Consider the following 57,671-nt stretch of genomic DNA (forward strand, 5'->3'; position numbering starts at 1 on the left):
AGCCCCGTCCGTTCCGCCACTTAAACAGGAAGCCCTGACTCATAAGAGTCAGGGCTTTTTTGTTTTCAAATTTTTATTTTCATTTACTTACGTACAATCCCGTACGAATTGGCTCTCGCCGATTGAAAGTACGCAGCAAAGTCCCTATAACTGATAGATGGTAAATCCATTCAGTTGTAAAAAGTGCAGGCGGTAACGTGCAGAAAAAGACTTATGCCATGAGATACGTAGCAGGCCAGCCAGCGGAGCGTATTTTTCCTCCCGTGGCGATGCTGCATGTCGGACAGGCATTGCCGCCCGGTGCGCCGCTCACCACAGAATCCCGCCTGAAAGTGCTGGTATGGAATATTTTCAAGCAACAGCGGGCAGACTGGCTCTCGGTTCTGCAAAATTTTGGTAAAGATGCCCACCTCGTTCTGCTGCAGGAAGCGCAAACGACACCAGAACTGGTGCGTTTTGCCACCACTAATTATCTTGCCGCCGATCAGGTGCCTGCTTTTGTGCTGCCTCAACACCCCTCAGGTGTAATGACTCTGGCTTCCGCTCACCCAGTCTACTGCTGCCCTTTGCGTGAGCGTGAGCCGCTTCTCAGGTTGGCTAAATCGGCACTGGTAACGGCTTACCCCTTACCCAGTAGTCAGATGTTGATGGTTGTTAATATTCATGCGGTGAACTTCAGTCTTGGCATTGATGTTTACAGTAAACAGCTCGGACCGATCGGCGAGCAGATTATTCATCACCAGGGCCCGGTGATTATGGCGGGTGACTTCAATGCCTGGAGCCGCCAGCGTATCAATGCGCTATATCGATTTTCTCGTGAAATGGGGCTACGTGAAGTTCGTTTCACCGACGATCATCGGCGCAAAGCTTTTGGTCGCCCACTGGATTTTGTTTTTTATCGCGGAATGGGTGTTGCAGCGGCCTCAGTACTGATCACCAGCGCATCCGATCATAATCCGCTGCTGGTCGAGTTTGATGCACATCCAACGGATTATGCATAACAAGGACACCATTGAGAATGGCAACAAATCACCATGATCACGTCGATAAACAGTTCGGTGAGCAGGCTGGAGCCTATCTGACAAGCGCAGTACACGCGAGCGGACGTGACCTCGTACGATTGGCCGAGCGGTTGTTTGGCGCATCAGAGGCGAAGGTCCTGGATATGGGGTGCGGAGCCGGGCACGCCAGTTTCGTTGCTGCGCAGCACGTCAAAGAAGTGATAGCGTACGATCTGTCGGATAAAATGCTAACAGTAGTACGAAAAACAGCGCTCGAACGCGGCTACCATCACCTGACCACCCGGCAGGGTTATGCGGAAAACCTGCCTTTTGATGATGCCGAGTTTGATGTGGTGATCAGCCGCTATTCAGCGCATCACTGGCATGATGTTGGCAGTGCGCTGCGTGAAGTCCGTCGTGTATTAAAACCCGGCGGTAAAGTGATATTTATGGATGTCAGTGCGCCAGGTAATCCGGTGCTGAATATCTGGTTACAGACGGTGGAAGCCTTACGTGATACCTCTCATGTACAGGATTACAGCCCCGGTGAGTGGCTGGCATTAATGACGGAGAGTGGGCTGGTGATACAGGCTGTCTTGCAGGACCGTCTCGATCTGGCGTTCAGCAGCTGGATAGAGAGAATGAGTACGCCTGATGTGATGGTACAGGCTATCCGGGCCTATCAACATTCAGCACCTGATGATGTCCAGCGCTACTATGCCTTGCAGCCTGATGGTAGTTTCAGTACCGATATCATCTTTATCGAGGCTAATCGGCCATAAAAAAAAGCCCGTCAATGACGGGCTTTTTTGTGTGGATTTTCATCCGCAGGGGCTAACAGTCAGCTGTCTGGCGTCGCGTTGGTGTTAACAAACAGCGTCAACTTATCGCCTGGCTGAATGTTTTTCGTATTACTGGCGACGCTATTCCAGCGAACAACATCCTTGATGTTTACGCCGTGACGTTTTGCGATACTGGCCAGAGAATCACCCTTACGTACCTGGTAGGTGATGCTGTCGCCGTTATCTGCCAATCGCGTACTCCTGTTACCCAGGCTCAGTGTCTGACCGGGTTTAATGCTGACACCGCGCAGATTATTTGCACGTTGCAGATCTTTCACCGGAACTCCGAGACGTTTGGCAATGCCCGACAGAGTATCACCGTTGCGCACCTTGTAAGAGGCAGGGGAAACGCTGTTCTTGGCAAGAGAAGTTGGCTGTACCGCTGAGATGTCACCGCTTGCCAGTGAGTTACGCAGTTTTGCTACATTGGACTTCGGAACCATAATGTAGTGAGGACCATTTGGTGCCGTCGTACCGCGTTTGTAGCCGGTATTAAAGCTCTTCAGCTTGCTCAATGACATGCCAGCCATTTCGGCTGCCTGTGTCAGCTCAATCTGCTGGCCCACTTCAACTCGCGCCAGAGCACGTGCTTCGTTCGGTGCCGGCAGACGTACGCCATAACGCTTACTGTTTTTAAGGATCTGCCCTAAAGCCAGCATTTTAGGCACATAGACCGTTGTTTCTCGTGGCAGCGCAAGTGACCAAAAATCTGTTGGTCGACCTTTAGCCTTATTGGCTTTCATCGCTTTGAGCACACGACCTTCACCGCTGTTGTAGGCAGCAATGGTTAATAACCAGTCACCGTCAAACATGCCGTTAAGGCGCTGCATCATATCCAGAGCAACTTTGGTCGATGCGACAATATCGCGTCGTCCGTCATACCACTGGGTCTGTTTAAGACCATAATTCCGTCCCGTTTGCGGCACAATCTGCCAGATGCCAGCAGCATTCGCAGATGATGTCGCGTGGGGATTAAAAGCGCTCTCCACTATGGGTAGTAGTACCAGTTCCATCGGCATTTTACGTTGCTTAATCTGCTCGACAATCCAGTACATATACGGCTCTGCCCGTAATGTTACATCGTGGAGATAGCTCTTGTTACTCAGGTACTTCTGTTTTTGTTCGCGTATCCGGTAATTATCCGGAACCTTCATCTTCAGCTCGTCGCTAATGAAATTCCACAGATCTCTGTCTTGCGCAAGTGACGTTCCATCGTCCTGCCAGCGCGGCGACAACATTTCATCTGAGTACTGTCCATTTTCACCTTGACCTGCCGAAGACAAACTCTGTGCATGCTGTTCGGGGATGTTAGCATCGTGCCTTGACGCCTGGCATCCGACCAGCAAGACCGAGGCGAGTAATATCGCTTTAGCCTTCATGTGTGTGTCAATAGTTCGCTTAAAAGACGAGCAATAATACGTGCTCGATCCCGACAACACAACCAAAAATATTAAAAAGCGTCTTTCTTCTCGCGTAGAGCCGCAAATACCTGCCATTCATGTTGCGGAGTTGTTTCTATTCCAATTTGTTTCTGTAATTCAACATCTTGTGTGAGCAAAAAAACATTTATTTTTCGCTCTAACGCCAGTTTTGTAGGCAAACTTATGCCATTTTTAGCGCGTAACTCCTTAATTTCTCGGTAATAGCGGGCTATTTCGGGTTCTTGGGGGTAAATAGTGTGTGAAAAGGTTAAGTTCGATAATGTATATTCATGTGCGCAACAAACCAGTGTTTCACCAGGTAGTTCATTAAGCTTATGAATTGAATGAAACATTTGCTCTGGTGTGCCTTCGAATAGTCTGCCACAGCCACCGGAAAAAAGCGTATCTCCGCAAAAAAGGTAAGGGAAGCTGAAATATGAGATATGTCCTAAAGTGTGACCGGGCGTGGCATAAATCGTAAAATCCCGACCCAAAACCGACACGATATCACCTTCACTGACGATGGTTTTAGCACCTTTAACACGTGTTTCTTCCGGGCCATACACCGCTAAATCAGGGTAATGAGAGACCAGTTCTGCCACACCACCCACATGATCATGGTGGTGATGGGTGAGTAAAATCGCCACCGGCTGCCACTGCTTTTGTTCTATCATGCGTAATACAGGAGCCGCTTCGCCAGGGTCAACAATCAGGCAGCGGCCTGCATCATCATGCAGGGTCCAGATGTAGTTGTCCTGCAGGGCTGGAATACTGGTAAGATTCATTTTTATCGCTCCTGGGTGCTCGCAAAGGAAAGAAGATGGTAAAGCATGAAGCCAGCTAAAACACGCCAAATCCGTCATGTGCCAGAGTCCTGGTCGCAGATACCCTGCGGTGAATTTTATCGTGATGCTCTGTCACACCAATTGCGGCCCAGCCTCAGCAAGCTTTACGGCTTTCATTTACTGAAAGTCGGCAATCTGAGTGCGGAAATCGACACCGAAAGCTGTGCTATATCACACCAGGTGAATGTGGGGTTGGGGGGTGATTCGCTTCAGGTCAGGGCCGATCCTCTCAGTCTACCGTTTGAGTCCAAGTCAGTGGATGCCTGCCTGTTGGCACATACGCTGGCGTGGAGCAGTGATCCACACCGGGTGCTACGTGAAGTTGACAGGGTGCTTATCGATGACGGCTGGTTGATTATCAGCGGTTTTAACCTCTTCAGCGTTCTGGGGATAGGCAAACTTATCCCTGGTCTGCATCGACGGCTCCCCTGGAACAGTAGAATGTTTACTCAGATGAGGCTGCTGGACTGGCTGAGTCTGCTGAATTATGAAGTGATGCAGAGCATCAGCTTTCAGGTACTGCCGTGGAATCGACAGGGAGGGAAAATGATCAGTACACACTTGCCCGCGCTGGGATGTCTGAATGTTATCGTGGCGCGTAAACGGACTTTCCCGCTTACAAAGAACCCGGCGAAGAAAAGTGCTGGCACCAGGCAGTTACACGCAATGGGCGCGACCAACCAGTACCGGGCAGGGCGCAGAAACTGACAGTGAAAGCATGACTGTTTTAGGGCTGACCTTGTTTCCCGATCAGCCCGCACAGGCAGGATTGTGGACTCGCTAAAGTAACCAGCCCTTCGCATGGGCATTGTCCAGATGCTGCTTCAGATAGCCCCACAGCTCCGGCCACTGCTGCGCCAGTTTCACGTTGCGCTCTTCTACCTGCTCCAGGCGGATACCATTCTCTTTCCAGCTCTGGCCCTGATTGTGCAGATTAAGCATGATAGGCAGCGCGCGGTCGAGCATATTCGCAAAACGCGCCTCTGCCGTTGCCCCGGCTTCATATTCGTCCCACAACGCGCGGAAACGTTGACTCAGTCCGGTGGGCAGCAAACCAAAAATACGTCCGGCCGCAGCCACTTCTTGTTCCTGGATAGCGTCACGCGCGGCAATGTCATACACCAGCACGTCACCCGCATCGATCTCGACTACATCATGCACCAGCGCCAGCTGTGTGGCGTGCTGAACATCAATGGCGATGTGGGAGAAGGGGGCCAGACTCATGGCCGCCATCGCCAGGTGCCAGCTGTGCTCCGCTGAGTTTTCCTGACGTGCATTACTGAGCAGTCGGGTACGGCGCTCCACGTCTTTCAGTTTGTCCAGCTCCATTAAAAACTGTACGACTTCTGTCATCGCGCCGAAATCTAAGGCTGCTACCCTGTCTGACATCACCTGTCTCACTTATGCCCTGAAAAAAGTTGCCCATATTGTAAGGTAAACGATTGCGTATTTCGCGAAAGAATATGAGCTGAGCGTTCATACAGAATATTTTAGCTTACATGTGTACTCTGAAATTATTGTCAGTTAGGCTAGAGGTGATGATTTTTCCGCCATCGTATTTTGCGCTGGCGGGGCGTTGCGAACCGGGGATAATGGTTGACTATGGTGAAGCAGAAAGTACTGACAGCCGGGTATTCCGTGGCGGAAGAGATAGCGAACAGTATCAGCCACGGCATTGGTTGTTTGCTGGGGGTTATTGGCCTGGTGCTGATGCTGGATCAGGCGATCGATAGCCGCGCCGGTGCGCTGGCTATCACCAGCTACAGCCTTTATGGCGGCAGTATGATCCTGCTGTTTCTCGCCTCCACGCTGTATCATTCCATTCCTGGCGCGCGGGCAAAATTCTGGCTCAAAAAACTCGACCACTCGGCTATCTACCTGCTCATTGCGGGGACTTACACGCCGTTTTTGTTGGTTGGATTAAAGTCGCCGTTGGCGCACTGGCTGATGGCGGTGATCTGGGGGCTGGCACTGGCGGGTATTCTGTTTAAGCTGGTTTTCGCCCACCGGTTTGAATCACTCTCGCTGGTCACCTATATGCTGATGGGCTGGTTGTCGGTGATTGTGCTCTATCAGATGGTGATGCGCCTGCCCGCAGGCAGCGTATGGCTGCTGGCCGCAGGCGGGATTATCTATTCGCTGGGGGTGATTTTCTACGTGTCGAAGCGTATTCCCTATAACCATGCCATCTGGCACGGTTTTGTGCTCGGTGGCTGTTTGTGCCACTTTCTCGCCATCTATCTGTACGTGATGTAAGGGGCTTGCGCCCCTTTTAATCAACCGGCTGTGATCTCATAGGGCAGCGGCTGGATCGCCAGTTCGCCGCCCTCGTCACCCTGCACACGCAGGACGGTATCGGGTTCCAGATCGTTATTCATCACGGCCTGAACCCAGACATCACCATTGTCGAGCTGGCACGCGGCCAGAATAGTGCCGGTGCGGCGCCAGTTTTCACCCATCTTCATTTCCAGCGCATCGTTAGCCGCTGGCACGATGCCCGCCTTGCCCGCCAGCCAGTAAAGCGCACGCTTATTCGCACCACGGAATTTTGCGCGGGCGACCATTTCCTGCCCGGTGTAGCAACCTTTCTTAAAGCTGATGGCATCCAGCGCCTGCAGGTTAGTCGCCTGTGGGATGAACTGCGCGCTGGCCTCAGAATCAATTACCGGGAATCCGGCTTCAATCTCCAGCGCCAGCCACTGTGAACTGTCGTTGAACTGTGCTGAACCCGTCAGTTTTTCACGTACTTCTTCGGCCTTTGCCTGGGAGGTGACCAGCAGAAAACGCTCGGCAGGCAGATCAAACCATAACAGCGTGCTCTCTCCATCCTGAACTACCGGGGACTCTGCGTCAGGCAGCACGCTGAACAGATCCGTTAGCGCAGCACGCGCCTGAAATCCCGCGACGCCGAGCAGCACGGACTCATCGTCGGCAACCAGCGTGACTTTGGCAAAAACGGCATATTTTTTCAGTTCCACCAGCTGGTTATCACGCAGGCTGCGGCGTTCAATGTAGGCGAGTCCATCGGCACGGTGAAACATGCGCAGGTTGCTCCACATCTTTCCTTTGGCATCACAGTGCGCAGCAGGGCGATGCTGGTTTGCACCCAGAGCGGCCACATCCAGCGTCACTTGCCCCTGCAAATAGCTGACGCGATCGGCACCCGTGGCATTAACCAGCGCCCACTCTTCCAGTGAGATCAGAGTTAACGGCAGACGGGCCGATGCGGCGGGTTGGCGCGGCGGGAAAGAAATAGTCGGCATAATTCAGTCCTAAAGTAAGCAGGGGATGAAAATCTGTTTCTCATGTTAAAAGAGCGGCACGGCTTTGCAACCTGTTTTCGGAAATGAGGCACAGAACGCGTGATAACCCTGTAACTGATGTCACTGTTTTGCGGGCAAACGCGCAGGGTGACAATTGCTGAATCAACAGTAGCGTAAAAAAGCGGTACACTAAGCGCCCTGTTTGGTTAACCGACGCAGAGTGACATGGATATTTCAAATAAATCACGTATTCACTGGGCGTGCCGTCGTGGCATGCGCGAACTCGATATCTCCATCATGCCGTTTTTCCAGTATGAATTTGATTCACTGACCGATGAAGACAAACAGCTCTTCGTGCGTCTGCTGGAGAGCGATGATCCAGACCTGTTTAACTGGCTGATGAATCACGGCCAACCGGCTGATGCCGAGCTGCAACGGATGGTGGCGTTAATTCAGGACAGAAACAGAGCGCGTGGCCCGGTGGCGATGTAATCTGCGGGCCTCCCGGCGCGCACAAACGCTATCGCTTGTGCTGCATGGCGCACTGATACTGGCGTTGCTGCTGGCTCCCTGGCCGGAAAGTGCCTCACTGTCGCGCATCCTGTTACTGCTGCTGGTGCTGCTCGAGTGCCTGCGCAGTCGGCATCGTATCCAGCGTTGCCGGGGAGAGATCACCCTGTGTAAGGGGCGTGTGATGGGCTGGAAGCAGAGCCATTGGCGCATCACCTCCCGTCCGTGGCTGACGCAGCTGGCGATTCGGCTGACATTACAGAACGCAACAGGCCGCCGTGAGCGGCTGTGGCTATTTGCCGACGGCATGGAAAGCAGCGAATGGCGGCTTCTGCGCCAACACCTGCTGAACGAAAAGGAACCGCGGGATGAGTAGCCCCACCATCTGGCTGGTAGAAGATGAAGCCGCCATTGCGGATACCCTGTTATATATGCTGCAACTGGAAGGGTTTGAGACCCGCTGGTTTCCGCGTGGTGCCCCGTTGCTGGAAGCCCTGCCGCAGCAGGTGCCTGATCTGGTGATCCTTGACGTTGGCCTGCCCGACATCAATGGTTTTGAGCTGTGCCGCCGGTTGCTGGCGCTGCAGCCTGACCTGCCGGTGTTGTTTCTCACCGCCCGCAGCGAAGAAGTGGACCGACTACTGGGGCTGGAAATTGGTGCGGATGATTATGTCGCCAAGCCGTTCTCCCCGCGTGAAGTCTGTGCCCGGGTGCGCACGTTGCTGCGCCGCCTGCAAAAACAGCAGCGTATTGCTCAGTCACCACGTTATAACGTGGGCCAGTTCACTCTCGATGAGTCTGCCGCACGTGTGCAGTGGTGCGATCAGTCTCTCATACTGACGCGCTATGAATATCTGCTGTTGAAAACGTTGCTGCTTTCGCCTGGCAGAGTGTTCTCACGCCAGCAGTTGATGAATCTGGTGTGGAAAGAGGCGGAAGAGAGCCTCGATCGTACTGTCGACACCCATATCAAAACTCTGCGCGCCAAGCTGCGTGATATCAATCCGCACCAGCAGGTGCTGATGACCCATCGTGGCCTGGGTTACAGTCTGGTGACGGGCTGATGCGCATCGGGATGCGTCTGCTGCTCGGCTATTTTCTGATTGTTGCCGTCGCCGCGTGGTTTGTACTGAGCATCTTCCTCAAGGAGATTAAGCCCGGCGTGCGGCGTGCTACCGAAGGTACGCTGGTCGATACCGCCACATTGCTGGCGCAGTTTGCGCGTGCGGATATCCTCAGCGGTCAGCCGCAGCAGGGCCAGCTGGCACACGCCTTCTCACAGCTGCGGGGTTACCCGGTCCATGCCAATATCAGTGGTATCGCCAAGCGCCGCAATGAGTATCGCGTTTACCTCACCGATGCGAAAGGCATTGTGCTGTTCGACTCTGCCGGGGGGGCTACAGGGCAGGATTACTCGCGCTGGAATGATGTTCTGCTGACGCTGCGCGGTGAGTACGGTGCTCGCAGCACCCGCAGCAATCCTGACGATGATGCCAGCTCGGTAATGTATGTGGCGGCCCCGGTGCGCGATGGTTCGCACCTGCTGGGTGTGCTCAGTGTGGGGAAAGCCAACAGTACGATGGTGCCGGTGATCCGCCGCAGCGAACACCGCATTCTGTGGGCGGGCGCAGCACTGTTGGGCATTGCTCTTCTGATTGGGCTGGGGTTTGTACTGTGGATTAACCGATCTGTTGGCCGCCTGGTGCGTTATGCCGACTCGGTAACCGAAGGCGATGCGCAACCTCTGCCCGCCATGAACAGCACCGAGTTACGCAAGCTGGCACAGGCGCTGGAGAGTATGCGTCTGCGGCTGGAGGGCAAACGCTACATTGAGCATTATGCCCATGCGCTGACCCACGAACTGAAAAGCCCGCTGGCGGCGATACGCGGCGCGGCGGAAATCCTGCGCGAATGCCCTCCTGCGGAGGTCGTTCAGCGTTTTTCGGCCAATATCCTGCAACAGAATATCCGCATGCAGCGGCTGATTGACAACCTGCTGCGTCAGGCAACACTGGAAAACCGCCCGGAAATCCAGCGCCAGCCGGTCAGCCTGCCGTCTCTGTTGACCTCACTGTGTGACAGCCGGGCAGTTCAGGCTCAGGGTAAACATCTGACTTTCGATGCTGCCGCTGTGAACGGGGTGTCCGTGCGCGCCGATGCGTTACTGCTGGAACAGGCGCTGGGCAATCTGCTGGATAATGCCCTCGACTTTACGCCTCTGGAAGGGGGAGTGAGGATTCAGGTCAGCGAGTCAGCCGATGAGGTGACATTCAGCGTGCTGGACAGCGGCAGCGGCATCCCGGACTATGCGATGCCCCATATTTTCGACCGCTTTTATTCACTACCGCGCAGCAACGGCGAAAAGAGTAGCGGGCTGGGACTGGCGTTTGTGCAGGAGGTGGCACGCCTGCACCAGGGGAGCATCACTCTGACTCCCCGTCCGGAAGGGGGTGTCTGTGCTCAGTTCACGGTGAAAAAATAACGTCCCACTTCACCGTCTCTTCACATAACTTCATTTTCTCCCCATTCAGGCGAGCTATCTTCTGCGTTATCGACACAGGAGAGTCCAACATGATGAAAACCCCTTTATTCTGGAAAATGTTAACGCTGATCGGCTGCCTGCTTTTGCTGCTGGTGCCGCTCAGTCTGCTCAGTTCACTGATTACCGAACGCAGCGTGTGGCGCGACAGCGTGGCCGATAAGCTCAGCCAGAGTACCAGCGGCCCGCAGCGTCTCTTCGGCCCGTTGATCGCCATCCCGTGGAGCGAAATCGTCACGGAAACCCGCGACGGCAAAGAAGTCACCGTTCAGCAAAATCATCTGCGTTACTACCTGCCTAAAAGCCTGCGGGTAGCGGGTGACCAGCAGGTTGAACAGCGTAAGGTCGGCATCTATCAGGGGCAGGTCTGGCGCACAGGCGTCGCCATTAATGCCACCTTTGATAGCGAGCAGTTGGCCGATATTAAAAAGCCGGGTATTACTCTCGGCAATCCCTGGCTGGTGATGGGCGTGGGTGACTCACGTGGGATCAGCAGCGTGACACCACTGAATATTGGCGATCAACAGCTGGATTTCCAGCCGGGCAGCGATCTTCCCGGCAGCAGTGAAGGCCTGCACGTCGCGCTCCCGGATAGCGTGTTAAATGAGAAAAATCTGGCGCTGAATTTCACGCTTAAATTACAGGGAACACAGCAGCTTGAAGTGGTGCCATTAGGCAAAAACAGTACCTTTGACCTGAAGAGTAACTGGCCGCATCCGGGTTTTACCGGCAGTTTCCTGCCGGAACAGCATCAGATTACGCCTGAAGGCTTCACCGCACGCTGGCAGAGCAGCTGGTTTGCCAACAATCTCAACTCGCTGGTACGTGATGACTTTACCGTCAGCAGCGAAAAGCTCCCGGCCTTCAGCTCAATGGTCGTGAACCCGGTGGACCAGTATCAGCAAACTGAGCGCGCGGTAAAGTACGCTATTCTGCTGATTGGCCTGACCTATATGGCGTTCTTCCTGTTTGAAACGCTGACCGCATTGCGGGTGCACCCGATGCAGTATCTGCTGGTGGGGCTGTCGCTGGTGATGTTCTTCCTGGTGCTACTGGCGCTGTCCGAACATATCGGCTTTAACCTTGCCTGGCTGACGGCCAGTCTGACCTGTGCGGCAATCAACGGTTTCTATTTGCAGGCGGTATTACGCGGATGGCGGCGCAGTCTGATGTTTGTTGGTGGCTTGCTGGTGCTGGATGCGGTGCTGTGGCAGCTATTGCAGTCGGAAGACAGTGCGCTGTTGCTGGGCACCGGGGTACTGATGGCGGCGCTGGCAGCCGTGATGGCGCTGACGCGAAATATTGACTGGTATCGCCTGTCGGCGACAGCCATGCCGGAGTTGAGCGCCGAAGGGGGGCAGGACGAAGAAGGACGTTTCCGTTTGTGGAAATAACCCACTGAAAATAAAGGGCTGACCGAAGCAGAAGGTCCGCCCTTACTGTTGAGGCCGATCATCTGTTCCGATCGGCCCTCTGGGTGTTGACGACAGCACTACAGCAGTTCCGCCATCTCAGTCAGAATTTGTTCACACCACTGCGCAATACGTTCGTCGGTCTGCTCAAACTGGTTAATGTCATCCAGCGCCAGGCCGACAAACTGCTTACCGTCGGCAGTCAGCGGTTTTTTGCTGGTAAATTCATAGCCTTCCAGCGGCCAGTAACCGACAAACTGAACGCCAGACGGTGCCAGCACTTCATGCAGCATCCCTAACGCATCGAGAAACCATTCGCTGTATTCTCCCTGATCGCCCATGCCATAAAGTGCCACCACTTTGCCCTGTAAATTGAGCTGCGGCAGATCGGTCCAGATGGCTTCCCAGTCTTCCTGCAATTCGCCAAAATCCCAGGTCGGGATACCGAGGATCAGCAAATCATACTGCTCCATCAGCGTGGGTGAATCCTCTTTCAGGTTATGCAGCGTAACCAGATCGTCACCGATAAAGTCACGGATCTTCTCTGCTGCCATCTCGGTGTAACAGGTGCTGGATCCATAAAACAGACCGATATTCATGGTAGTGAAACTCATTTTTCGTAAAGTCTGGCGGCGATTATATCAGAACCGGGCAGGAATAAGGCATAATGGCTGGACTTTGTACGATGGTGTGATGTTGCATCGTAATGATTTTTAAGGATAAAGTGGTTTTATGTGGCGCACTCAGCGTCATGAAAATCGCAGACTAGAGAGGTTGGGGTGCAGGATAACGATCTGATTGAGCAATTTCTTGATGCGCTGTGGATCGAACGGAATCTGGCGCAAAACACCGTTGCCTCTTACCGACTTGACCTGCGATCGCTCTGCGGCTGGTTGCAGCACCAGCAACTGTCTCTGCTGACGGTGGATGCGATTAACTTGCAGGGTTTTCTGGCTGAGCGGCTGGAAGGGGGTTACAAAGCGACCAGCTCTGCGCGTTTGCTCAGTGCCATGCGCCGCCTGTTCCAGTATCTCTACCGAGAAAAGCTGCGTGAGGACGATCCCAGCGCGCTGCTGTCATCGCCGAAACTGCCGCAGCGCCTGCCCAAGGATCTCTCTGAGGCGCAGGTGGAAAGGCTGTTACAGGCGCCGTGTCTTGATCAGCCCATCGAATTGCGCGATAAGGCGATGCTGGAACTCCTTTATGCCACCGGATTGCGTGTCACAGAGCTGGTTGGGCTGACCCTCAGCGATATCAGCCTGCGCCAGGGCGTGGTGCGTGTTATCGGTAAAGGAAATAAAGAGCGTCTGGTGCCGATGGGCGAAGAAGCGGTTCACTGGATCGAACAGTTTATCGAATACGGCCGCCCGTGGTTACTCAACGGTCAGTCGCTCGATGTGTTGTTTCCCAGTAACCGCGCGCAACAAATGACCCGGCAAACTTTCTGGCATCGCATCAAACATTACGCCACACTAGCAGGCATCGACAGCGCAAAACTGTCACCGCACGTCCTGCGTCATGCTTTCGCCACCCATTTGCTGAACCACGGTGCGGATTTACGTGTCGTACAGATGTTGTTAGGCCACAGCGATTTATCAACCACCCAGATCTACACGCACGTAGCGACAGAACGGCTGCGCCAGCTCCATCAGCAGCATCATCCACGTGCCTGATCGACAAAAACATACAGCCCGCTTAGTCAGGCTATAAGGACATAAAAATGAAGAAGCATTACCTGTTACTTTCGGGACTCATCGCGCTGGCCAGTGGACTGGCTCATGCAGATGATGCCGCGATTAAACAGTCTCTGAGTAAGCTGGGCTTACAGCAGACCGAGATCCAGCCTTCGCCTTTGCCAGGTTTTAAAACCGTGCTGAGCGAAAGCGGTGTGCTGTACGTCACCGACGATGGCAAACATTTCGTTCAGGGTCCTCTTTATGATGTCAGCGGCAGTCAGCCGGTCAACGTCACCAATCAGCTTCTGGAAAAGAAAGTTGAAGCGTTGAGCAAAGAGATGATCGTGTATAAAGCGCCGAAACAGCAGTATGTCGTGACAGTGTTTACCGATATCACCTGCGGCTATTGCCGCAAGCTGCATCAGGAAATGGCTGACTACAATGCGCTGGGTATTACCGTGCGTTATCTGGCCTTCCCGCGTGAAGGGATGAACGGCAATGTGGCGAAAGAGATGAAGTCTATCTGGTCGGCCGCTGAACCGCGCAAAGCCTTTGATGCGGCAATGAAAGGCGAAGCTGTGTCCCCGATTGACGGCAAAATTGATATCGGCCAGCAGTACAAACTGGGTATTCTTTACGGTATCCAGGGCACCCCAGCTATTCTGCTGGAGAATGGCAGCATGATCCCAGGCTACCAGAATCCGCAGGACCTGAAGAAATTCCTCGACAGCCAGAAAAACGGCGGCTGATTTTTGTGAACAGTAAAACTGAACTCCGTCGTCGCGAGGCGACGGAAACGGCCGAGTTACCTGCCGATCTTCACCCATTGTTACGTCGTCTGTATGCCCATCGTGGCATCCGCCAGGCCAGTGAACTGGAGCGCGGGGCGAAATACCTGCATCCCTTCCAGTCACTCAGTGGCATTCAGGCGGCGGTCGACATCCTGCAACGCGCGCTGGCCGATAACCTCTGCATCATGATTGTTGGCGATTTCGATGCCGATGGTGCCACCAGCACGGCGCTTACGGTGCTGGCGTTGCGCAGCATGGGCGGTCAGAACATCAAATATCTGGTGCCTAACCGTTTTGATGATGGTTACGGTCTTAGCCCGGAAGTGGTTGAACAGGCGGCAGCACGCGGCGCGCAGCTGATCGTCACCGTGGATAACGGCATCTCTTCCCATGCGGGCGTGGCGCTGGCCCATGAAAAAGGCATTTCCGTGGTGGTCACCGATCACCACTTACCGGGCGATACGCTGCCCGCCGCCGATGCCATTGTTAACCCTAATCTCAACGACTGCGCGTTTCCGTCCAAATCGCTGGCGGGTGTGGGCGTAGCGTTTTATCTGATGCTGGCACTGCGTGCGCAGTTGCGCGACAGCGGCGTCACCACGCTGCCGAACCTGGCCGAGTGGCTGGATCTGGTTGCGCTCGGTACAGTGGCGGATGTGGTGCCACTGGATGCTAACAACCGCATTCTGGTCTGGCAGGGCCTGAGCCGCATTCGTGCGGGCAAATGCCGTCCTGGCATCCGGGCACTGCTGGAGATTGCTAACCGTGATGCGCGCCAGCTGGCCGCCAGTGATTTAGGTTTCGCCCTTGGCCCGCGCCTGAATGCCGCCGGGCGGCTGGATGATATGTCGGTCGGGGTGGCGCTGTTGCTGAGTGAAGATCTGGGCCAGGCGCGCATGTTAGCCAGCGAGCTGGATGCACTGAATCAGACGCGAAAAGAGATAGAGCAGGGCATGCAGTCGGAAGCGCTGGCACTGTGCGACCGTCTGGAAAGCAGCAGTGACGCATTACCGCTCGGTATTGCTATGTATCACCCTGAATGGCATCAGGGCGTGGTCGGTATTCTGGCTTCCCGGCTGAAAGAGCGCTTCCATCGACCGGTGATCGCTTTTGCGCCAGCAGGCGACGGCACGCTGAAAGGCTCAGGACGCTCGATTGCCGGGCTGCATATGCGTGATGCGCTGGAACGGCTGGACACCCTGAATCCGGGGCTGATCATCAAATTTGGTGGTCATGCAATGGCGGCAGGATTGTCACTGGAAAAGGCGAACTTTGAGCGCTTCCGCCAGTGTTTTGCCGATCTGGTAGGCGACTGGCTGGATGCGGAATCCCTTCAGGGCGTGATCTGGTCAGATGGTGAGCTGATGGCGCAGGAGTTGACGTTGCCCACTGCTGAACTGCTGCGCGAAGCCGGTCCCTGGGGCCAGGCCTTCCCGGAGCCAACGTTTGACGGCAAATTTAAACTGTTACAGCAGAAGCTGGTGGGTGAGCGTCATCTGAAAATGATGATTGAACCGCTGGGCGGTGGTCCTTTGCTGGACGGCATCGCCTTTAACATCGATACGGCACTGTGGCCCGATCCCAGCGTGAAACAGGTTGAGCTGGCCTACAAGCTGGATATCAACGAGTTCCGTGGCAACCGTAATGTGCAGTTGATCATCGATCATCTCTGGGCGTTATAACCCACCCTGGACTCCGTGCTTGCGGGCTGACCGAAACAGAGGGTCAGCCCCTTCGGGCCAGGTATCCGCATGCTGTAGGGGGCGACCTTTTTTTTCGGTCGCCCCTTTTTACCTCAGCCCGGTCGGCGACTTAATGCCAGCCTCGCGGCAAACAGCAGAAATACCCCCCCAGTTGTACGATCCAGCCATGTCACCACCTTCTCCCGTTTCAGCCAGCCTGAAAGACGGCGCGTGCTGCCAATCAGCAGCGCGGACCACAACGTGCCCAAAACCACATGGATCATGACCAGTCCAAACGTCCACATCACCGGCGAATGCCCGGCCGGAATAAACTGCGGCAGGAATGAGACGTAAAAAATCCCGACTTTTGGATTGAGCAGATTGCCGAAAAAGCCCCGCAGAAACCAGTTTTGACTGCCATTGTTCAGGTTGACGTCGCCCATTTTCTGGCGGGGTTTCAGCAGCATCTGCACGCCAAGCCAGGCAAGGTAACCCGCGCCGCACCACTTCAGCAGGTTATAGGCCAGCTCGGACACGGCAATCAGCGCACCCAGGCCAAACGCAACGGCTGCGGCCCACGCCAGGCAACCGGCATTAATGCCCAACTGAGCCTGAATAGCCTTCTTCGTTCCTTCAACCGTGGAGGTGCGCAAAATCAGCGCGGTATCCAGCCCCGGTGTCAAAGTCAGCAATGTGGCGGCAAAGGTAAATGCCAACAGGGCATCGGTAACAGACATGACGATTCTCCATGGTATCCAGGAATGTGGTTGCTCAGGCGTTTTGGGCTGACCGAAACAGAAGGTTAGTCCCTACAGCACTGAACACGCAATGCGTGTTCAGTGCTACAAACTGTGCGCTATTTCGGTTAAACTGCGTGGTTACAATTACGTCCATTTCGATCACCTAAAAAGATTAAAAACCATGTTTGAAATTAATCCGGTAAAGAACCGTATTCAGGATCTCACAGAGCGCAGCAGCGTTCTTCGGGGGTATCTTTGACTATGATGCCAAGAAAGAACGTCTTCAGGAAGTAAACGCCGAACTTGAACAACCCGATGTGTGGAACGAACCCGATCGCGCCCAGGCGCTGGGTAAAGAACGTTCCGCATTAGAAGCGGTTGTGGAAACGCTGGATCTGATGGAGCAAGGACTGGAAGATGTTGCAGGCCTGCTGGAACTGGCGGTGGAAGCCGACGATGAAGACACCTTCAATGAAGCCATTGCTGAACTCGACGTGCTGGAAAAGAAACTCGGCGAATTAGAATTCCGTCGCATGTTCTCCGGCGAATACGACAGCGCTGACTGCTACATGGATATCCAGGCCGGCTCCGGCGGCACAGAAGCTCAGGACTGGGCCAGCATGCTGCTGCGCATGTACCTGCGCTGGGCGGAAGCACGCGGTTTTAAAACCGAAATTATTGAAGAGTCTGACGGTGAAGTGGCCGGAACCAAATCCGCGACCATCAAAATCATCGGCGACTACGCATTCGGCTGGTTACGTACTGAAACCGGCGTGCATCGCCTGGTGCGTAAAAGCCCGTTTGACTCAGGCGGCCGTCGTCATACCTCGTTCAGTTCGGTGTTTATCTACCCTGAAGTGGACGACAACATCGACATCGACATCAACCCGGCCGACCTGCGCATCGACGTTTACCGCGCCTCTGGTGCGGGTGGTCAGCACGTCAACAAAACCGAATCGGCGGTGCGTATTACCCACTTACCGACCAACATTGTCGTGCAGTGCCAGAATGACCGCTCTCAGCATAAAAACAAAGATCAGGCCTTCAAACAGCTGCGCGCCAAACTGTACGAATACGAAATGCAGAAAAAAAATGCTGACAAACAGACGGCGGAAGACAACAAGTCTGACATCGGCTGGGGCAGCCAGATCCGCTCTTACGTGCTGGATGATTCCCGCATCAAGGATCTGCGTACTGGCGTGGAGACACGTAATACTCAGGCGGTTCTGGACGGCGATCTGGATCGTTTCATTGAAGCAAGTTTGAAAGCAGGTTTATAAGGAACTCACATGTCTGAACAACAACCGCAGGCCGCTGATGCCGCCATTGAACTGAATAACGAACTCAAAGCGCGTCGCGAAAAGCTGGCTGCACTGCGTGAAACTGGCGTGGCATTTCCGAACGATTTCCGCCGCGATCGCACCGCAGACACTCTGCATGCCGAGTTTGGTGATAAAGAGAACGAAGAGCTGTCCGATTTGGGCATCGAAGTCAGCGTAGCTGGCCGTATGATGACCCGCCGTATTATGGGTAAAGCCTCCTTTGTGACGTTACAGGATGTGGGCGGCCGTATTCAGCTGTACGTATCCCGCGATGATCTGGCGGAAGGCATCTATAACGAACAGTTCAAAAAGTGGGATCTCGGCGATATCCTCGGCGCACGCGGTAAGTTGTTTAAGACCAAAACCGGCGAACTGTCTATCCACTGTAGCGAACTGCGCCTGCTGACCAAAGCACTGCGCCCGCTGCCGGACAAATTCCACGGCCTGGCCGATCAGGAAACCCGTTACCGTCAGCGTTACCTTGACCTGATCTCGAACGACGACTCGCGCAACACCTTCAAAATTCGCTCCCAGATCATGGCGGGCATCCGCAGCTTTATGGTCGGCCGTGACTTTATGGAAGTGGAAACCCCGATGATGCAGGTGATCCCTGGCGGTGCATCTGCCCGTCCGTTTATCACCCATCACAATGCGCTGGACATCGATATGTACCTGCGTATTGCCCCAGAGCTGTATCTGAAGCGTCTGGTGGTGGGTGGTTTCGACCGCGTGTTCGAAATCAACCGTAACTTCCGTAACGAAGGTATTTCGCCGCGTCATAACCCAGAGTTCACCATGATGGAACTCTATATGGCGTATGCGGATTACAAAGATCTGATCGAACTGACCGAAAGTCTGTTCCGTACGCTGGCACAGGATGTTCTTGGTACTACCGTTGTTCCTTACGGTGAGCAGGAGTTCGACTTCGGCAAGCCATTCGATAAGCTGACGATGAAAGAAGCGATTCTGAAATACCGTCCGCAGACCGATGTGGCTGACCTTGACGACTTTGATAAATCGGTAGCGATTGCTCAGTCTCTGGGTATCAAAGTCGAGAAGAGCTGGGGCCTCGGCCGTCTGGTCACTGAGATCTTCGAAGAGACCGCAGAAGTGCATCTGATCCAGCCAACGTTCATCACGGAATACCCGGCAGAAGTGTCGCCGCTGGCACGCCGCAATGATCAGAACCCGGAAATCACTGACCGCTTCGAGTTCTTTATCGGCGGCCGCGAAATCGGCAACGGCTTCTCAGAGCTGAATGATGCGGAAGATCAGGCAGAGCGTTTCCTGCAACAGGTTAACGCGAAAGATGCCGGTGATGACGAAGCGATGTTCTATGACGAAGATTACGTGACGGCGCTGGAACATGGCCTGCCGCCAACGGCGGGTCTGGGTATTGGTATCGACCGTATGGTGATGCTGTTTACCAACAGCCACACTATCCGCGATGTGATCCTGTTCCCGGCACTGCGCCCGACGAATAAGTAAGCGAAAAATCGATGAAAAACGGCCAGCATTGCTGGCCGTTTTTATGTCTGTGAAGCGGTATTTAACCGGTGATCAGGACTTCACCGCGTCATTCAGCCAGTCTTTAAAGCGCGCATACGGGATATACAACGAGACATCTTTGTACAGCGTTTTGCCGGTTTTCATATCGTTAATGCGTTTGCTGTAGCCGACAATGACTCCGCCAATCGAATCGTCAGACGCGTTGTAGACCGCGCCACCTGACATGCCCTGCACCACGCCCGCATCGGACGCCACCACCACGCAACTGACTTTATTCCAGGTGTTTTTCAGCCCGGTATTGATCAGATTGGTGCCGTTAGAGGCCACCGGCATCGCCGAAATAAAGCTGTAACCGTAAAGCTTCACCTTATCGCCAATCAGGCCGTTGCGAAAATGCGGTGCCGGGACGTTATCATTTTTATGATAGACCACCGCCAGATCGCACTCGGGATGATACGACTTAACGCGATACAGGGAGAATTTCGCCACATGAGCCGCGGTCAGGCTGTAGTCAGCCGTCAGGGGGATGGTGGTGCCCAGCGTACCCAAACCCAATACGGTCGGGATGCCGGTGACCGTCATATCAACCCGATCGTGCGCTTCACTGCTGTACTGGTACTTCCCTACGGAACACCCGCCCAGAAACAGGGCTAGCAGGCAAATGGCGAGTCGCATCGGGTCTCCTCAGTGATGAGTGATTCGGGTACGGCAGGAATTGTCATAACCTCATTTACAGGCATATCGGCCATCTGTCGCAGAACTTTAATGTATCAAATGCAGCATCAAACCTGGCAATGACCAGAGAAGAGGCAGCAAGGCTCAATCGGATTTTCAAAAACTCAGATGAATCGCAAAAATAAATGGTTAGAAAAAATGATGTAATAAAATGATTACGCAAAGTATAGCGAAGAAAAACGACAGAATAAGCGCACGATCGCATTTTTCTCACCGATTTATCATTCCCTCCGTCGGATTCTTGCCGCCCAGGCAACAGACCCTTGCTGATAGCGGGCTGTAAGGCATTCATCAGCTGTGCTTTAATGCATCGCTGTGACGCAGATCAAATTTACCCGTCATACTTCAAGCTGAAGGTGAGCGGGCTTGCCGCCTTTCTTCAGCTCAAATTATTTAGGGAAGTATTCTTCACCAATTATCCTGGGAGTGTGTGACATGCCTGTTTCATTACTGGCGCTGGCGTTGAGTGCCTTTGCTATCGGCACCACCGAATTTGTCATTATGGGGCTGTTGCCGGAAGTGGCGAATGACCTGCGGGTGTCGATTCCATCAGCGGGCTGGCTGATCAGCGGTTACGCGCTGGGTGTGGCGATTGGCGCACCGATTATGGCGCTGCTGACCGCGAAGCTGCCGCGCAAACGTACGCTGACCCTGCTGATGGCGATTTTTATTATCGGGAATATTCTCTGTGCGCTGGCGTACACCTATAACCTGCTGATGCTGGCCCGCGTTGTGACGGCGCTGTGTCACGGTGCCTTCTTTGGCATCGGGGCGGTGGTCGCTGCCAGCCTGGTGGCGCCGGGTAAACAGGCGTCGGCCGTTGCGCTGATGTTCACCGGCTTAACGCTGGCCAACGTGCTGGGCGTGCCGCTGGGAACCTGGTTTGGTCAGATGTTTGGCTGGCGAGCTACCTTCTGGGGCGTGGCGGTGATTGGCGTTCTGGCGTTTATCGGCCTGATTGTCAGCCTGCCGACTAACCGTGATGAAAAGCCGGTGCATCTGGCATCCGAAGTCAGTGCGCTGAATAATGGCAAGCTGTGGCTGTCGTTGCTGATGACGGTGTTTTTTGCCGCCGCGATGTTCGCCTTATTCAGCTATATTGCGCCGCTGCTGTTGCAGGTGACGGGGATTACCGATCGTGGCGTCAGCTGGACGCTGTTCCTGATCGGTGCCGGCCTGACCGTGGGCAACATCCTCGGCGGCAAGCTGGCGGACTGGAAAGTATCGTTCAGCCTGATCCTCAGCTTCTCGCTGATCGCCGTGTTCTCCCTGCTGTTTAGCTGGACCAGCCATTCACTGTGGCTGGCGGAAATCACCCTGTTCCTGTGGGCGATGGCGACCTTCGCGATGGTGCCGGCGCTGCAAATCAACGTGGTCCGCCACGGCAAAGATGCGCCCAATCTGGTGTCGACACTGAATATCTCGGCCTTTAACGTCGGTAACGCACTGGGTGCCTGGGTGGGCGGTGCGGTGATTGGCGGCGGCTACGGCCTGACGGCGGTGCCGGTTTCGGCCGCTGTGCTGGCGATTATCGGCCTGCTGGTCTGCCTGTATACCTTCCGTGGCTCACGCGGCCAGCCGCAGCCCGCCGGGGCTGCGCACTAAATCAGTCGTTGTTGCAGGCGCTGGCTGAACAGGCCCGCCTGCTGTTGCAAATGCTGGCTGAACGCTTCTACCAGTGCCGAGGCGGGCCGGTGGCGCGGCCGGATAAGACTGACGGTAAACGGCACGGCGATGCTGAAACGCCGTATCACCACTCCGCTGTCGGCGTAATCCAGCGCCGTCAGCGGGTTCACAATCGACACGCCCACGCCAGCTCTTACCATCGAACACACCGACGCCGCACTGTGCGTCTCCATCACCATACGTCGCTGCACACCCTGATCGCTAAATAACCCATCCAGCAGCTGTCGGTAACTGTCGGTGCGTGACAGGCTGATATAGCGCTGCCCGGCAAAATCCTGCGGTGTCAGACAGTCGCGGCTGGCCAGCAGATGCCCCTCCGGCAACACGCAGACTTCATCGCCGGTAAACAGGGCCGTGCGCTCGGTTCCTGCGGGAGTATGCGTGGTTTCGGTCAGCCCCAGATCGTAACGCTGTGCCGATAGCCACTCTTCCAGCAACGGTGACTCCTGCGGAATAATATTCAGGCTGAGGTCCGGGTAGCGTGCCATAAAGGGTTGGCACAGCAGCGGCAGTAACGACTGTGAAAACACCGGCAGGCAGGCCACCGACAGCTCCCCCTGGCGAAACTGACGTAATCCTTCGGCGGCACTGATAATGCGGTCCAGCCCATACCAGGATCGCTGCACCTCTTCAAACAGAAGCAGACCCTGCACGGTAGGTTGCAGGCGGCCGCGCACCCGTTCAAACAGTTGCAGGCCAATCAGTTTTTCAAAACGCGCCAGCTCACGGCTGACGGTCGGTTGCGAAGTATGCAACAGCGTTGCCGCTTCCGTCAGGTTGCCAGTCGTGACCACCGCATGGAAAATTTCAATATGACGCAGAGAAACGCCAGCCACGTTCGGCTCCTGGGAATGATAAAAGTTCAGGCCATATCATGGATGAATAGAGTGCGATAAAACAGATATTTTTATCCCGCCTCAGCCTGTGGCGTAATACAGGCATAAACTTATGGAGAATCCTTATGCCACGCCTGCTTACCGACACTTCCACCGCCCTGACTCAGGACAACCTGTTACCGCTGGCACGCCACTATGGCGGTCCTTTCTGGGCCTATGATGCCAGCATCATTCAGGCGCGCATCAGCCAGCTTCAGCAGTTTGATGTGGTGCGTTTTGCACAGAAAGCCTGTTCCAACATTCATATTCTGCGCCTGATGCGTGCCGCAGGCGTGAAGGTGGATTCTGTTTCGCTGGGCGAGATCGAACGTGCGCTGGCCGCAGGTTATCAGGCCGGTGGTGATGAGATTGTGTTTACCGCCGATCTGCTGGATGCGCCTACGCTGGCACGCGTTGCCGAGCTGAAAGTGCCGGTTAATGCCGGTTCCGTCGATATGCTGCATCAGCTGGGGCAGGCATCTGCCGGGCACCCAGTCTGGCTGCGCGTTAACCCGGGTTTTGGTCACGGCCACAGCCAGAAAACCAACACCGGCGGTGAAAACAGCAAGCACGGTATCTGGCATGGCGATATGGCCCTGGCGCTGGAAGCCATTCAGCAGCATCAGCTGAAGCTGGTGGGGATCCACATGCATATCGGTTCTGGCGTGGACTACAGCCACCTTGAGCAGGTATGCGATGCGATGGTAAACCTGGTGGTGGGCTTTGGTCAGGATCTGGAGGCCATTTCTGCCGGAGGCGGGCTGTCGATCCCTTACCACTTTGGCGAAGAGACTATTGATACCAACCACTATTACGGTCTGTGGGACGCCGCTCGCCAGCGTGTGGCGCAGCATCTGGGTCATCCGGTGAAACTGGAAATCGAACCTGGGCGTTTCCTGGTAGCAGAATCCGGCGTGCTGGTCAGCCAGGTGCGGGCGGTTAAATCGATGGGCAGCCGCCACTTTGTGCTGGTGGATGCGGGCTTTAACGACCTGATGCGTCCGTCACTGTACGGCAGCTATCACCATATTTCGGCCATTGCTGGCGACGGTCGCACGCTGGACGAGCAGAACACCATTGAAAGCGTGGTGGCCGGGCCGCTGTGTGAGTCGGGTGATGTCTTTACCCAGCTGGAAGGCGGCAAAGTTGAAACCCGCGCACTGCCTGCAGTCAAGGTGGGTGATTATCTGGTGTTCCACGATACCGGCGCTTACGGTGCCTCCATGTCGTCGAACTACAACAGCCGTCCGTTGATCCCGGAAGTGCTGTTCGAAAACGGCCAGTCGCGCCAGATCCGCCGTGCGCAAACCGTGGCCGAACTGCTGGCGCTGGAGCTGTAATCCCTTCACCTGCCCCAGGGGCCGATCATCTTTTCCGATCGGCCCGTTGCAGGGGGTTACACGGTTCGTAATGACGATCATTTTTTATTCGCTACCGTCAGTGTGACAGGGCTGAGGCCAGTTTGAGCACGCCGGATCGGCAAAAGACGCATCCATGCGGGCCTCGGCACGCGCCGTCCTGGCGCGTGACGTCCGGCTTACCTCAAACTGGCCCCATCCCCGCATAAAGTGTGCTCGCTGTAGGTTTAACACCGTCACCCTATTGCGATTTAGTGTAGGGGCCGATCATCTTTTCCGATCGGCCCGTGCCAGGGATTTGCACCGTCCGTAATGAAGATCATCTTTTCCGATCGGCCCGTTGCCGTGTACGCGCCTACCGCTCAAACATCTCTTTCCTCAACAGCACAATCTCTTCAGCCAGATCGCGGCACAGCATCGCATTCATCAGATGATCCTGGGCATGAACGAGGATCAGCGTCACCGGCACTTTGCCACACCCCTCATCAGCGCCAATCAGCTGTGTCTGTATCTTATGGGCACCTTTTGATGCCTCCAGCGATGCTGCCAGCGCCGCATCGGCCTGCTGCCATTCGCGCTTACGGGCATGCTGAATGGCGCTCATGGCGTGGGATCGTGCTTCACCCGCATTGATCAGCAATTCCATCATGGTCTGCTCGAAATCCATCATCGCCTCCATTGGTATACCAAAATTGGTTTAATCATCTTATTGGAATACCAGTGATCGCTTCTGAGAGTCATATCACAGTAAATAACTCGCAATTGTTTATTTTTGGTATGCCACAACAACGGAAGTTCAACAAATATCAGTGCCGGGATGCCTGACCCCTTACCTCGAGGATTCATACATGTCTCTACAGGATCGGTTAATCGACTCGCTGGGGAGTTTTGCCACAAAATTCAACAGCTACCGCTATATCATGGCGATCAAGGCCTCGTTTATTACCCTGATGCCGGTGATTATTGTCGGTGCGTTTTCGGTGCTGATTTCCAATATGGTGCTGGATGGCAAGAACGGGCTGGCAAGCTTTGAAGCGCTGTCGTTCCTCGCCGAACTCAAACCCATTACCTCCAGTATTAACTACGCAACGCTCAGTTTTCTGAATATCGGTGCGGTGTTCCTGATCGGCATCGAGCTGGGGAAAATCAACGGCATCAAAACGCTGTTCCCCGGTCTGCTGGCGATCATCTGTTTTATCGCCGTCACCCCAACCACGCTGAGCATGATGGTCAACGGCCAGTTACAGGTGGTCACTGACGTGCTGGCTAAACAGTTCTCTGATACCAAAAGCCTGTTCCTCGGCATGTTTATTGCCATTCTCTCCGTCGAGATTTATTGCCGGCTGGAAAATATCGAACGGCTAAAAATCAAAATGCCGGACACCGTGCCACCCAACGTCGCCGCGTCGTTCTCGGCGCTGATCCCGTCGATTTTCACCGTCTCGGCCATCGCCACCTTTGGTTTTATCTTCCACCGGTTCACCGGTATGTACCTGTATGACGCGGTGTACAAAATTGTCCAGGAGCCGCTGGAGTCAGTGGTGCAAAGCCTGTGGGGCATTCTGCTGCTGATGTTTGTCGCCCAGCTGTTCTGGGTGATCGGTATTCACGGTAATCAGATGGTGAAACCGATCCGTGAGCCGCTGCTGCTGGGCGCGATCCTGGTCAATATGAACGCCTTTGAGCAGGGAATTGAAGCACCGAATATCATCACCATGCCGTTCTGGGATGTGTATATGAGTATCGGTGGCTCCGGGCTGACCATAGGCCTGCTGACAGCGGTGATGCTGGCAACCAAACGTAAAGAGATGCGGGAAATCGCCAAGCTCTCATTCGGTCCCGGCCTGTTTAACATCAATGAACCGGTGATTTTCGGCATGCCGATTATGCTCAACCCGATCCTCGCCATTCCATTCATTATCACGCCGCTGATCACCGGCTCGATTGGTTACTTTGCCACGGTCACCGGGTTTGCCGGGAAAGCCGTAGTGATGGTGCCCTGGACCACGCCGCCGATCATCAATGCCTGGCTCTCCACTGCCGGATCGATGGGCGCCGTTGTGACGCAAATCGTCTGCATTATCGTCTCGATACTGGTCTATCTGCCGTTTGTCAAAATTGCCGCGCGCCGTGCGGAGGCTGCTGACGCGCGTGCGTTACAGCCTGAACTCGCGAAACACTAAGGAGCTATGATGAGCACAATTAACGTCACTATCCCGGCCGATTTTATCCTCGGGGCTGCTGCCTCCGCGTGGCAAACCGAAGGCTGGAGTGGCAAGAAAGCGGGGCAGGACTCGTACCTGGATGCCTGGTATCAGCACGATCGCCACGTCTGGCACAACGGTTACGGCCCGGCGGTCGCCACCGACTTTATCAACCGCTACAAAGAAGATGTGGCCTTGATGAAAGCGTCAGGGCTGACGCATTACCGCACCTCCATTAACTGGTCGCGCTTTCTTACCGACTATGAAAATGCGGTGGTGGATGAAGAGTACGCTGCGTATTACGACAGCCTGATCGATGAGCTGCTGGCCAACGGCATTCAGCCGATGCTGTGCCTGGAGCACTATGAGTTGCCCGCAGCACTGCTGGAGCAGCACGGCGGCTGGGGTTCAAAACATGTGGTGGAACTGTTTGTCCGTTATGCCGAGCAGGTGTTTGCCCGCTACGCCCATAAAGTGACGCGCTGGTTTACCTTTAACGAGCCGATTGTGGTGCAGACGCGGGTTTATCTGGATGCGCTGCGCTGGCCGTATGAGCAGGACACCGACAAATGGATGCAGTGGAACCACCACAAGAATCTCGCCACGGCGAAGGTGGTACAGCTGTTCCGTGAGAAAGGTTATCAGGGCACGGTGGGCACCATCCTCAACCCGGAGGTGACGTACCCGCGTTCCCGTGCGGCGCATGATGTGAAAGCGGCGGAAATCTACGACCTGTTCTACAACCGCGTGTTCCTTGACCCGGCCATCAAAGGTGAATACCCGGCGGAGCTGGTTCAGTTGCTGGCAAAACATCAGGTGAAGTGGGATTACGACGCGCAGGAGCTGGCGATTATCGCCGCCAACCGGGTGGATGAAGTCGGCATCAACCTCTATTACCCGCACCGTGTGAAAGCGCCATCACGCGCCTGGCACCCGGAAACGCCGTTCCACCCGGCATTTTACTACGAGCACTTCGAACTGCCGGGGCGGCGAATGAACACCTCGCGCGGGTGGGAAATTCAGCCCGCTATCGTCTGGGATATGGCGCTGCGGATGAAAAATGATTACGACAACTTCCCGTGGTTCATCGCCGAAAACGGTATGGGGATTGAGAACGAAGCACGCTTTAAAAATGCGGAGGGTGAGATTCAGGACGACTACCGCATCGACTTTATCACTGAACACCTTTACCAGGCTCTGAGGGCCAACGCCGCCGGGATGAACTGCCAGGGGTATATGCTCTGGGCCTTCACCGATAATGTTTCCCCGATGAACGCCTTTAAGAACCGCTACGGACTGATTGAAATCGACCTTGATTGCCAGCGTCAGCGCCGGATGAAAAAATCCGCCCACTGGTATCAACAGGTCAGCGAACAGCGCCAGCTTTCCGTCACGCTGGATGATGAAGCCAAATAAGGAGTGACTGATGCAACGTATCGTACTGGCCTGCGCGGCAGGCATGTCCACCTCAATGGTGGTGACACGCATGGAAAAAGAAGCCGCAGCACGCGGGCTGGCATACCAAATCTATGCGATCCCGGAGCAGAATCTGCGTGACGAGCTGGAAAACTATCCCGGCGAAGTGGTGGTGGTGCTGCTGGGGCCGCAGGTCCGTTTTAAGCTTGAAGAGAATCGCAAGCTCACCGACAGCCACAATATCCCGATTGCGGTGATTGATTCGGTGGCTTATGGCACGCTTAACGGCGCAAAAGTACTCGATCAGGCGCTGGCTTTGGTAAGCTAGGCGGAATTGAAGGTCATAATGGTTTAAAAGGTGAGGATCTGTGGACAAAGGTGCGCCTGCGCAGGAAAAAAAGCAGTATCAGGAAATCGGGCACGATCTGCGGCAGCAAATCATCGATGGCCACTATCCGGTCGGCTCTCGTCTGCCGCCTGAACGCAATATTGCGGAAACATGGGGCGTCAGCCGCACCATTGTGCGTGAAGCGCTATTGATGCTGGAGCTGGAAGGCACGGTGGATATTCGCCAAAGCTCCGGCGTTTATGTGATGCGCATCCCGTCGGAAAGCAGTGACGAAGAGGAGGCGTTTTTCCGCAGCGATGTCGGGCCGTTTGAGATGTTGCAGGCGCGTCAGCTGCTGGAGAGCAATATCGCCGCGTTTGCGGCGAAAATGGCCACCAAAGCTGATATTGAAAACCTTAAACGCACCCTGGAGCAGGAGCAGCGCGCCATCGCCCTCGACGATAAAAGTCAGGACAATGACAAGCTGTTCCATCTGTTGCTGGCCGGGGCCACGCAGAATCAGATGCTGCTGGATACCGTTAACAGCATCTGGCGTCATCATGAGAGCAGCCCGCTGTGGCAGCAGCTGCGCAGCCATATTGAAACCCGCAGCTACCGCCTGAAATGGCTGGGCGATCATCAGACCATCCTCGCCGCGCTGCGCCGTCGTGATGTGATGGGATCGTGGCAGGCGATGTGGCAGCACCTGGAAAATGTGAAACACAGCCTGCTGGAATTGTCGGATGCGGATGCCCCGGACTTTGACGGTTATCTGTTTGAGTCGGTGCCGATTTTCCAGGGGAAACTGGTGTGAGTGTGCTGCGCATTGTGCCGCTAACCGCCGTGCCGGAACACCGTGAGACGATTATCGACTGGCAGTGGCAGGCGTTTGGTAGCGATAACAGCCGCGACTTTTTTGCCAGCGTGATCGACAGCAGTCTGAGCGGTGCCGATCTGCCGCTGACCTTTGTGGCGCTGGACGGCGATCGTCCGGTGGGGACTGTGGGATTATGGCGCTGCGATCTGATCAGCCGTCAGGATCTGTTTCCGTGGCTGGCGGCGCTGTACGTGGATGAAGATTACCGGGGGCGGGGATTAAGCGAGCAGCTCCAGCAGGCGGTGATCGACTGCTGTCACCAGCGTGGCGATGCGAATCTGTATCTCTATTCGGCCTTTGCCGATTATTACGAGCGTTTTGGCTGGCAGTATATTGGCGATGCGCTGGATTATCCGGCAACGGCGGTGCGGTTGTACCATAAGGCGCTGTAATAAAATCGGGTCGGGCATGCCCGACCCCTACGCAACAGTGGCAATATCTGTCACGGTGAGGCATGCCCGGCAGCAGCATCCGTAGGGGCGAGGCATGCCTCGCCCGTTGCTCCATCGGGGTATTAAGGCGGCGATCCCACCGAATGACGTCGCACCAGCGTTGGGCTGAACAGGTTGGTTATCTCCGGCAGTGGCTGATTGTGTGCCAGTGCCAGGGCCAGCTCGGCTGCCTGCTGCGCCATCGTCACAATCGGGTAACGTACCGTGGTCAGACGCGGCCGCACATAGCGTGAAACCAGCACGTCATCAAAACCAATCAATGACATCTCTTCCGGCACGCGCACGCCATTGTCACTCAGCACCGCCAGCGCGCCCGCCGCCATCGAATCGTTATAGCAGGCCACGGCACTGAAGGTTTTACCCTGACCGAGCAGCTCCGTCATCGCCTGTTCACCGCCCACCTCATCCGGCTCGCCGAAGGCCACCAGGCGGTCATTACAGGGCAGGTTGTGCTCTTTCAATGCATCGTAATAGCCTTGCAGCCGGTCGGTGGCATCAGAAATGGAATGCGTCGAGCAGATGTAAGCAATATTGGTGTGCCCCTGCTGGATCAGATAGCGCGTCGCCAGCCAGGAACCGTAACGGTCATCCAGCGCAATACAGCGAGTTTCAAAACCCCGCAGCACGCGGTTTAGCAGCACCATTCCCGGGATCTGCTTCATCAGCGGCACCAGCTCGGCATCAGGAACCTGCTTGGCATGAACCACCAGCGCGGCGCAGCGATGGCGCATCAGTTGCTCAATTGCCTGGCGCTCTTTCTGCTCATTATGGTAACCGTTACCAATCAGCAAAAAATTACCGGTTTGCCAGGCCACAGAATCCACGGCTTTGACCATCGCACCGAAAAACGGGTCAGAAACATCCCCGACCACCAGGCCGATGGTTTCCGTCGACTGCTGTGCCAGCGCCCGTGCATTGGCGTTGGGATGATATTGTAAAGACTCCATCGCGCTGGTCACTGCCAGGCGCGAACTTTCACTGGCTTTAGGGGAGTGATTAATCACACGCGACACGGTCGCCACCGAAACGCCCGCGAGCCTGGCAACATCCTTTATTGTAGCCATCGGTTAAATGCCTTCCTGGGTAAGCGTTTACATTGTCATTAGTGTTGCGGAAAGCGCCAGTGACTGCAAGCCTGCATCACCCCGCAGAATGTCGCAGCCATCGCAAAGCCGATCGATAAAACGGCTTGTTCGCGGCATGATGAAAAATGATATTCTGGTTTCCATAAAAACACCTGCTGAGTGGATCCGGTCATGACGATTAAAAAAGTGCCACACCTCGCCCACTGGGGCGCCTTTAGCGCCGTCGTTGAAGACGGGAAACTGCTCCGCTGTGAGCCTTTTTTCGCGGATCAGGATCCGTCACCGATGCTCAACAGCATTCCCGAACTGGTCTACTCCGATAAACGTATCCGCAAGCCGATGGTGCGCCGTTCGTGGCTGGCATCCCGTGAAAAGAGTGACCGTACTCTGCGTGGGCGTGAAGATTTTGTTGAAGTGGACTGGGACACCGCGCTGGACCTGGTGGCGGAAGAGAATCGCCGCGTGCGCGATCGTTACGGCGCCAGCGGTATTTTCAATGGTTCTTACGGCTGGTCGTCTGCCGGACGTGTTAACCATGCGCGCACCCTGGTCAGACGCTTCTATAACCTGGGCGGTGGCGGCATCGACCAGCAGGGCAACTACAGCTGGGGCGCTGCGCAGTTCTTCCTGCCGTATGTGATTGGCACCTATATGCCGCTCACCGGGCGCGTAACGGACTGGCCAAGCGTGGTTTCACACTGTGACATTTTTATCGCCTTTGGCGGGCTGGCGCTGAAAAACAGCCAGGTGGCTTCAGGTGGGGCAGGTGAGCACAGCCTGAAACCCGCGCTGTTACAGCTGGCGGCGAAAGGCACGCCGGTAGTGAATATCAGCCCGATGCGCGATGACTGCCCGGAGTTTGTCAACGCCGAGTGGATCCCCATCCGCCCGAATACCGACGTGGCCCTGATGCTGGCGCTGGGTTATGAAATTGAACGTCTGGGTGCCGTCGATAACGCCTTCCTGCAATCCCACTGCGTGGGATATCCGCAGCTGCGTGCTTACCTGCTGGGTGAGAGCGACGGCCAGGCGAAAACACCGCAGTGGGCCAGCGAGATCACTGGCATTCCGGCGGCGCGTATTGCTCTGCTGGCAACACAGCTGTGCGGTAAACGCAGCTTTATCACCTGTTCCTACTCCGTGCAGCGGGCACATCGTGGCGAACAGCCGTACTGGATGATGATTGCGCTCTCTTCCATGCTCGGCCAGCCGGGGCTGCCGGGCGCCGGGTTCTCCTTCGGCCACGGCTCGATGAACAGCGTGGGTAACCCGCGCACGGAAGGGCCATCACCGCTGATGTCTGCCGGATTTAATCCGATTGCCGACCTGGCGATCCCGGTGGCACGCATCAGCGATATGCTACTGAACCCCGGCACGGAATATACCTTCCAGGGACAAACCCACACTTACCCTGATATTCATCTGGTTCACTGGGCGGGCGGTAATCCGTTCCATCATCATCAGCAGCTTAACCGTCTGGTGGAAGGGTGGCAGCGCCCGGATACGGTGATTGTGCAGGACATCGTCTGGACGCCCGCCGCGCAGATGGCCGATATCGTCCTGCCGGTGACCACTTCGCTGGAGCGCAATGATATTGGCGGATCGTCAAAAGACCGCTTTGTGCTGGCGATGCACCAGGCGATTAAACCACAGCATCAGGCACGTAACGACTTTGATATCTTTGCCGATATCGCTGAGCGTCTGGGCTATCGCGATACCTTTACGGAAAACCGTAACGAACGCGAATGGATCGCGCATCTCTATCAGCAGTGCGCGGTGGCGCATCATGGCAAGGGCATTGATTTCCCGGAATTTGACACCTTCTGGAGCGAAGGGCATGTCGAGATCCCGCCGTCGGAGAAAGACTGGGTCTTTATGGAAGATTTCCGCCGCGATCCGGTGGCCCATCCGATTAAAACCGCCAGCGGTAAGATCGAGCTATTCTCAGAAACCATTGCCGGATATCAGCTGCCGGACTTTGGCCCACATCCTGAGTGGCAGCCGCCGCAGGAGTGGCTGGGCGCGCCGATTGGCCAGCGTTTCCCGCTGCATATGATCTCGATTCAGCCTCACGATCGTCTGCACAGCCAGATGGATGCCACGCCATCGGTACAGGCGAATAAAACCGCCGGGCGTGAAACCTTGTTGATGCATCCACAGGATGCCGCAGCGCGTGGCATTAGCGATGGCGATGTGATTGAGGTCAGTAACGATCGCGGCATCATGCAGGCGGGTGTGCGCATCAGTGACGGCGTCAGCCCGCAGGTTGTGCTGATTGCCACCGGAGCATGGTTTAATCCGGGCTTCGGCAAAGCCTGGAAGCCTTACGACCAGGCCGGGAATCCGAACGTGCTGACGCTGGATATTGGCACCTCGTCCCTGACGCAGGGACCGAATGCCATGAGCTGCCTGGTGGAGATCAGAAAAGCGAATGTCACCGTCTGATGAACGGGTGAGACGTGTTATCGCGCGGTAAATTGCTGTGCGATATCCCTTTTTTGATGAAGTATCCGAAGGACAAAAATGTCTTTGTCGCGAATCAGATAAAAGATGCTGTGACGCTGGTGATCCCAGCGTCGTAGCCCTGTCTTAATGGCATTTTGTTCTCTGCCTGACAATGGCAATGCTGCCAGTCTGCGTAGACATTGTGCCATCTCTTCAACATAGCTATCTGCCTGACGAGCGCCAAAACGGGTACGGCTGTAGCGATCGATTTGTCGAAAATCATCCGCAGCCAGATTTGACAGTTTGTACATTCAGTTCCCTTTTATTTTGTGCCGCAATTTCCTGTAGCGACAAGGTGCTTTCCCCGCTCAATTCACCCAGTTCAATGGCTTTTCTCAGGGCGTCCATTTCCATCTCTTTTTGCTCCAGTAATCTGAGTGCTGAGCGAATCACTTCGCTGGCCGAACCATACCGTCCATTTTCTATCATTTTTTTAACAAAATCAGTCAGTTGATCACCTATTGTTACGCTGGTTGTGCGAGCCATTACTCTCTCCTGTGTTAACTATTAACACAGATGATAGCGCTTATTCATACAGAGCTCACTATTTAACCTGGTTATTTCGGGTTGAAAAGCATCCCGTGAATAAAATGGAAGCGTGCTCTGAACATTTAGCAAACTGTACCGATCTGCGGGAGACATTGCATAAAACCCTACAAATCACATAGCTGGTTACATTTTGCGGGTAACTGTTGCGATTCCTGAGTAGCGACTTCACGTCCTGGATTGCTACAGTTCAAGTCCCAGAGGTATTGATGGGTGAACATCAAAAAGTCTTTAACGCTTTGTTTCACCAACCTGCGCAGATGCGCAGGTTTTTTTTGCCTTTTTTTCAGGAATAGTAAAGTAACAAGTTGATTAATAACTTCTTTTTATTAAGTTGCTGCAAGCGTTATCCTGCCGGTGCCACTCACGATCTGAAACACTGTTTCCCTGTTATCTCCACACCATTTTTTGTATAACTGCCAGCAAGTTATCTCCCAGCCTGCATCCGGAACCTACATGCCCCCGATTAAACGAAACTCGGCGAAATCTCAGCCTGCACCCACGTTCAATCCCGTGCGTTTCCGGGTTGTCTGTCTTGGCGTCCTGGCTTGCCTGGTCTTCCTGCTGGCGAGCGTGGCCGATCTGCAACTGATCAACCATCCGATGCTGGAAAAGCAGGCCGATGAACGCTCATTGCGTACCGTCACTCTGCCGACTAACCGGGGAACGTTGCTGGATCGTAACGGCGAAGCGCTGGCGTTAAGCGTCCCGTCCCGCGATGTGATTGCGGACCCACAGCGCGTGCTGGAAGGGCACCCTGACTTTACCAGCCCCAAGTGGCAGTACCTTGCTAATGCGCTGGAACAGCGCCCTGAGCAGCTTGCCGCACAGATTACTGCCAACCCGAAACGCCGCTTTCTCTACCTCGGGCGCAAAATTGAATTAGGCATTGCCAAAGATATCGTCAAACTGCATTTGACGGGGATCACCACGGTTTACGACGACAGCCGTTACTACCCGATGAGTGAAGCGACAGCACCCTTGCTCGGTATCGTTGGGGCGGACAATTCCGGGCTGACCGGGCTGGAAAAGGGTTTTGATAAGCTCTTGCAGGGCACGCCCGGCGTGGAAAAATACCGACAGGATGCCAGTGGCAACATTGTCGCGATGATTAACTATGATCCGCCGCAGCAGCCGCCCACCGTACAGCTCAGCATTGATAAATTTGTTCAGTACACTCTGTACAGCAAACTGCGCGATGGCGTGCTGCTGAATAAGGCCGATTCGGGCGCGGCCGTGCTGGTGAAAATCGATACCGGGGAGATCCTCGGTATGGCGTCCTATCCGTCTTTTAATCCCAATAACTTTGTCGATGTCTCCCCCGCACAGATGCGCAACACGGCCATCAACGACAGCTTTGAACCCGGATCCACGGTGAAACCGCTGGTGGTGATGGAAGGGCTGGCGCGTAAACTGGTGCGCCCGGATTCGGTACTGGATACCACGCCTTATCGCGTCAATGGTCATTTGATCCGCGACGTTGGCCACTGGCCGCGCCTGACCATGACCGGCATCCTGCAAAAATCCAGTGATATTGGCGTATCGCACATTGCCCTGGCAATGCCGGCAGAAGTGCTGGTGAATACCTACCATGCGTTTGGTCTCGGTAAGCCCACCGGATTAGGGTTGACCGGGGAAAGCGTGGGCTACTTCCCGCTGCACCGTGAGCGCTGGGCCGATATCGAACGTGCGACCTTCTCGTTTGGCTATGGTCTGCGCGTTACTCCACTTCAAATTGCGCGTGAATATGCCACTTTGGGTTCCTTTGGTATTTATCGGCCGCTGTCCATCACCAGGGTTAGCCCGCCGGTCGCGGGCCGTCGTGTGGCGGATGAAAATACGGTGCGAGCAGTGGTGCATATGATGGAGAGTGATGCCTTGCCGGGCGGAAGCGGGCTGCGTGCCGCTGTGCCAGGTTACCGCCTGGCAATCAAAACCGGTACGGCGGAAAAAATGGGCGACAGCGGAAAATATGATGGCGGCTATATCAACTACACCGCTGGGGTGGCACCCGCCAGTAATCCGCAGGTGGCGCTGGTGATTATGATTAACCATCCGACTGCTGGCGATCACTTCGGTGGCTCGGTTGCCGCCCCGGTATTCGGCAACATTATTGGCCCGGTGCTGAAGCATATGAATATTGCCCCGGATGCGATTTACCATCCGGGGTGATCCCGCAAAATAACTCCCCGCCCACGCGTTTGCGTGGGTTTTTTTGCCCTCAAATCCCTCTTTCACTGCCCTATCCTGTTGGTTTCTTTTACTGACAACTTTTCTGTGGCACTTACACAAATCGACAAAATAAGCACTGACCAACGCGCTATGGTGAGACACCACGGTGCAGTGACGCATTCCATTGTGACGTGTCAGCCCCCTGAGGTGTTGGTAGCGCTGCAGGGGGCGTTTCTGGCCTTCAGGAACCGATAACATGCCGAAACTTAAAGACAGGACGCCAAAAACTGGCGGGCGTTCAGCCGCCTTTCAGCTCCGTATTCACCCTCAATTGCACGATCAGTTGAGATCGATAACTGACAATGAAAATGTGACGCTCGCCTGTTGGCTGAAGGATCTGGCCCGGCGTGAACTCAGAAGGAGGGGAATAGAGCCACTGGGTTAACCAGGGCATTGATTGCAGGAGGCAACAGCTATCGGCATCCGCCAATCCGATACGGCACGAGAAGCTTACGCGTAGCGTTTCGATAAAGAACTTAGCGGAAACTTAACACAGCCAGATTTTTGTACCCTCTATTAATGCCCTTCCTTTATGAGAGTAATCACTCTCGTTATTAATTTAAAACTATCTAATTGAGATTTCACCATGCGATTAAGGATGATTCCCGCGAGTTTGATTTTTTTGCTGGCCGCCTGCGACCAGACCGCTGCACCGCCCAAAGACACGTCTGTTCATGTCGGTATCAGCACCTTGCACAGTGAACCTGTGACGCTGTTTACACAGTTACCGGGTCGTACCACGGCCATCCGCACGGCAGAAGTGCGACCCCAGGTCAGCGGTATTGTACTGAAACGACAGTTCACGGAGGGGAGTGAAGTGAAGGCCGGACAATCGCTCTACCAGATTGACCCCGCCAGTTACCAGGCCTCCTACGACAAGGCAATGGCGACCTTGATCAACGCGAACAAAGTGGCTGAACGCTATAAACCGCTGGCCGCTGCTCATGCCATCAGCCAACAGACCTACGATGACGCCGTGGCCAGTGCTCGCGAAGCGAAAGCCGATGTCGAAACGGCACGCGTTAACCTCAATTACACCCAGGTGCGGGCGCCCATCTCCGGCCAAATCGGGCGTTCGCTGTCTACCGAAGGGGCGCTGGTGACCAACGGGCAAAGCAGTTATATGAGCCTGATCCAGCAGCTTGACCCCATTTATGTCGATGTCAGTGCCTCATCACTGGATCTCCTCGCGCAGCGCCGCGCACTGGCTGAAGGGCTGTTAAAAAAAATCGGCGATCATGCCGCAGCGGTGAAACTGACGCTGGAAGATGGAACTCTCTATCCGCAAGAGGGCCGGCTGGAGTTCTCAGAAGTGACGGTGAATGAAAGCACTGGCAGTGTCACGCTACGTGCAGCCTTCCCCAACCCGCAGCGTGAACTGTTGCCTGGCATGTTTGTCCACGCCAGCTTCCCGCAGGGGATTGCTGAGCAGGGCATTCTGGTGCCGCAGGAATCGATCATGCATGACATTAAAGGTCGGCCTTATGTCTTCCTTGTGGGCGCGGACAACCGCATCAAGGAGCAGTCGATCATCACCGGTCAGATGATCGGTTATAAATGGTTGGTGAATTCTGGGCTGAAATCGGGCGACCGGGTGGTGGTGAATGGGCTGCAAAACGTGCAGGTTGGAACGCGAGTGACCACCAGCGCCAGCACGAATGGGCCATTGAACGCCTCGACAGTCAATCTGACGACCACCGACGCATCGGCGCAGTAGCAAGGAAACCCTGATGTCTAAATTTTTTATTGAACGTCCCATCTTTGCCTGGGTGATCGCTATCGTGGTGATGCTGGTGGGGGGACTGTCGATTCTGAGTCTGCCCATCAATCAGTACCCGAATATTGCCCCCCCGGCGATTTCGGTGCAGGTGGCCTATCCGGGCGCAAGTGCAGAAACCACGCAAAATACCGTGGTGCAGGTCATTGAACAGCAGTTGAACGGGCTGGATAACCTGCGTTATATCGAATCACAAAGTAACAGTGACGGCAGTGCATCAATTATTGTCACCTTCAATCAGGGCGCCGACCCGGATATTGCCCAGGTTCAGGTACAGAACAAAGTCTCGCTGGCTGAGTCACAATTGCCGGTTGAAGTGGTGAATCAGGGGATCAATATTCGTAAGTACCAGGCCAACTTTATGCTGGTTGTCGGGCTGACGTCGAGTAATCCCAACCTGAGTAATGGCGACCTTGCTGACCTGCTGGTATCGAAATTACAGGACCCGATCGCCCGCAGCAACGGTGTGGGCGACTTTATGGTGATGGGGGCCGAGTACGGGATGCGTATCTGGCTCGACCCGGCAAAGCTGTATAAATACCAGCTGGTTCCCAGCGATATCACCACGGCGATCAGCCAGCAAAACGTGCAGGTTTCCAGCGGTAAGCTGGCCGGATTACCGACGGTGCAGGGCGCAAAATTCAGTGCGACTATCGTCGGGAAAACCCGTATGCAGTCAGTGGAGCAGTTCAAAAATATTCTGCTGAAGGTCAATGCCGATGGTTCACAGGTGCGCCTGCGTGATGTGGGCGGTATCGATCTTGGCCCACAGGATTACAGCATTTCCGCCACCTTGAACGGTGAACCGTCGGTCGGTATTGCACTGCGCCTTTCCAGCGGTGGGAACGTGCTGGATGCGATCAACAGCGTGCGCCATACTGTTGAAGGCATTAAACCTTTCCTGCCGGAAGGGGTGAAAGTGAATTTCCCCTACGATACCGCACCTGTTGTCAGCGCCTCGATTAAGGAAGTGGTGAAAACGCTGATTGAAGCGATTGTGCTGGTATTCCTGGTCATGCTTCTGTTCCTGCAAAACCTGCGTGCCACGCTGATTACCACCATGGTGGTCCCGGTGGTGCTGCTGGGCACATTCGGTATCCTTGCGGCCTGCGGTTACACCATCAATATTCTCACGATGTTTGGCATGGTGTTGGCCATCGGGCTGTTGGTCGATGACGCCATCGTTGTGGTGGAAAACGTTGAGCGTGTGATGCACGACGAAGGGCTGGACCCGAAAGCCGCCACGATTAAGTCCATGCAGCAGATTCAAGGGGCGCTACTGGGGATTGCCCTGGTGCTGTCAGCCGTGCTGCTGCCGATGGCCTTTTTCAGTGGTTCCACCGGGGTCATCTATCGCCAGTTCTCGATCACGATCGTCTCTGCGATGGCACTGTCGGTACTTATGGCGATGATCTTCACCCCGGCACTGTGCGCCACGTTGCTGAAAGCGACCGCTACCGAGCATAAAACCACCGGGATGGCGGGCTGGTTTAACCGTAAATTCGATACCGGGACGCTTTATTACACCCGTGGCGTGGGGAGCGTCATTTCCAAACGCAGCCTGTTCCTGGTGATCTACGTGGTGATTATTGCTGCGACGGGTTATCTGTTTACCCGCGTGCCCACCTCATTCCTGCCGGATGAGGACCAGGGGGTAATGATGGTGCAGGTGACGCTGCCAGCCAATGCCTCCAGTGGACGCACCCAGGAAGTGTTGAACGACATTGGCGACTGGTTGCTGAAGAATGAACCTGAAGTGAAATCGGTCTTCTCGCCTAATGGCTTCAGTTTTGCCGGGCGTGGGGAAAATGTCGCCATGTCCTTTGTGCTGCTGAAACCCTGGGATCAGCGCAACAGCGAGCAGTCGGTACAGAAACTGGCCGCCCGCACGATGGCGCATTTCGCCACACTCAAAGATGCCAAAGTGTTTGCTCTGGTACCGCCCGCCGTTATGGAACTGGGGAATGCCACGGGCTTCGACTTCTTCCTGCAGGACGTCAATAACCAGGGACATGCTGCACTGATGGCGGCGCGTAATCAGTTCCTTGCGATGGCCGCGAAAGACAAACGCCTGTTCGCCACGCGTCCAAATGGGATGGAAGATGAGCCGCAATATCATCTGATTATTGATGATGAACGCGCGCGGGCGCTGGGCCTTAGCCTGGATGATATTAACGACGCGCTCTCCACCGCCTGGGGTTCGAACTACGTGAACCAGTTTATCTACAGCGGCCGCGTCAAGAAGGTCTATGTGCAGGGTAACGCCGGTTCGCGTGTGACCCCGGAAGATCTCGATAAGTGGTACTTCCGTAATACCAGTGGCGACATGGTGCCTTATTCCGCCTTCGGAAGTGGCAAGTGGGAATATGGTTCACCGCGCTATGAGCGCTTCAACGGTGCTTCATCGGTGGAGATTATGGGCTCGCCAGCACCCGGTTACAGCTCGGGTGATGCGGTAAAAGCAGTGAATGAAATTGCTGCCAAATTGCCGGAAGGGTTCCGCGTTGGCTGGCACGGTTTGTCTTTCGAGGAGCAAATGTCCGGTTCGCAGACCCCGGCACTGTATAGCATCTCCATTCTGATGGTGTTCCTCTGCCTGGCCGCGCTGTATGAGAGCTGGTCGATCCCGTTCTCGGTGCTGATGGTGGTGCCGCTGGGTGTATTAGGTACTATTCTGGCGGTGCTGATGCGTGGCCTGGAAAATGACGTCTTCTTCCAGGTGGGGCTGTTGACGACCGTCGGCCTTGCCGCCAAAAACGCCATTCTGATTGTCGAGTTTGCCAAAGATCTGCATGAGAATCAGGGGAAAGGGTTTGTGGATGCGGCAATGGAGGCCGCGAAACTGCGTATCCGTCCGATCATTATGACTTCAATGGCCTTTGTGCTGGGGGTGCTACCGCTAACGATGTCCCACGGCGCAGGTGCGGGCAGTCAGCACTCCATTGGTACGGCCGTCGTCGGGGGGATGCTCACCGCGACCTTCCTTGCCATCTTCTTCGTGCCGATGTTTTACGTCGTGGTTTCCCAGCGTTTTTCTGCTAAGAAAAAATCGAAAACCGAGGTTCAAGAACATGATGCGTAAGTGTTTTTACCTGGGGGTATTGCCTCTGACGGTGATCCTCGCGGGTTGTACTATGGCGCCAGACTATCATCGCCCGGCCTTACCCGTTGCTGCGCATTACGATAGCCAGAGGGCAGCTTTGAGCGGAAACGGTGCGGATATCCGCTGGCAGAATTTCTTTACCGATCCGGTCATGCACAGGCTGATCGCCAGTGCATTGTCTAATAACCGCGATCTGCGTGTGGCGGCACTGAATGTGGACGTGGCGCGCTCGCAGGTGCAAATTGAGCGTGCGGCACTGATGCCGTCGCTTGATTTCAATGGCGGTGATAGCGGCACGCATCTTCCGGGTAATCTCTACAGCACGCAGAGCAGCGGGCCGGTGACGTATCACCAGCTGAATACCAGCCTGGGTGTCACCGCCTGGGAGCTGGACTTCTTTGGTCGTTTGCAAAGTCTGCATAATGAGGCACTGGAAGCCTGGCTGGCCAGTGCGGCCACGCAACGGGCGACACAGATCAGTCTGATTGCCGAAGTGGCTTCTGGCTATCTATCACTCTGTTCCGATAACGAGCTGCTGAAACTGGCGCAGGATACGGCCAACAGCCAGCAGGACTCCTGGGATCTGACCAAACGCAGCTATGATGGCGGCGTGGCGAGCGAACAGGATCTGGTGCAGGCCGAAACCGCGGTACGTGCAGCTCAGGCGGATATCGCCACCTACAGCCGCCAGGTACGTCAGGATGTGAACGCCCTTGCGCTGCTGGTGGGCAGCGATCTGCCCGCGGGTCTGCTGGCGGGCGCCCGTTTGCAGAAAGCGTGGAACTTCCCGGCCACTCCGGCCGGACTGCCTTCCGACCTGCTGACGCATCGACCGGATATTATCGCTGCCGAACATACGCTAAAAGCGGCGAATGCCAACATTGGCGCGGCACGAGCAGCATTTTTCCCCAGCATTTCTCTGACGGCGGCGGGCGGTTCCACTTCTGCTACCTTCAGCCATCTGTTGTCGGGCGGAACGGCCGCCTGGTCATTCGGGCCGAGTATCAACCTGCCCATCTTTGATGGCGGGGTGAACTCGGCCAATCTGGATATTGCGAAATTGCAAAAACGCATTGAAATTGCGGACTATGAGAAGACGATCCAGACGGCATTCAAAGAGGTGGGGGATGCGCTGGCCGGGCAGGAAACCTATCAGGATGAACTGAATGCACGTCAGCTGGATGAAGTAGCGAATCAGCGTAACTTCGATTTTGCTAACGTGCGCTACCGTGAAGGTGTGGACAATTATCTGAATGTGTTGGTGGCACAGCGCTCACTGTATGCGGTGCAGCAGTCATTGATTACCACCCGCCTGGGGCAGCTCAACCAGCAGATCACGCTGTATAAAGCACTGGGAGGTGGCTGGAAATCGTGAGCATTCTTGATTAAATCGCGTACTTCTTACGATTTTTTTACGTGCAAAGAATAGAATTTCATCATTTAAATAGATGATAATAGGAATTACTATCAACAACGTTTGATGGTTTTGCGGGTCAGGCGTGCCTGACCCCTACGCATGTTGCAGTGTTAACGTAGGGGCCAGGCACGCCTGGCCCGCATTAAGTTTCTGTCGCGGCGGTGATTACCGCCGTGTTTTTCCTATTGCTGCATTTTAATTGACAGAGCCTCATGACCGTAATCTCCCCGAAGAAGTCGCACTCCCGGCGTCAAATCATTCTCTGCGTCATTTTGCTAGTGCTTGCTGCTGCCCTGGTCTGGCGTTTCTGGCCGCACGCTCAGAGCGGAGCCGGTGGCGCTGGCGGCATGCGTGGTCCAGGTGGCCCCGGTGGGCCGGGACAGATGATGGCGGGGATGACAACGCCCGTGCACACCGGTGCCGTGGTGTTGGCCGATGTGCCGGTCTACCTGACTGCGCTGGGTACGGTGATCCCCAATGCGACGGTGACCGTGACCAGCCGGGTCGATGGACAGCTGACGCACGTCTGGTTCAAAGAGGGGCAGAAAGTGGCCTCCGGGCAGGTGCTGGCGCAGATCGACCCGCGAAGCTACCAGGCGACGCTGGCGCAGTATCAGGGCGACCTCAACCAGAACCAGGCGCTGCTGAAAAGCGCGCAGCTGACGCTGGCCCGCTATCAGAAATTGTATGCGCAGGACTCGCTGGCGCGTCAGGACCTTGATACCCAAATCGCGACGGTAGGGCAGTACAGCGGGGCGGTCAAGGCCGACCAGGCACAAATTGACGCCGCTAAACTCAATATTGAGTATGCACGTATCACCGCCCCGATCAGCGGGCGCGTTGGCCTGCGCCTGGTGGATGCCGGAAATATGGTGCAGAGCAGCTCAACCACCGGGCTGGTCACCATCACCCAGACACAGCCCGCCGCTGTGACTTTCAGCGTGCCACAGAGCAACATCCCGACCCTGTTGAAAGCCCTGCACAACGATCAGAGCCTGCCTGCCACTGCGTTCGACCAGCAGGGCAGCAGCGAGCTGGCACAGGGGGAAGTGCAGTTTATCAGTAACCAGATTGACACCAGCACCGGCACCGTCACGCTGAAAGCGCAGTTTGCCAACCTCGACGAAGCACTCTATCCCAATCAGTTTGTCAATCTGCGCCTGCAAACCAGCACCCTGAAACAGGCGACGGTGATCCCGGGCCAGGCGCTGCAACTGAGCAGCGACGGCAGCTTTGTCTACGTGGTGAATAAAGACAACACCGTGACCCGCAAAGCGGTGAAAACCGGGCCGGTGTTTGGCAGCGACCAGCAGGCGATCCTTGAAGGCGTCAGCGCCGGTGAACAGGTGGTGACGGAAGGCATTGACCGTCTGACCGACGGCAGCAAAGTCTCCGTGGTCACCGCCGAAGAGACCGCCGCCGCTATCGGGGGCAAGAAAGCGCAATGAATCCATCGCGCATCTTTATCGAACGCCCGGTAGCCACCATTCTGCTGATGGTGGGCGTGCTGATTTCCGGTATTTTTGCCTACCGGATGCTCTCCACCTCGGCGTTGCCGCAGGTGGATTACCCGACCATTCAGGTCACCACACTTTATCCCGGTGCCAGCCCGGATGTGATGGCGTCATCCGTGACGGCACCGCTGGAGCGCCAGCTTGGGCAGATGTCCGGTCTCAGCCAGATGGCCTCCAGCAGTGCCAGCGGATCGTCGGTGATCAGCCTGAAGTTCTCGCTGGATCTGTCACTGGATGTGGCCGAACAGGAAGTGCAGGCGGCGATCAATGCCGCCGACAGCCTGCTGCCAACCGATTTACCCAATCCGCCGACCTATAAAAAGGTCAACCCGGCGGACAGCGCGGTGATCACGCTGGCCGCCAGTTCCGATACGCTGCCGCTGACCAAAGTGCAGGATCTGGTCAACACCCGTATTGCGCTGAAACTGTCGCAGATTTCCGGGGTCGGCATGGTGACGCTGGCGGGCGGGCATCAGCCTGCAATCCGCGTGCAGATGGACCCGAAAGCGCTGGCCGCACATGGCCTGACGCTGGAGGACGTCAACACGCTGGTCAGCAACAGCAACGTCAATGGCTCGAAAGGGGGCTTTGATGGTCAGTACCATTCGGTCACCATCGATGCTAACGATCAGCTGCGCACGGCCGCTGAATACGGCAACCTGATCCTGACGTATAAAAATGGCTCGGCACTGCGTCTGCGCGACCTGGCGCACATTGAAGAAGCCGCTGAGAATACGTACCAGTCGGCGTGGGCCAATAACAAACCGGCAATCGTTATCAGCGTGCAGCGCCAGCCGGGCGCTAACGTGATTTCGGTAGTGGACAGCATTAAAGCGCAGCTGCCGACCTTGCAGGCGGCCCTGCCGGACGGCGTCAACGTCACGGTACTCTCAGATCGTACCCAGACCATTCGGGCGTCGATTAGCGATGTGCAGTTTGAGCTGATGCTGTCGATTGCGCTGGTGGTGATGGTGACCTTCCTGTTCCTGCGCAACGTGGCCGCCACGCTGATCCCAAGCGTTGCCGTGCCGCTGTCGCTGGTGGGCACCTTTGGCGTGATGTATCTGGCCGGTTTCAGCCTCAATAACCTGTCGCTGATGGCGCTGACCGTGGCCACCGGCTTCGTCATTGATGATGCGATTGTGGTGGTGGAGAACATCTCCCGCCGTCTGGAAAAGGGCGAAAGCCCGATGGAAGCCGCGCTGAAAGGCTCGCAGCAGATCGGCTTTACCATTATTTCCCTGACCTTCTCGCTGATTGCGGTGCTGATCCCGCTGTTGTTTATGGGGGATGTGGTCGGGCGACTGTTCCGCGAATTTGCCATCACGCTGGCGGTGTCGATACTGGTTTCCATGCTGGTGTCGCTGACCCTGACGCCGATGCTGTGCGCGTATTTGCTGCGCCATATTCCTGAACACCGCCAGACGCGCTTCTACCGTAAAGGCGGCGAGTTTTTTGACAAGCTGGTGGCCGGATATGATCGCCTGCTGACCATTGTCCTCAACCATCAGCGTCTGACGCTGCTGGTCGCTTTAGCGACTCTGGTCCTGACGGCGTTGCTCTATCTGGTGGTGCCGAAAGGGTTCTTCCCGGCGCAGGACACCGGGTTGATCCAGGGCGTCACCGTCGCCTCGCAGGATGTGTCATTTAAAGAGATGTCGCGGCGTCAGCAGCAGCTGGCAGAAATCATCCTGAAAAACCCGGCGGTCGACAGCCTTTCCTCGACGGTGGGGATCGACGGCAGTAATACCAGCCTGAACAGCGGCCGTTTGCAGATCAACCTTAAGTCGTTTGACCAGCGCGATGAACGTGCCGACAGCGTGATTGCCGAGCTGCAACAGGCGACGGCGGGCGTGCCGGGCATCTCACTTTATCTGCAATCTGCGCAGGATCTGACGGTTAACGATCAGGTCACGCCGGACCGCTACCAGCTGACGCTGGACGATGCGGACAGCCAGCACCTGGTGGAGTGGTCACCGAAGCTGGTCAGCGCATTGCAGAAGCGCCCGGAATTTAGCTCGGTGGTCAGTAACCTGCAGGATCAGGGGCAGGTGGCATACGTTGAGCTGAACCGCGATGCCGCTGCCCGTTACGGCATTACCGCCTCTGATGTGGACACCGCGCTGTATAACGCCTTTGGGCAGCGCCTGATCTCGACCATTTTCACCCAGTCGAATCAGTATCGCGTGGTGCTGGAAGTGGCGCCAAAATTCCAGCAGTCTCCGGCCTCGTTTGATGATATCTATCTGCAACCCTCAGCCAGCAGCAGTTCGTCATCATCAACCAGCACAACAGGCACCAGTACGGCCAGCAGCAGTTCAACGGACAGCACGACGAGCACCACCACCAGCGGTATGGTGAAACTGACCTCGCTCGCCAGCATTCACCTGCGTACCGGCTCGCTGGTGCATATGCGGCTGAATCAGTTCCCGGCGGTGACAGTCTCGTTCAATCTGAACGAGGGCTACTCGCTGGAGCAGGCGCAGCAGGCCATTAGCGAGGTGAGCACCTCCCTGGCGGTGCCGCAGTCGATTACCCTGCGTTATCAGGGCGAAGCGGCGGCGTTCCAGAGTGCCACCGGCAATACGCTGTGGCTGATCCTCGCCGCACTGCTGACCATGTATGTGGTGCTGGGTATTCTTTACGAGAGCTTTATTCACCCGGTGACCATTCTCTCCACGCTGCCGTCGGCGGCGGTGGGGGCGTTACTGACGCTGATGCTGGCGGATACCGAATTCAGCCTGATTGCGCTGATTGGGGTGATCCTGCTGATCGGCATCGTGAAAAAGAACGCCATTATGATGATCGACTTTGCGCTGGAGGCCGAGCACAAGCAGCACCTCAGCCCACGTGAGGCGATCCATCAGGCCTGCCTGCTGCGCTTCCGTCCGATCCTGATGACCACTATGGCGGCACTGCTCGGCGCACTGCCGCTGATGCTGGCCTCCGGCTCTGGCGCGGAGCTGCGTCAGCCGCTGGGGCTGGTGATTGTCGGCGGGCTGATCTTCAGCCAGGTGCTGACGCTGTTCTCTACCCCGGTGATCTACCTGTGGTTTGATGGCGTGTCGCAGCGTATGAAGCGCTATCTGCGCCGTTCAGCCGCCGTGCGGGGGCGTGAATGAGTATCACGCGTCTGTTTATTTTCCGCCCGGTTGCCACGCTGTTACTGACGCTGGCGCTGGTGCTGCTGGGGGCGCTGGGCTATCGCCTGCTGCCGGTCGCGCCGCTGCCGACGGTGGATTTCCCGACCATTATGGTGTCGGCTGACCTGCCGGGGGCCAGCCCGGAAACGATGGCCGCCACGGTGGCCACGCCGCTGGAGCGTGCGCTGGGGCAGATTGCCGGTATTACGGAGATGACGTCGGAGAGTTCACAAGGCTCGACCAACATCATTCTGCAGTTTGCCCTCGATCGCGATATTAACGGCGCGGCGCGCGATGTGCAGGCCGCCATCAATGCGGCGCGCAGCCTGCTGCCGAGCAGTATGCCGTCGCTGCCTACCTATCAGAAAGCCAACCCGTCCGATGCCCCGGTGCTGATGATGGCGCTGTCATCCACCACCCGCACCAGCGCCGAGCTGTACGATCTGGCCGACAGCAAAATCAAACAGAAAATTGCCCAGGTCACGGGCGTGGGCGATGTCTCCCTGCGCGGCAGCGCCCTGCCTGCGGTGCGTATTGAGCTGCAACCGCAGCAGTTAAGCCAGGCGGGCGTGTCGCTGGACAGCGTGCGTGAAGCCGTTGCCAACAGCACCACCAATCTGCCGAAAGGGAGGCTGGAAGGGAAAAGCCAGTCATGGATGGTGGACGGTAACGGCCAGCTCGATCAGGCCAGCCAGTACCGCAATCTGGTGGTGAGCTACAGCAACGGCCGCGCCATTCACCTGAGCGATGTCGCGAAGGTGTCTGACTCAGTGGAAGATAACTACAGCGCCGGGTTCTATAACGGGTCGCCGTCGGTCACCATCGGCGTGACCCGTTCAGCCGGGGCTAACATGCTGGAAACCATTGATGGCATCAAAGCCCAGCTGCCGCTGATTGAAAAAGATCTGCCCGCTGACGTGAAGCTGACCATTGTGGTTGACCGTTCGCCTAACGTGCGCGCCTCGCTGTATGAAACCGAAGAGACGTTACTGATTGCCATGCTGCTGGTGATCGGCGTGGTGTTTGTTTTCCTGCGCGATGTGCGCGCGCTGGTGATCCCGGCGCTGGCGCTGCCAGTCTCGCTGATTGGCACCTGCGCGGTGATGTACCTGTGCGGCTACAGCCTGGATAACCTGTCGCTGATGGCGCTGATTATTGCCACCGGCTTTGTGGTGGATGACGCCATCGTGGTGCTGGAAAATATCACCCGCTATATCGAAGAGGGGCTAAGCCCGGTGCGCGCCGCGATCAAAGGCGCGCAGGAGGTGAGCTTCACCGTGCTGTCGATGACGCTGTCGCTGGTGGCGGTGTTTATCCCCATCCTGCTGATGGGCAGCATTGTCGGGCGCCTGTTCCGCGAATTTGCCGTGACGCTGACCGCTTCACTGATTATCTCTATGCTGGTCTCACTCAGCCTGACGCCGATGCTCTGCTCGCGCCTGCTGAAGCGTAAACCGGCGGTGACAAAACGCCCGCATCCGCTCTATCAGTGGATTGAAAATGGCCTTAACCGCCTGCTGGCAGGCTACGCTGCCGCGCTGGCGTGGGTGATGCGCCATCAGCGCCTGACGATGTTCAGCCTGCTGCTGACGGTGATCCTTAACGTCTTTCTCTATTCTGTGGTGCAGAAGGGCTTCTTCCCGAACCAGGACACCGGGCTGTTGATGGGCATGATGCGTGCCGATCAAAACGTCTCGTTCCAGGCGATGGAACCGAAAGTGAAAGCCTATGCGGCGATGATCGAAAAAGATCCGGCGGTAGATGGCGTGATGTCCTCAATGGGCAGCGGGGCGTTTGGCTCGCGTAATACCGCCATGTTCTTCGTTCATTTGAAAGATTTCGACCAGCGCGATGCGAATGCCAGCGAAGTGGCCAACCGCCTCAGCGGTAAAACCCTGAATGTACCCGGCGTGCAGCTGTTCCTGATGGCGGCGCAGGATCTGCATATCGGCGGGCGCAGCGCGAATGCCTCGTATCAGTACAGCCTGCAGGCTGACGATCTCGATACGCTGCGCATCTGGACACCAAAAGTGAAGGCGGCGCTGGAGCAGATCCCTCTGTTAACCAGCATTGATTCTGATTCGCAGACCGGTGGGCAGGAAGTGATGATCACTGTCGATCGTGACCGCGCCACCCGGCTGGGTGTGGATGTGCAGATGCTGGATGACATGCTGAATAACGCCTTCAGCCAGCGCCAGGTGGCGACACTCTACAAAACGCTGAATCAGTACCATGTGGTGATGTCACTCAGCCCGGAATGGACGCGCGATCCGGATACGCTCAACAAACTGTTTGTGGTGAATGACAGCGGCGCTCGCATTCCGCTGTCAGCTTTTGCCAGCATCAGCGGCAGCAACGCACCGCTGTCGGTTAACCATCAGGGACAGTCGGCCACCAGCACTATCGCCTTTAACCTTCAGGATGGTGCATCGCTGGAAGAGGCGCAGGCGGCGGTGAAAACCGCGATGGCAAAAATTGGCTTGCCGAACACCATTCAGGCCGGTTTTGCGGGGACCGCGCAGGCCTTTGCCGAGCTGAATGCCTCCATGCCGTGGTTGATCCTCGCGGCGCTGGTCGCGGTTTATATCGTGCTGGGGATGCTGTATGAAAGCTATATTCATCCGCTGACCATTCTCTCCACGCTGCCGTCCGCTGGCGTCGGCGCGCTGTTGCTGATGCTGTTAACCGGCACGGAGCTGACGGTGATTGCGCTGATCGGCATCCTGCTGTTGATCGGCATCGTGAAGAAGAACGCCATTATGATGATCGACTTTGCGCTGGCGGCAGAGCGCAAGCAGGGAATGACCCCGCAGCAGGCGATCACTCAGGCCTGCCTGATGCGCTTCCGTCCGATTATGATGACGACCCTGGCGGCGTTCTTCGGCGCGTTGCCGCTGGCGCTGGGCAGCGGGGGGGATGCTGACCTGCGCAGCCCGCTGGGGCTGGCGATTGCCGGTGGCCTGGCCCTGAGCCAGTTACTGACCTTATTCACTACTCCGGTGGTGTACCTCTATCTTGACCGCGCCAGCCGTGCCACTCGACGTCAGTGGCTGCGTCTGCGTCATGCTGAATAACCCAATAATGATAAACATGAAAAAACTCACTCCCCTTGTACTGGCGATGATAGTTAGCGGGTGTGCCGTTGGCCCGGACTACCAGCGCCCGACAGCACCCACCTCGCTACAGTATAAAGAGGCCAAAGGCTGGCAGCAGGCTACGCCGCAGGATCAGGTCAGTAAAGGTGACTGGTGGGCGGTGTATCACGACAGCACGCTCGATGGCCTGCTGCGTCAGGTCCGCATCTCCAATCAGAACGTGGCGCAGTATGAAGCGCAGTATCGTCAGGCGCTGGCGCTGGCCGCCGAATCGCGCAGCGATCTGCTGCCAACGGTCACCGGCACCGGCAGTTCGACGCGCAGCGGGGCATCCGCCGCCACCAGCACCAGCGGTCAGTCGGTCAGCAACAGCCACTCATTGCAGGCCTCCGCGTCCTGGGAGCTGGATATCTGGGGCAAGCTGCGCCGCACGCTGGAGGAGAACCGGGCCAGCGCCGATGCCAGTGCGGCCGAACTGGCGAATATTACGCTCAGCGCCCAGTCGACGCTGGCGCAGGACTATTTCCAGCTGCGCATTCTTGACCAGCGCATCGCGCTGTATCAGAAAAGCGTGGAGGCCTATCAGCGCTATCTCTTGGTTATCCAGAATAAATACCAGGCGGGCAGTGAATCACGCGGCACCCTGGCGCAGGCGGAAACCCAACTGGAAAGCGCACGCGCTTCGGCGCTGGATCTCAGCTGGCAACGTGCTCAGCTTGAACATGCGATTGCCGTGCTGATGGGGAAAACCCCGGCAGAGTTCAGCCTGGCGGTGGCGCCGCTGCAGGCGACACTGCCGACAGCGCCCGTGACATTACCCGCAGACTTGCTGCAACGTCGCCCGGATATTGCTCAGGCAGAACGTACCGTGGCCGCCGCCAATGCCGCCGTCGGCGTGGCGATTGCCGGTTACTACCCGGATCTGACGCTCAGCGCCAGCGCAGGATACTCCGGCTCCAGCTTTAGCAATCTGCTGACGTTACCCAATCGTGTCTGGTCGCTGGGACCGGGCCTGAGCGGGACGCTGCTTGATTTCGGTGCCACCTCTGCGAAAGTGGAGCAGGCACGCGCCGCTTACGATGCCGATGTTGCCAGCTATCGCCAGACGGTGCTGTCCGGCTTTGAAGAGGTGGAAAACTATCTGGTGGCACTGCGTACCTTCGAGGCTGAAATGCGGGCGCAGCAACGTGCGGCGGCCTCGGCACAGGAGTCCGCGCGCGTCACCTACAATCAGTACCAGGCCGGGATGATCGACTATCTTGATGTCGCCAGCACCGAGAACACCAGTCTCACCCAGCAGCAGAGTTTGCTGACGCTGCAAAGCACCCAGTGGGTAACCAGCGTGCAGTTGATCGTTGCGCTTGGGGGAAGCTGGCAGACTGGCCGCTAATTGTTCCCTGACTTACCGCCTGTAGGGGGGGGCCTGCTCCCTACAGTTATCCCTTTTCCCTGCCGATAGATCCGCTATTACTCAACATCATCACCACTACAGGCAGGAAAAAATCATTAGATATTGAGTTGTCCTCACCTTTGCTGCATCGTTAACGCAATTTGTTACAGCGAAAAGGACAAAGCATGCTGTTCACTGTGTTGCGTTTTCTGTTTCGGGTGCTGTTTGGCACCCGCCTGACGGGCGATCTCTCCGGGCTTTATAAAGAGAAGGTGTTGATCACCCCGAACCATATGTCATTTATTGATGGCATCCTGCTGGCGGTCTTCCTGCCGGTGAAACCCGTATTTGCCGTCTACTCCTCTATCAGCGAGCAGTGGTATATGCGTGCGCTGCGCTCAGTGATCGACTTTGTTCCCCTTGATCCCACCAAACCGATGTCCATCAAGCACCTGGTGCGCCTGATTGGCCAGGGGCGTCCGGTGGTGATCTTCCCGGAAGGCCGTATCACCGTGACCGGTTCACTGATGAAAATCTACGATGGTGCGGGCTTTGTCGCCGCGAAATCGCAGGCCACCGTGGTGCCGCTGCGTATTGAAGGCGCCGAATACACGCTGTTTGGCCGCCTGGCGGGCGTCTTTAAACGTCGCCTGTTTCCCCGTATCACCCTGACCGTATTGCCTGCCACCATCATCCCGATGCCTGAGGCGCCACGTGCACGCGATCGCCGCCGTCTGGCGGGTGAGCATCTGCATCACATCATGATGGAAGCGCGCATGGCGGTACGTCCGCGTGAAACGCTGTACCAGGCCTTCCTGGCAGCACGCGCGCGCTATGGCCTGTTTAAACCCTGCGTGGAAGACGTCAATTTTAAACCGGACAGCTACACCGGACTGCTGAAAAAATCGCTTGGCGTGGGGCGTATTCTGGAGCGCTACAGCCAGCCGGGTGAATATATTGGCCTGCTGCTGCCGAATGCCACCGTGACAGCGGCGGCGATCCTCGGTGCCTCCATGCGTGGGCGCATCCCGGCGATGCTGAACTACACCGCAGGCGTGAAAGGGCTGACCAGCGCTCTGGCCGCGTCTGAAGTGAAAACCGTGTTTACCTCGCGTCAGTTCCTGGATAAAGGCAAGCTGTGGCATCTGCCGGAAGGCATCCCGCAGGTGCAGTGGATTTACCTCGAAGATTTGAAAGATACCGTCACCACACAGGATAAACTGTGGATCCTCGGCCATCTGCTGATGCCTTCCCGCGCGCAGGTGCCGCAGCAGCCGGAAGATGCCGCAATGGTGCTGTTTACCTCCGGCTCTGAAGGCCACCCGAAAGGCGTGGTGCATTCACATAAAAGCCTGCTGGCAAACGTTGAACAGATCCGCACCGTGGCTGATTTTACCCCGCGTGACCGCTTTATGTCGGCGCTGCCGCTGTTCCATGCGTTTGGCCTGACCGTCGGTCTGTTTACCCCGCTGATGACCGGTGCAGAAGTGTTTCTTTATCCCAGCCCGCTGCACTATCGCATCGTGCCGGAGCTGGTTTACGACCGTAACTGTACCGTGCTGTTTGGCACCTCAACCTTCCTCGGTAACTATGCGCGCTTTGCCAGCCCTTACGACTTTGCCCGTTTGCGCTACGTGGTAGCGGGGGCGGAGAAGCTGCAAAACCAGACCCGTGAGCTGTGGATGGAAAAATACGGCATCCGTATTCTTGAGGGTTATGGTGTGACGGAATGTGCGCCCGTGGTGGCGATCAACGTGCCGATGGCCGCGAAATCTCACACCGTGGGTCGCATTCTGCCGGGCATGGACTCGCGCCTGGTTTCCGTACCGGGGATCGAGCAGGGCGGCCTGTTACAGCTGCGTGGCCCGAACATTATGAAAGGCTATCTGCGTGTGGAGCGCCCCGGTGTGCTGGAAGCGCCTCAGGCAGATAACGGCGAAGGCCAGATGGACGCGGGCTGGTATGACACGGGCGATATCGTCAGCTTTGATGAAGGCGGTTTCTGTCAGATCCAGGGGCGTGTGAAGCGCTTTGCGAAAATCGCCGGAGAGATGGTTTCGCTGGAAAGTGTTGAACTGATTGCGCTGAAAGCCTCGGCGGAAAAACAGCATGCGGCCACCATCAAACCGGACGGTAATCGCGGCGAAGCGCTGGTGCTGTTTACCACCGATGCCACGCTGACCCGTGAACAGCTTACCCGTGCGGCGCGCGAACTGGGCAGCCCGGAGCTGGCGGTTCCACGCGATATTCGCGTGCTGTCACAGCTGCCGCTGCTGGGCAGCGGTAAACCGGACTTCGTTACCCTGCGTGAAATGGCTGAAAAGCCGGAGGAACAGGCATGAGCACATCCCAGGTGAGTGGTCAGCCGCTATTGTCGAAGGGCATGATGGCGGTGATTGTGGCGCAGTTCTTCTCCGCATTTGGTGACAATGCGCTGCTGTTTGCCACGCTGGCGGTGATGAAATCGCTGGTCTACCCGGAGTGGAGCCAGCCGGTGCTGCAAATGATGTTCGTTGCCACCTACATCCTGCTGGCACCGTTTGTCGGGCAACTAGCCGACAGCTTTGCCAAAGGGCGGGTGATGATGTTTGCCAACGCCCTCAAGCTACTGGGCGCGCTGGTGATCTGCTTTGGCTTCGATCCGTTCCTCGGCTACAGCCTGGTGGGCATTGGCGCTGCGGCTTATTCTCCGGCGAAATACGGCATTCTCGGGGAACTGACTGGCGGTGAAACGCTGGTGAAAGCCAACGGTCTGATGGAATCTTCCACTATTGCCGCGATCCTGCTGGGATCGGTGACGGGCGGCTTCCTCGCTGACTGGAATCTGACGGCGGCGCTGGTGGCCTGTGTGCTGGCTTATGCACTGGCCGTCGCGGCGAATGTGCTGATCCCAAAACTGGCGGTGGCACGCGGAGGGCAGTCATGGCATCCGGCCCGCATGTCGGCCAGCTTCTTCCGCGCCTGCGGCATTCTGTGGCGTGATGGCGAAACCCGTTTCTCGCTGGTGGGCACCAGTATGTTTTGGGGCGCGGGCGTGACGCTGCGTTTCCTGCTGGTGCTGTGGGTGCCGGTGGCGCTGGGGATCAGTGACAACAAAACCCCAACGCTGCTCAATGCGATGGTGGCGATAGGTATTGTCTTCGGCGCTATTGCCGCAGCGAAACTGGTGACGTTAAAAACCGTGGGCCGCTGTATGCCTGCTGGCGTGCTGATTGGCGTGGCGGTGCTGTTCTTCTCATTACAGCAACAGGCTATCAATGCCTATGTGCTGCTGGTGATTATCGGCATGCTCGGTGGCTTCTTCGTTGTGCCGCTTAACGCGTTGTTGCAGATGCGTGGAAAAGACTCGGTAGGGACGGGGAATGCGGTGGCGGTGCAGAATCTGGGCGAGAATACCGCGATGCTGCTGATGCTCGGGCTTTACACGCTGGCGATTAAGTTTGGTGCGCCGCCGGTGGCGACGGGCGTCGGCTTTGGTGCGCTGTTTGCGCTGGCGATTGCGGTGCTGTGGGGTTGGCAGTTGGCGCAGAAACGGAAAGTCACCCGTCAGCTCTGACGGGTCAGTCATACCAGGCAGGGCGAACGGTCGCCCTGCCTGCGGTCCTTACGGTGCCGGGTAGGTGTAGCGACGGTGAATCGCTTCCAGCCCTTCAATCACCTCTTCATTCAGCGTGACATCATAGCTGTCAATATTGATCTTCAGCTGTTCCAGCGTGGTTGCGCCCAGCAGGGTGCTGGCAACAAACGGCTGCTGGCGCACGAAGGCCAGTGCCATCTGTGACGGGTCTAACCCGTGTTTCTTCGCCAGCGCGACATACTCAGCCACTGCCTGATTCGACTGCTCGCTGCTGTAACGGGTAAAGCGGCTAAATAATGTGTTACGCGCCCCGACAGGTTTTGCACCGTTGAGGTATTTACCACTCAGGGTGCCGAACGCCAGGCTGGAGTAGGCCAGCAGTTCAACCCCTTCATGCTGGCTGATCTCGGCCAGTCCCAGTTCAAAGCTGCGGTTCAACAGGCTGTAGGGGTTCTGAATGCTGACAATGCGCGGCAGCTCATGTTTCTCTGCCAGTTGCAGGTAGCGCATCACGCCCCACGGTGTTTCATTGGAGACGCCGATATAGCGAATTTTACCCGCACGCACCTGCTCGGTCAGCGCTTCCAGCGTTTCCAGCAGCGTCACAGTCGCGGCGTTATCGGTGTACTGATAGTTCAGCTTGCCGAAGTAGTTGGTCTGACGCTGCGGCCAGTGCAGTTGGTATAAGTCGAGATAGTCGGTATTCAGACGTTTCAGGCTGGCATCCAGCGCAGTACGAATATTCTTGCGATCCAGCGCCTGGTTCGGCCGGATAGAGGCATCGGCACCGCGTACTGGCCCGGACACTTTAGAGGCGAGAATGACTTTATCGCGGTTGCCACGGGCTTTCAGCCAGCTGCCGATGTACTGCTCGGTCAGGCCCTGGGTTTCAGGGCGGGGTGGCACAGGATACATTTCGGCGGTATCAATCAGGTTGATCCCGCGGCTGAGGGCTAAATCCAGTTGTGCATGGGCGTCGGCTTCGCTGTTTTGCTCACCAAACGTCATGGTGCCCAACCCCAGGGAACTGACTTCCAGGGTGCTGTGAGGGATACGGTGATAATGCATGGCCGGCTTCCTTTTTCATTCGTCAAAGGTCAGGGACATCAGGGCGTCCGCAACAGGGGCTTCTTGCCTGGGGCTGGCAGGTTATGCCAAAAACCCGGTTTTCGACTATAACCGTGCAAGACGGGTGGGGGAAGAGGGGATTTATCGGGAAGTGCTATAAAAGCAGCTTTAAACTGGCCATATTTCAAGTCGCAGAAGCCTGCTGATTCTGCAACTCGAACGATGGACAGGACCGTGGCGTTAACGCTCAACGATAGAGGAAACTTCATCACCGTTAATTTGCAGCTCGTGACCGGAATCATCGGTATATTTCACCAGACCGGTCTCTTTATCAATTTGCGGCTTACCGTCGGTCATAATCATCTTGCCGTCTTTGGTTGCCATCACATAATTACTGCTGCAACCACTGACTAATACGGCCATGCTCAGCACCATTGCGCCTAAAATCCACTTCATCGTTGTCTCCCTTACTTTTCATTACTCAACACTTCAGCATAAGTGTAGTAATAAACTATTTTCCCTGTAGCGATAATAGTATGAGTCTGAAAATAGACTGTGCGCACAACATACCGTTGACATGGCATCACCACTATCTTTTTACCCAGCCCCAGAGGCCGGGTAAGAAGGTGATGTTACAGTGGGCGTTTTTTATTGCGTGCCAGATTGAGGCATTCCACCGCCATAGAGAAGAACATGGCGAAATAGATGTAGCCTTTAGGAATATGAATATTGAAGCTTTCCAGCATCAGTGTGAAACCGACGAGGATCAGGAACGCCAGCGCCAGCATTTTCACCGACGGATGTCTGTCAACAAAATCACCGATGGAACGTGCGGCAAACATCATCACCAGCACCGCGATCACCACGGCTGCCATCATAATCACCAGATGGTCGGAGAGACCCACGGCAGTAATGACGGAATCAAGACTGAAGATAATATCCAGCAGCATGATCTGCACGATAGCGCCGATAAACGAATGCACATTCACATTGTTTTCACCGTCGCCGCCTTCAATCGTTTCATGAATTTCCATGCTCGACTTCCACAGCAGGAACAATCCACCAAACAGCAGAATCAAGTCGCGCGCCGAAAAGGCGTGATCCATCAGGGTAAACAGCGGATCGGTCAGGCGGATCACCCAGGCAATAGAGGCCAGCAGACCCAGCCGCATCAACATTGCCCCGGCCAGACCAATACGGCGGGCGGTATTTTGTTGATGCTTAGGCAGTTTAGCCACCACCAGAGAGAGGAAAATAATATTATCGATACCGAGAACAATTTCGAGAATTGTCAGCGTTCCGAGAGCTAACCAGGCATTGGGATCGGCAATCCAGTCAAACATTGTAATGTTGCACCCTAAATTGAAATGAAAGTTAAACGAAAGCTAAACGGCGATTATACGCAAGGTTGACGGTAGTGGGAAAATCTTTACAGGGGTTTTTTATAGCAGAAAATGCCGGGCAAGCAGCCGACCGGTAAAGGTCTTCTTCAGGTAAAAACCGCGCGGTAGCGTCATGATCGGCTGCCCGTCACGGCCAATTCCTTCTGTCAGCGCTTTGCTGTTCGCGGCTTTCGGCCGGATTTGCAGGAATTCCCCATGACGAGCGGTGATCTGTTCAACCTGGCCCAGCACAATCATATCCATCAGCTCTTCCCAGTCGCGCTGCAACTGCCACTCCTCTTCGGCATCCGGACTCCAAAATAAAGGCGCGCCCACATGGCGCTGTTCCAGTG

The 57,671-nt window shown here is 56.0% G+C and carries 48 protein-coding genes (1 of these 48 running past the window's edge); 32 read left to right on the forward strand and 16 right to left on the reverse strand.

Annotation, left to right across the window (positions count from 1 at the left end; translation table 11 throughout):
- Positions 1 to 197 precede the first annotated feature (197 nt).
- Together ACFL9S_RS16995 and ACFL9S_RS17000 are read left to right on the forward strand one after the other, a co-directional pair.
- A complete protein-coding gene (locus ACFL9S_RS16995) occupies positions 198 to 1,001 on the forward strand; it encodes an endonuclease/exonuclease/phosphatase family protein (protein ID WP_405263046.1) in 804 nt (267 codons plus the stop codon).
- A 17-nt stretch (positions 1,002 to 1,018) separates the two neighbouring features.
- Complete coding sequence (locus tag ACFL9S_RS17000) at positions 1,019 to 1,783, forward strand: class I SAM-dependent methyltransferase (RefSeq protein ID WP_405263047.1); 765 nt, start codon at positions 1,019 to 1,021, stop codon at positions 1,781 to 1,783.
- 59 nt (positions 1,784 to 1,842) lie between these two features.
- Here ACFL9S_RS17000 and mltD read toward each other — a convergent pair whose 3' ends face one another.
- Both mltD and gloB read right to left on the reverse strand, forming a co-directional pair.
- Positions 1,843 to 3,222, reverse strand: coding sequence for a murein transglycosylase D (gene mltD / locus ACFL9S_RS17005; RefSeq protein ID WP_405263048.1), 1,380 nt, complete (start codon positions 3,220 to 3,222; stop codon positions 1,843 to 1,845).
- A 71-nt stretch (positions 3,223 to 3,293) separates the two neighbouring features.
- Complete coding sequence (gene gloB, locus ACFL9S_RS17010) at positions 3,294 to 4,049, reverse strand: hydroxyacylglutathione hydrolase (protein WP_405263049.1); 756 nt, start codon at positions 4,047 to 4,049, stop codon at positions 3,294 to 3,296.
- Between the two features lie 45 nt (positions 4,050 to 4,094).
- Here gloB and ACFL9S_RS17015 point away from each other — a divergent pair, with 45 nt between their 5' ends.
- On the forward strand, positions 4,095 to 4,817 hold the full coding sequence (locus ACFL9S_RS17015) for a class I SAM-dependent methyltransferase (protein WP_405263050.1): 723 nt from the start codon (positions 4,095 to 4,097) through the stop codon (positions 4,815 to 4,817).
- A 72-nt stretch (positions 4,818 to 4,889) separates the two neighbouring features.
- On the opposite strand, the gene ACFL9S_RS17020 is transcribed toward ACFL9S_RS17015, so the two are convergent.
- Positions 4,890 to 5,498: an HD family hydrolase gene (locus tag ACFL9S_RS17020; RefSeq protein ID WP_405263051.1), complete on the reverse strand. Its 609-nt coding sequence runs from the start codon at positions 5,496 to 5,498 to the stop codon at positions 4,890 to 4,892.
- A 213-nt stretch (positions 5,499 to 5,711) separates the two neighbouring features.
- Between ACFL9S_RS17020 and ACFL9S_RS17025 the strand changes: the two genes are divergently transcribed.
- On the forward strand, positions 5,712 to 6,365 hold the full coding sequence (locus ACFL9S_RS17025) for a hemolysin III family protein (protein WP_405263052.1): 654 nt from the start codon (positions 5,712 to 5,714) through the stop codon (positions 6,363 to 6,365).
- A 20-nt stretch (positions 6,366 to 6,385) separates the two neighbouring features.
- Here the strand turns inward: ACFL9S_RS17025 and ygfZ are convergent, their stop codons facing one another.
- Positions 6,386 to 7,372, reverse strand: a complete 987-nt coding sequence (gene ygfZ / locus ACFL9S_RS17030) for a tRNA-modifying protein YgfZ (RefSeq protein ID WP_405263053.1) — start codon at positions 7,370 to 7,372, stop codon at positions 6,386 to 6,388.
- A 225-nt stretch (positions 7,373 to 7,597) separates the two neighbouring features.
- On the opposite strand from ygfZ, the gene sdhE reads away from it, so the two are divergent.
- The 5 genes from sdhE (at position 7,598) to creD (ending at position 11,815) form a co-directional block, all read left to right on the forward strand.
- Positions 7,598 to 7,864: an FAD assembly factor SdhE gene (gene sdhE / locus ACFL9S_RS17035; protein WP_405263054.1), complete on the forward strand. Its 267-nt coding sequence runs from the start codon at positions 7,598 to 7,600 to the stop codon at positions 7,862 to 7,864.
- Complete coding sequence (locus tag ACFL9S_RS17040) at positions 7,845 to 8,258, forward strand: protein YgfX (protein WP_405263055.1); 414 nt, start codon at positions 7,845 to 7,847, stop codon at positions 8,256 to 8,258. Before sdhE ends, ACFL9S_RS17040 begins: the two co-directional genes overlap by 20 nt.
- Complete coding sequence (gene creB / locus ACFL9S_RS17045; RefSeq protein WP_405263056.1) at positions 8,251 to 8,946, forward strand: two-component system response regulator CreB; 696 nt, start codon at positions 8,251 to 8,253, stop codon at positions 8,944 to 8,946. Before ACFL9S_RS17040 ends, creB begins: the two co-directional genes overlap by 8 nt.
- Complete coding sequence (gene creC, locus ACFL9S_RS17050) at positions 8,946 to 10,364, forward strand: two-component system sensor histidine kinase CreC (protein ID WP_405263057.1); 1,419 nt, start codon at positions 8,946 to 8,948, stop codon at positions 10,362 to 10,364. Before creB ends, creC begins: the two co-directional genes overlap by 1 nt.
- An 89-nt stretch (positions 10,365 to 10,453) precedes the next feature.
- Positions 10,454 to 11,815 carry a cell envelope integrity protein CreD gene (creD, locus tag ACFL9S_RS17055; protein WP_405263058.1) on the forward strand — a complete coding sequence of 454 codons (1,362 nt, stop codon included), beginning with the start codon at positions 10,454 to 10,456 and terminating at the stop codon, positions 11,813 to 11,815.
- 98 nt (positions 11,816 to 11,913) lie between these two features.
- On the opposite strand, the gene fldB is transcribed toward creD, so the two are convergent.
- Positions 11,914 to 12,432, reverse strand: coding sequence for a flavodoxin FldB (gene fldB, locus ACFL9S_RS17060; RefSeq protein WP_405263185.1), 519 nt, complete (start codon positions 12,430 to 12,432; stop codon positions 11,914 to 11,916).
- A 180-nt stretch (positions 12,433 to 12,612) separates the two neighbouring features.
- Here fldB and xerD point away from each other — a divergent pair, with 180 nt between their 5' ends.
- The 3 genes from xerD to recJ are packed head-to-tail and all read left to right on the forward strand — an operon-like array spanning position 12,613 to position 15,982.
- A complete protein-coding gene (xerD, locus tag ACFL9S_RS17065) occupies positions 12,613 to 13,506 on the forward strand; it encodes a site-specific tyrosine recombinase XerD (protein ID WP_133846117.1) in 894 nt (297 codons plus the stop codon).
- A gap of 47 nt (positions 13,507 to 13,553) precedes the next feature.
- On the forward strand, positions 13,554 to 14,258 hold the full coding sequence (gene dsbC / locus ACFL9S_RS17070) for a bifunctional protein-disulfide isomerase/oxidoreductase DsbC (protein ID WP_405263059.1): 705 nt from the start codon (positions 13,554 to 13,556) through the stop codon (positions 14,256 to 14,258).
- A 5-nt stretch (positions 14,259 to 14,263) separates the two neighbouring features.
- A complete protein-coding gene (gene recJ, locus ACFL9S_RS17075; RefSeq protein ID WP_405263060.1) occupies positions 14,264 to 15,982 on the forward strand; it encodes a single-stranded-DNA-specific exonuclease RecJ in 1,719 nt (572 codons plus the stop codon).
- 113 nt (positions 15,983 to 16,095) lie between these two features.
- Here recJ and ACFL9S_RS17080 read toward each other — a convergent pair whose 3' ends face one another.
- Positions 16,096 to 16,719, reverse strand: a complete 624-nt coding sequence (locus ACFL9S_RS17080; RefSeq protein ID WP_405263061.1) for a LysE family translocator — start codon at positions 16,717 to 16,719, stop codon at positions 16,096 to 16,098.
- A gap of 184 nt (positions 16,720 to 16,903) precedes the next feature.
- On the opposite strand from ACFL9S_RS17080, the gene prfB reads away from it, so the two are divergent.
- Together prfB and lysS are read left to right on the forward strand one after the other, a co-directional pair.
- A protein-coding gene (prfB, locus tag ACFL9S_RS17085; RefSeq protein WP_405263062.1) for a peptide chain release factor 2 occupies positions 16,904 to 18,002 on the forward strand; the annotation gives its coding sequence in 2 pieces (ribosomal slippage) (positions 16,904 to 16,978 and positions 16,980 to 18,002; 1,098 coding nt in all).
- Between the two features lie 9 nt (positions 18,003 to 18,011).
- Complete coding sequence (gene lysS, locus ACFL9S_RS17090; protein WP_405263063.1) at positions 18,012 to 19,532, forward strand: lysine--tRNA ligase; 1,521 nt, start codon at positions 18,012 to 18,014, stop codon at positions 19,530 to 19,532.
- A gap of 72 nt (positions 19,533 to 19,604) precedes the next feature.
- Here the strand turns inward: lysS and ACFL9S_RS17095 are convergent, their stop codons facing one another.
- The gene (locus ACFL9S_RS17095) at positions 19,605 to 20,228 is read right to left on the reverse strand and encodes a serine protease (RefSeq protein WP_405263064.1); all 624 of its coding nucleotides are present in this window, start codon (positions 20,226 to 20,228) and stop codon (positions 19,605 to 19,607) included.
- Between the two features lie 495 nt (positions 20,229 to 20,723).
- Here ACFL9S_RS17095 and ACFL9S_RS17100 point away from each other — a divergent pair, with 495 nt between their 5' ends.
- Positions 20,724 to 21,893, forward strand: a complete 1,170-nt coding sequence (locus tag ACFL9S_RS17100) for an MFS transporter (RefSeq protein WP_405263065.1) — start codon at positions 20,724 to 20,726, stop codon at positions 21,891 to 21,893.
- On the opposite strand, the gene ACFL9S_RS17105 is transcribed toward ACFL9S_RS17100, so the two are convergent.
- Positions 21,890 to 22,810, reverse strand: a complete 921-nt coding sequence (locus tag ACFL9S_RS17105) for a LysR family transcriptional regulator (RefSeq protein ID WP_405263066.1) — start codon at positions 22,808 to 22,810, stop codon at positions 21,890 to 21,892. The two genes, ACFL9S_RS17100 and ACFL9S_RS17105, sit on opposite strands and share 4 nt — an antisense overlap.
- A 125-nt stretch (positions 22,811 to 22,935) precedes the next feature.
- On the opposite strand from ACFL9S_RS17105, the gene lysA reads away from it, so the two are divergent.
- A complete protein-coding gene (gene lysA, locus ACFL9S_RS17110) occupies positions 22,936 to 24,189 on the forward strand; it encodes a diaminopimelate decarboxylase (RefSeq protein WP_405263067.1) in 1,254 nt (417 codons plus the stop codon).
- Positions 24,190 to 24,562: 373 nt separating this feature from the next.
- Here lysA and ACFL9S_RS17115 read toward each other — a convergent pair whose 3' ends face one another.
- A complete protein-coding gene (locus tag ACFL9S_RS17115) occupies positions 24,563 to 24,874 on the reverse strand; it encodes a PTS lactose/cellobiose transporter subunit IIA (protein ID WP_405263186.1) in 312 nt (103 codons plus the stop codon).
- Positions 24,875 to 25,055: 181 nt separating this feature from the next.
- On the opposite strand from ACFL9S_RS17115, the gene ACFL9S_RS17120 reads away from it, so the two are divergent.
- From ACFL9S_RS17120 to ACFL9S_RS17140, 5 genes are read left to right on the forward strand one after another with little or no spacing between them, the layout of a single operon-like run.
- Positions 25,056 to 26,390 (forward strand): PTS sugar transporter subunit IIC, encoded by a 1,335-nt coding sequence (locus ACFL9S_RS17120; protein ID WP_405263068.1) that lies wholly within the window; start codon positions 25,056 to 25,058, stop codon positions 26,388 to 26,390.
- A 9-nt stretch (positions 26,391 to 26,399) separates the two neighbouring features.
- The gene (locus tag ACFL9S_RS17125) at positions 26,400 to 27,827 is read left to right on the forward strand and encodes a glycoside hydrolase family 1 protein (RefSeq protein WP_405263187.1); all 1,428 of its coding nucleotides are present in this window, start codon (positions 26,400 to 26,402) and stop codon (positions 27,825 to 27,827) included.
- A gap of 10 nt (positions 27,828 to 27,837) precedes the next feature.
- Positions 27,838 to 28,155 (forward strand): PTS sugar transporter subunit IIB, encoded by a 318-nt coding sequence (locus ACFL9S_RS17130; RefSeq protein ID WP_405263069.1) that lies wholly within the window; start codon positions 27,838 to 27,840, stop codon positions 28,153 to 28,155.
- Positions 28,156 to 28,195: 40 nt separating this feature from the next.
- A complete protein-coding gene (locus ACFL9S_RS17135; protein ID WP_200643160.1) occupies positions 28,196 to 28,969 on the forward strand; it encodes an FCD domain-containing protein in 774 nt (257 codons plus the stop codon).
- A gap of 2 nt (positions 28,970 to 28,971) precedes the next feature.
- Positions 28,972 to 29,424 (forward strand): GNAT family N-acetyltransferase, encoded by a 453-nt coding sequence (locus ACFL9S_RS17140; RefSeq protein ID WP_405263188.1) that lies wholly within the window; start codon positions 28,972 to 28,974, stop codon positions 29,422 to 29,424.
- 122 nt (positions 29,425 to 29,546) lie between these two features.
- Here the strand turns inward: ACFL9S_RS17140 and galR are convergent, their stop codons facing one another.
- Positions 29,547 to 30,548 (reverse strand): HTH-type transcriptional regulator GalR, encoded by a 1,002-nt coding sequence (gene galR, locus ACFL9S_RS17145; RefSeq protein ID WP_405263070.1) that lies wholly within the window; start codon positions 30,546 to 30,548, stop codon positions 29,547 to 29,549.
- A gap of 192 nt (positions 30,549 to 30,740) precedes the next feature.
- On the opposite strand from galR, the gene ACFL9S_RS17150 reads away from it, so the two are divergent.
- A complete protein-coding gene (locus tag ACFL9S_RS17150; protein ID WP_405263071.1) occupies positions 30,741 to 33,014 on the forward strand; it encodes a molybdopterin guanine dinucleotide-containing S/N-oxide reductase in 2,274 nt (757 codons plus the stop codon).
- A gap of 17 nt (positions 33,015 to 33,031) precedes the next feature.
- Here the strand turns inward: ACFL9S_RS17150 and ACFL9S_RS17155 are convergent, their stop codons facing one another.
- On the reverse strand, positions 33,032 to 33,325 hold the full coding sequence (locus ACFL9S_RS17155; RefSeq protein WP_405263072.1) for a type II toxin-antitoxin system RelE/ParE family toxin: 294 nt from the start codon (positions 33,323 to 33,325) through the stop codon (positions 33,032 to 33,034).
- Positions 33,294 to 33,560 carry a type II toxin-antitoxin system ParD family antitoxin gene (locus tag ACFL9S_RS17160; RefSeq protein ID WP_405263073.1) on the reverse strand — a complete coding sequence of 89 codons (267 nt, stop codon included), beginning with the start codon at positions 33,558 to 33,560 and terminating at the stop codon, positions 33,294 to 33,296. Before ACFL9S_RS17160 ends, ACFL9S_RS17155 begins: the two co-directional genes overlap by 32 nt.
- 516 nt (positions 33,561 to 34,076) lie before the next feature.
- On the opposite strand from ACFL9S_RS17160, the gene ACFL9S_RS17165 reads away from it, so the two are divergent.
- The 10 genes from ACFL9S_RS17165 to lplT all read left to right on the forward strand — a co-directional run bounded on the left by ACFL9S_RS17165 (position 34,077) and on the right by lplT (position 54,847).
- Positions 34,077 to 35,792 carry a penicillin-binding transpeptidase domain-containing protein gene (locus tag ACFL9S_RS17165; RefSeq protein ID WP_405263074.1) on the forward strand — a complete coding sequence of 572 codons (1,716 nt, stop codon included), beginning with the start codon at positions 34,077 to 34,079 and terminating at the stop codon, positions 35,790 to 35,792.
- Between the two features lie 646 nt (positions 35,793 to 36,438).
- Positions 36,439 to 37,569, forward strand: a complete 1,131-nt coding sequence (locus tag ACFL9S_RS17170) for an efflux RND transporter periplasmic adaptor subunit (RefSeq protein ID WP_405263075.1) — start codon at positions 36,439 to 36,441, stop codon at positions 37,567 to 37,569.
- A gap of 13 nt (positions 37,570 to 37,582) precedes the next feature.
- The gene (locus tag ACFL9S_RS17175) at positions 37,583 to 40,711 is read left to right on the forward strand and encodes an efflux RND transporter permease subunit (protein ID WP_405263076.1); all 3,129 of its coding nucleotides are present in this window, start codon (positions 37,583 to 37,585) and stop codon (positions 40,709 to 40,711) included.
- Positions 40,701 to 42,107, forward strand: a complete 1,407-nt coding sequence (locus ACFL9S_RS17180) for an efflux transporter outer membrane subunit (protein ID WP_405263077.1) — start codon at positions 40,701 to 40,703, stop codon at positions 42,105 to 42,107. Before ACFL9S_RS17175 ends, ACFL9S_RS17180 begins: the two co-directional genes overlap by 11 nt.
- Before the next feature lie 254 nt (positions 42,108 to 42,361).
- Positions 42,362 to 43,597 carry an MdtA/MuxA family multidrug efflux RND transporter periplasmic adaptor subunit gene (locus ACFL9S_RS17185; RefSeq protein WP_405263078.1) on the forward strand — a complete coding sequence of 412 codons (1,236 nt, stop codon included), beginning with the start codon at positions 42,362 to 42,364 and terminating at the stop codon, positions 43,595 to 43,597.
- A complete protein-coding gene (locus ACFL9S_RS17190; protein WP_405263079.1) occupies positions 43,594 to 46,785 on the forward strand; it encodes an efflux RND transporter permease subunit in 3,192 nt (1,063 codons plus the stop codon). Before ACFL9S_RS17185 ends, ACFL9S_RS17190 begins: the two co-directional genes overlap by 4 nt.
- Complete coding sequence (locus ACFL9S_RS17195) at positions 46,782 to 49,880, forward strand: multidrug efflux RND transporter permease subunit (RefSeq protein WP_405263080.1); 3,099 nt, start codon at positions 46,782 to 46,784, stop codon at positions 49,878 to 49,880. Before ACFL9S_RS17190 ends, ACFL9S_RS17195 begins: the two co-directional genes overlap by 4 nt.
- 16 nt (positions 49,881 to 49,896) lie before the next feature.
- Entirely contained in the window at positions 49,897 to 51,291 is a 1,395-nt protein-coding gene (locus tag ACFL9S_RS17200) for an efflux transporter outer membrane subunit (protein WP_405263081.1), read from the forward strand.
- Positions 51,292 to 51,476: 185 nt separating this feature from the next.
- Positions 51,477 to 53,633: a bifunctional acyl-ACP--phospholipid O-acyltransferase/long-chain-fatty-acid--ACP ligase gene (gene aas, locus ACFL9S_RS17205; protein ID WP_405263082.1), complete on the forward strand. Its 2,157-nt coding sequence runs from the start codon at positions 51,477 to 51,479 to the stop codon at positions 53,631 to 53,633.
- On the forward strand, positions 53,630 to 54,847 hold the full coding sequence (gene lplT / locus ACFL9S_RS17210) for a lysophospholipid transporter LplT (RefSeq protein ID WP_405263083.1): 1,218 nt from the start codon (positions 53,630 to 53,632) through the stop codon (positions 54,845 to 54,847). Before aas ends, lplT begins: the two co-directional genes overlap by 4 nt.
- Positions 54,848 to 54,895: 48 nt before the next feature.
- Here lplT and ACFL9S_RS17215 read toward each other — a convergent pair whose 3' ends face one another.
- The 4 genes from ACFL9S_RS17215 to mutH all read right to left on the reverse strand — a co-directional run.
- On the reverse strand, positions 54,896 to 55,936 hold the full coding sequence (locus tag ACFL9S_RS17215; RefSeq protein ID WP_405263084.1) for an NADP(H)-dependent aldo-keto reductase: 1,041 nt from the start codon (positions 55,934 to 55,936) through the stop codon (positions 54,896 to 54,898).
- A 240-nt stretch (positions 55,937 to 56,176) separates the two neighbouring features.
- The gene (locus ACFL9S_RS17220) at positions 56,177 to 56,392 is read right to left on the reverse strand and encodes a YgdI/YgdR family lipoprotein (protein ID WP_405263085.1); all 216 of its coding nucleotides are present in this window, start codon (positions 56,390 to 56,392) and stop codon (positions 56,177 to 56,179) included.
- A gap of 176 nt (positions 56,393 to 56,568) precedes the next feature.
- Positions 56,569 to 57,279, reverse strand: coding sequence for a TerC family protein (locus ACFL9S_RS17225; protein ID WP_405263086.1), 711 nt, complete (start codon positions 57,277 to 57,279; stop codon positions 56,569 to 56,571).
- A gap of 99 nt (positions 57,280 to 57,378) precedes the next feature.
- Positions 57,379 to 57,671 carry the 3' portion of a DNA mismatch repair endonuclease MutH gene (gene mutH, locus ACFL9S_RS17230; RefSeq protein ID WP_405263087.1) on the reverse strand. The gene runs 394 nt beyond the window's last position, so only the last 293 of its 687 coding nucleotides appear in the window; its start codon lies beyond the right edge, outside the window; the stop codon is at positions 57,379 to 57,381.

The sequence above is a fragment of the Erwinia sp. AnSW2-5 genome (genome assembly GCF_045107195.1).
In the GTDB taxonomy this organism is placed as follows: Bacteria; Pseudomonadota; Gammaproteobacteria; order Enterobacterales; family Enterobacteriaceae; genus Erwinia.

Bases quoted from the DNA above. Each gene is read 5' to 3' on its own strand.
- ACFL9S_RS17000 (WP_405263047.1), top strand. From the start codon at position 1,019: ATGGCAACAAATCACCATGATCACGTCGATAAACAGTTCGGTGAGCAG.
- mltD (WP_405263048.1), bottom strand. From the start codon at position 3,222: ATGAAGGCTAAAGCGATATTACTCGCCTCGGTCTTGCTGGTCGGATGC.
- gloB (WP_405263049.1), bottom strand. From the start codon at position 4,049: ATGAATCTTACCAGTATTCCAGCCCTGCAGGACAACTACATCTGGACC.
- ACFL9S_RS17015 (WP_405263050.1), top strand. From the start codon at position 4,095: ATGAAGCCAGCTAAAACACGCCAAATCCGTCATGTGCCAGAGTCCTGG.
- ACFL9S_RS17020 (WP_405263051.1), bottom strand. From the start codon at position 5,498: ATGTCAGACAGGGTAGCAGCCTTAGATTTCGGCGCGATGACAGAAGTC.
- ACFL9S_RS17025 (WP_405263052.1), top strand. From the start codon at position 5,712: ATGGTGAAGCAGAAAGTACTGACAGCCGGGTATTCCGTGGCGGAAGAG.
- ygfZ (WP_405263053.1), bottom strand. From the start codon at position 7,372: ATGCCGACTATTTCTTTCCCGCCGCGCCAACCCGCCGCATCGGCCCGT.
- sdhE (WP_405263054.1), top strand. From the start codon at position 7,598: ATGGATATTTCAAATAAATCACGTATTCACTGGGCGTGCCGTCGTGGC.
- creB (WP_405263056.1), top strand. From the start codon at position 8,251: ATGAGTAGCCCCACCATCTGGCTGGTAGAAGATGAAGCCGCCATTGCG.
- creC (WP_405263057.1), top strand. From the start codon at position 8,946: ATGCGCATCGGGATGCGTCTGCTGCTCGGCTATTTTCTGATTGTTGCC.
- creD (WP_405263058.1), top strand. From the start codon at position 10,454: ATGATGAAAACCCCTTTATTCTGGAAAATGTTAACGCTGATCGGCTGC.
- fldB (WP_405263185.1), bottom strand. From the start codon at position 12,432: ATGAATATCGGTCTGTTTTATGGATCCAGCACCTGTTACACCGAGATG.
- dsbC (WP_405263059.1), top strand. From the start codon at position 13,554: ATGAAGAAGCATTACCTGTTACTTTCGGGACTCATCGCGCTGGCCAGT.
- ACFL9S_RS17080 (WP_405263061.1), bottom strand. From the start codon at position 16,719: ATGTCTGTTACCGATGCCCTGTTGGCATTTACCTTTGCCGCCACATTG.
- lysS (WP_405263063.1), top strand. From the start codon at position 18,012: ATGTCTGAACAACAACCGCAGGCCGCTGATGCCGCCATTGAACTGAAT.
- ACFL9S_RS17095 (WP_405263064.1), bottom strand. From the start codon at position 20,228: ATGCGACTCGCCATTTGCCTGCTAGCCCTGTTTCTGGGCGGGTGTTCC.
- ACFL9S_RS17100 (WP_405263065.1), top strand. From the start codon at position 20,724: ATGCCTGTTTCATTACTGGCGCTGGCGTTGAGTGCCTTTGCTATCGGC.
- lysA (WP_405263067.1), top strand. From the start codon at position 22,936: ATGCCACGCCTGCTTACCGACACTTCCACCGCCCTGACTCAGGACAAC.
- ACFL9S_RS17115 (WP_405263186.1), bottom strand. From the start codon at position 24,874: ATGGATTTCGAGCAGACCATGATGGAATTGCTGATCAATGCGGGTGAA.
- ACFL9S_RS17120 (WP_405263068.1), top strand. From the start codon at position 25,056: ATGTCTCTACAGGATCGGTTAATCGACTCGCTGGGGAGTTTTGCCACA.
- ACFL9S_RS17125 (WP_405263187.1), top strand. From the start codon at position 26,400: ATGAGCACAATTAACGTCACTATCCCGGCCGATTTTATCCTCGGGGCT.
- ACFL9S_RS17130 (WP_405263069.1), top strand. From the start codon at position 27,838: ATGCAACGTATCGTACTGGCCTGCGCGGCAGGCATGTCCACCTCAATG.
- galR (WP_405263070.1), bottom strand. From the start codon at position 30,548: ATGGCTACAATAAAGGATGTTGCCAGGCTCGCGGGCGTTTCGGTGGCG.
- ACFL9S_RS17150 (WP_405263071.1), top strand. From the start codon at position 30,741: ATGACGATTAAAAAAGTGCCACACCTCGCCCACTGGGGCGCCTTTAGC.
- ACFL9S_RS17155 (WP_405263072.1), bottom strand. From the start codon at position 33,325: ATGTACAAACTGTCAAATCTGGCTGCGGATGATTTTCGACAAATCGAT.
- ACFL9S_RS17160 (WP_405263073.1), bottom strand. From the start codon at position 33,560: ATGGCTCGCACAACCAGCGTAACAATAGGTGATCAACTGACTGATTTT.
- ACFL9S_RS17165 (WP_405263074.1), top strand. From the start codon at position 34,077: ATGCCCCCGATTAAACGAAACTCGGCGAAATCTCAGCCTGCACCCACG.
- ACFL9S_RS17170 (WP_405263075.1), top strand. From the start codon at position 36,439: ATGCGATTAAGGATGATTCCCGCGAGTTTGATTTTTTTGCTGGCCGCC.
- ACFL9S_RS17175 (WP_405263076.1), top strand. From the start codon at position 37,583: ATGTCTAAATTTTTTATTGAACGTCCCATCTTTGCCTGGGTGATCGCT.
- ACFL9S_RS17180 (WP_405263077.1), top strand. From the start codon at position 40,701: ATGATGCGTAAGTGTTTTTACCTGGGGGTATTGCCTCTGACGGTGATC.
- ACFL9S_RS17185 (WP_405263078.1), top strand. From the start codon at position 42,362: ATGACCGTAATCTCCCCGAAGAAGTCGCACTCCCGGCGTCAAATCATT.
- ACFL9S_RS17190 (WP_405263079.1), top strand. From the start codon at position 43,594: ATGAATCCATCGCGCATCTTTATCGAACGCCCGGTAGCCACCATTCTG.
- ACFL9S_RS17195 (WP_405263080.1), top strand. From the start codon at position 46,782: ATGAGTATCACGCGTCTGTTTATTTTCCGCCCGGTTGCCACGCTGTTA.
- ACFL9S_RS17200 (WP_405263081.1), top strand. From the start codon at position 49,897: ATGAAAAAACTCACTCCCCTTGTACTGGCGATGATAGTTAGCGGGTGT.
- aas (WP_405263082.1), top strand. From the start codon at position 51,477: ATGCTGTTCACTGTGTTGCGTTTTCTGTTTCGGGTGCTGTTTGGCACC.
- lplT (WP_405263083.1), top strand. From the start codon at position 53,630: ATGAGCACATCCCAGGTGAGTGGTCAGCCGCTATTGTCGAAGGGCATG.
- ACFL9S_RS17215 (WP_405263084.1), bottom strand. From the start codon at position 55,936: ATGCATTATCACCGTATCCCTCACAGCACCCTGGAAGTCAGTTCCCTG.
- ACFL9S_RS17220 (WP_405263085.1), bottom strand. From the start codon at position 56,392: ATGAAGTGGATTTTAGGCGCAATGGTGCTGAGCATGGCCGTATTAGTC.
- ACFL9S_RS17225 (WP_405263086.1), bottom strand. From the start codon at position 57,279: ATGTTTGACTGGATTGCCGATCCCAATGCCTGGTTAGCTCTCGGAACG.